The organism is Enterococcus sp. C46 (genome assembly GCF_040887565.1).
Taxonomy (GTDB): Bacteria; Bacillota; Bacilli; order Lactobacillales; family Enterococcaceae; genus Enterococcus_B; species Enterococcus_B lactis.
The window spans coordinates 1-57,671 of record NZ_JBFOGA010000006.1 but is presented as its reverse complement, the minus strand read 5'-3'; the positions used below and the strand labels follow the sequence as shown (position 1 = coordinate 57,671).

The following is a 57,671-nucleotide window of genomic DNA, read 5'->3' as shown; positions in this document are numbered from 1 at the left end:
ATTCTCGTTGGCTGTCTTGCTTGCCATGATGTCAAAACTTTTTTCGCCGAATTTTTCTTGTACTTCTGGAGAAGAAAGATATTTGATGAATTCATAAGAGGCTTCAGGATCTTTTGCTCCGTATGGTACTTCCAAGACGAATCCGCCACCCCATGACCAATGACCTGAACCTTCCTCTTTTTCTGGAAGCTGCATCACGCCAAAATCAAAATCATCCGGTGCGTTTTCCATCAAGCTAGAGTAATAATTGATGTTTTGGGCGCGCATGGCTACTAATCCAGAAATAAATGGATCAGACACACCAGAACCAAATTCTGCTTCTAATTTGTTGATTGTATTTTTTCCATAATAATCCTGCCAGTCTTGAATCCATTCCAAGGCTTCCACTTTGTTTTTAGTATCAATCTTGACTTTTTCGTCCTTATCAAACCAACTAGTCCCGTTGTCTGCGTTTAGCGCCCATACATCCGCGCCTAAATTCCATAATGGATAAAAACCGATACGCGTAAACTCTTTTCCATCTTTTTTATCTAGTTTACGTGCTGTTTCTTCTAATTCATCCCAAGTTGTCGGTAGATCTTGTTCGCTGATTCCAGCTTCTTTAAATAACTTTTTATTATAAAAAATGACTTGTGTATCTGTATTGAATGGGATGGCATAAGGATCACCTTTATATTCTACTGTATCCCAAAGCTGCGGATAAAAATCCTTAGAAGTGTCTTTATCTACATACTCAGAGAGATTGGTTGCTTGCTGTGCTTCTGCTCTTTGCGCAACGGAATTTATGTCCTGTACAATAACATCAGGTGCATTTCCAGCCGTTATTGCAGATAAAGATTTGGTCCAAATATCCCCCCATGGCTGATACTTATAATTTACATGGATCTCGTCTTGTGATTGGTTGAAATCCTCAATGATTTCTTCGATGGCTTCTTTTCGTGCGCCCGACCCCCAAAAGGACCAGAAATCAATATTTTTTCTTCCATCACTTGTTTTTTCAGAAGAATTTGCTGCACTTGAGCTGGCATCGCTTGTATTACTTGATCCGCATCCTCCTAATAAAAACAATGCTGAACTTGCCAACAATCCTGTAAACAATATTTTTTTCATATTTTACCTCCAAATTTTAATGTAACCGATATCGGTTTTAATATAACGATATCATTTTGTTCTGAAAATAACAATTTATAAGGTATGATCATCGAAAAATTATTAATGATACCAACACTTTATATAATTCGCGAGCGTTTTCTTTGAATTTTTTAATTTTTCATAGCAGAATGAGAATGTATTAAAAAAAGATTAGGAGGAATTTTGATGTTTAGACACCAGAAAGAATTGCAGTTTGAGGCAAAACCAGATCGTCCGAATCCATTAATCGCGAAATATCTGCAGGAGCTGATCGGCGGCCAATATGGCGAGATGAGTGTAGCTATGCAGTACCTGTTCCAAGGTTGGAGCTGCCGAGGAGAAGAAAAATATAAAGATATGCTGATGGACATTGCAACAGAAGAAATCGGCCACGTGGAAATGTTGGCGACAATGGTTGCTCGTTTATTAGAGGGTGCGCCTGTTGAAGATCAAGAAGCAGCAATGCAAAAAGATCCAACAATTGGTGCCATTATCTCTGGAATGAATCCACAGCACGCGATCGTAGCTGGCTTAGGACCTCGTCCTGCTGACAGCGTGGGCAATCCATGGAGCGGTGCCTATATCATTGCGAGTGGCAACTTGTTAGCAGATTTTAGAGCTAATTTAAATGCCGAATCACAAGGAAGACTTCAAGTAGCACGTATTTACGAAATGATTGATGATCGTGGCGTAAAAGATATGCTGTCTGTTCTCCTTGCAAGAGATAGTTATCATCAAAATCTATGGGAATGTGCAGTGAAAGAATTAGAAGAAAAAGAAGGTTCGATCTTAGTCCCAAGTACTTTCCCACGTGACAAAGAACGAAAAGACATTGCTTATGACTTCTATAACTTCTCAGAGGGAGACCAAAGTAGTGAAGGTTCTTGGGCTAGTGGCAAAGCACTGGACGGAGAAGGCGAATATCAATGGTTGAAAGAACCTAAGATCGAAGGCGCTGCACCAAAATTAGAACCAGTAACACCAAAAATGTATGGGACACCTCCATTCAAGAAATAAGAAAAAAGGTTGTGACAAGATTTTTGTCACAACCTTTTTATTGTATTAGAAACGACTTTCCTATTGGCTCGCTTTAAATTTCTTGAAAAATAAATTTCCTTCAGCAGTTAAGCGAACACCTCTGTTTTCTGGATTCAATGTGATATATTCTTTCTCTTTACACCATCGGAAAAACGCGTTCCCGAGATTTCCTCCTAAATGAAATGTTCGTTCTGTCCAATCTAAGCAAGGTTTCACAAGTGCTCCAGATTGTTTTTTCAGTGCGTCAATATCTATTCCTAAGTCTTTGAAATAACAAACGCCTTCTTCTGTAAGTTCCACATGATGGTTTTCCATCACAAGATAGTTGTTGTGAATGTCACTTTTCTATTTAAATGGCAAAAATTTTTAGTATTAAATGACAAAAGCTACCAATTTTTGGTAGCTTTTTATATACCTATCACTAAACTATCTCTTGCTGCTTCGACAACTTCTACAGTAATCTTATCTATTTGATTGATTCTTAAAATACGATCAATCTATGCAAATAAACGATGAATAAGCCTAAAATTTCCTTTTGTAATTTTAATGATAGTTGTGATAGCCTCATAATCAGAAAAATCTTCTAACTTAATATCAATTCCTAAGTCTGACCACTTGTATTTCAAAATATGATGTGTTTCATCCTTACTAAGGTTATCAAATTCATGAGCAAATCCTATGCGAGAGTAAAGTTGCGGATAACGAGACAACCTTTTTTCAATACCAGGCATACCGTTAAGAACCATTGCCAGATCATTTCTATCATAAATATCTCTTAGCTGTTCTAAATGCTGAAGCTTTAAACGATCAATTTCATCGACAATAATTAAATCAATTGCTTCATAGGTTTTAGGAACAGAAGGATCTTCTTGATTGTATTTTAGTACCATATGCATTGCTTTAGTCAGACCTATTCTACTAGTTATTGTGTTAATATCAGAACTGACACGAGACATCTTTTCAGTTGGTGCAGTATAAAAAACTTTATTTACACTTAATATTTCATCTGTTGCATTTTTTCCAATATCATCAGCACGATGCTAGGCAATTTGTTTTTCTATATTATCCCAATTACAGTAATACCTCGAAGATAATGTTTTACCTACGCCAGGAGCACCATAGCAAATTCCAATATACTTATATTTAATACATGCGTCACAAAATTCAGCAAATCGTTTATATTCTTTTGTTTCAATAAAGGTTTTATTCATTATAGTACCTCTTTAAAGCTGATTTCTTAGGTGGGGTAGTTATTTCTTCATACTTTTTCTCTTCAATTAATAATTCTACAGAACTTGGTACTTGTATTTTTTGTTTTAATAATTTTTTTCGTTTATTTCTAGCAAAAATTAAATCATCCATATTAATTTCATAATTTGAAATATCTGGAGAAATGGCATTACAAAGAAACTGATTCTTATAAAATACTCTAATTTCTGCCAAATCATTTGGCGTATAACGGATTAAAACAGGTTCTCCAACAAACGCAGATAAATTAGGATTAGTATATCGTAATCCTTGGAAATGAATTCCATCAGAGTGGACTTTTCGAGTTTTGGGAATTTCTAATAACAACAAATCTAACTCTTCTAAACTATTAGGCATATTCGGTAAAAATAATTGCTCACTCCATTTTTTTATCGGACTTACTTTAATAGAAGAATGATTTGTTTGATTATATTCATTGATAAGAAAGCAGTGTAATTTCTCTTTAAATTCTGGAATAGTTAATAATTTTCGTTTCAGTTATTTTCAATATAATCTGGTAATCCTTCTAAAAGCATTTGGTTAATTGTCTGGAAAAAACGCTCAATTTTCCCACGCCCTCTTGGAATTCCTAGGGCAGAAAAACTCAAATAATAACTAGCCACAGCTCGACTATAATCATCCAATATAATAGTCAACCAGGGACGATTTATATTCCCTTTTTCATCAAGTAAATTGATATCTAATAAGGTATGACTGCTTGCCAAATTTCATTCGGTCTTGTTGCTTCTCTTATAGCAATTAAATCATAATTCTCTTTATATATTTTCTCTCCCTCATGGGTTAACTGAATGAGACTTTTGGGAATACTTTTCCGTAATTTATAAATTTGAGAATAACTTGGCATATCCAATTTGTTCTCTTTACAATAGGAAACAATTTTTCGAGATAATGTCTTTGTACTTATTTTTTTGTGTCTCAATACCAATTCTTCTATTTTTTGTCTAACTTCTTCTGAAACCCTAATTTGCTCAAAATCAGTTCGTATCTTCCTAATTAAACCAACTAGACCATCATGTTCATATTTTTGTACCCAGCGATAGAGTGTACGAGTAGGTACTTTATTTTTAATAGCTATTTCTTTTATCGTTTTTTGTTTATTAAGATAAGGCTCAATAATTTTATATTTTTTCATCGCATCTATTCTTTGCTGTTCTGAAAAACTAGTGAGCGTTTGTTTTTCCATCTTTTCCCTCCATTTTATCTAAATAACGATAAATCGTTGTTCGAGAAACATTCCAACGTTCGGCAATAGTTTTAATAGGTGTTCCACTATCAACTAGAGTCTTTAATAATTCTAAGTCTTGTGCTTTTAATTTTTCAGGACGTCCTCCAAATCGCCCTCTTGCTCGAGCTGCTGCTCGTCCTGCTGCGGATCTTTCTAAAATCAGGTTGCGTTCAAATTCTGCGAATGCTGCAAACAAATGAAACATTAGCTGACCAGTCGAACTAGATTTATCCATTGTAATATTTTCCTGAAGACTATGAAAACTTACGCCGCGTTCATTCAATCGATTGACAATTGAAATCAAATCTTCCATATTCCGTCCTAATCGATCCAATCGCCAAACGACAAGTGTATCGCCAGAGCGAACAAAATCAATCACCATTTCTAATCCTGGTCGATTACTTTTTGCCCCACTCATATGATCGGTAAAAATTTTTTCACAACCAAATTTATTTAGGCTGTCTTCTTGTAAATCCAAATTTTGTAAACCAGTAGATACCCGGGCGTATCCTATTTTCAAAAAAATCACTCCCTCATTAATTTTATTGTAACATAACTTTATACCGATGGTATAAATGAACATAGATTTTGATATGGGTTTATGAACACATAATAGAATCAAAATTATAGAAATAAGATAAAAAAATAGACTGTTCAGAAACGCCTGATTTTCTGTTCACTCTATTTATGAGCTTCATTCAGTATAGAAACAAAATAATGAATATAAAGCAAATAAATATAGGATAGGTTTTACTTATTCTTCACTGCTGCTATTTTACTAGGAAATCCTACGACAATTTTGGGATTACTTTTTTTCTTCCTGAAGACAAAAAGATGCACTTATATACAAATAAAAACTCCCTATATAGTAGTTAGGGAGTTTTATATCTTATCAACGCATCATTGAGGGGATTTTACTTTTATGTGAATATCATACGTTATTATCAATTATATTGTAAAGCATTTCCACGTGACAGTTTCCCATCTTGCATGGTGTAAACTTGGTCGACTTTATCAAGTAAACGCATGTCATGGGTAATCATAACCACACCTCGATTATACTCGTGAGCAATTCGTGCAAGTAGATCAACAACTTGATGCGCACGTTCTGTATCAAGGCTAGCTGTGGGTTCATCAGCTAATATGATGCTTGGGTTATTATATAATGCGCGAGCAATTGCTGCTCTTTGTCGCTCTCCACCGGATAAATCTTTCGGATAAGATCGTAATACCTTGTTTAGATCCAGCAGATCTAATAGTTCTTCACGATTCATTTTTTTTGAATTTGGCTTGTCTAAACGATCTATTAAATCTAACTGTTCTTGAACATTCAAAAATGGAATCAAATTTGATGCTTGTAAGATAAAGCCAAATTCCTTAAAACGCAAAGTTGTTTTTTCTTTTTCAGTCATTTGTGTTGTTTCTTTATTTTTTATAATTATTTGACCACTAGTTGGTGTTTGCAAATTTCCTAGTGTCGTCAAGAAAGTTGTTTTTCCTGATCCTGAAGGACCAACAATAGCAGTAAACTCTCCTTCCTTTAATTCAAAATTGGTAGGGAATAGAGCTTGTGTTAATGTATGTCCACTTCCATATGTCTTGGTGACATTCTTCATTTCTACTAAATTCATTGTTTATTCTCCAATCGCTTCTATAGGATCAATTTTCAAAATCTTAGGCAACGAGATTAGCCCTCCCAAAAGAGCCATTATAATGATTGCTAAACCTAGAAGTGAATAGGCTAGCCAGCTAGGATAAAAGAAAAGGGTTGCCGGTAAAACAAATTTTACTGCCCATACGCCAATAAGTGCCATTAAAACACCCATACCTGATAAAACGAATATTTGACAAAATAGAGACCAGATAATTGTTTTGGATTGAATACCTTGTGCACGCATAATGCCATAAAGCCCTAGTTTTTGAATCATGATAATGTAAATGAAAATACCGACTACTAAACAAGTAATAACTACCAGAGCTATAATCATTCCCATAAACACATTTACTTCCGGTGTGTAGCCAGGAATATTACTGATCATATCTTGTTCGGTTACTTGTACTAAGCCCTCCCCAGAGACATCAACATCATTGTTTAGAACAATTGCTGAAATGGTTTTGGTTGTTTTATCCGTATGCTGTAACTTCCAGTAGGTAGACAAATCAGTATAAATGACCGGCACGGTAAAAAATTTACTGTCATTCGTTATACCGACGACTTTATATTCGTCAGTACTTCCATTTAACTGTATCTGATCGCCTATTTTAATATTATAATTTTCCATCGATTGATCAATGATAACTTCATTCTTACTTTCAGGATAATGACCTTCAATAAGTTTAGGGGCAATAAAACTGTTCCAATTTTGAGCAAAAATTGAGATATTCACTGTCGTATCATCATTTTTTAGATTTGTTACAGCAAACATATATCCTAGGGGGACCGCGTCATCTGACAACTTATCTTTATAGTTATCTTCAGTAATAAAGGAGGCTGTTAGATTCTTATTTGCATATTTTGAGAGTACTACTCCTGTTGAATCCCAGTTATCCGCTGCGGTTCGGTTATCTCGAACTAAACCAATTGCTAGGCTTGTCATAAAGAAGACCATAAACGATATAAGGAAAACTGTAACTAGGACAAGGCTGTAACGAAGTTTATTGTGTAAAATTTCTTTTATTGCAAGATACATTATTTTTATTCCTTTCTATTTTTAACTCCATTGTAAATTAAGTCTACAATTTCTTCTAAACGTTGATTTTGTTGCTGTTCAGTCATTTTTTTATTAAAAATCAGACATTGAACAAACAACATAAGAATCTGACTGGCAATCGCTGAGAACAAGCTCGTTAACGTGATTTTTTCATCTATTTTCGAAAAAAGGGAATGTTCTCTTGTCCAATTATTCTTATTATTGGAATCAATATATGAGAAAAAATCTTGTTGTAACTCTTCGTTTATTAGTATTTCGGACAAGAAAATTAAGACAATCTCTTTATTTTCCATTAGAAATTGATAACGATTAAAAACGATGTAATGAATAATCTCTTTTACTTCTGCTTTTTTTTCAAGATCTTCAAAAAAATCGGAAGTAAAAGCAGGTAATATATGATCTAAAATAGGTGTAAGTAAATTCATCGTTAAATCATGCTTATTTGTAAAAAACTTAAAAATTAGCGCTTTTGAAAAACCGGCTTCTTTCGCGATTTGACTGGTTGAAGTGTTGGATATTCCTTGTTTTGAATAAAGTCTAATAGTAGCTTCTAATATTTTCCGCTTATTCTCTGGCATTTCAGCCATATTTAGCCACTGTTCATAATTCGTCATAATCGTTTCTGACATTTCATACCTACTTTCTATAATATCCCATATCGTGACCGATCGGTCACGATGTGGGATTATAATATCATCTAAAAGTAAATTAGTCAAAAAAAACGCCTAATGCAATTTATGCTGATAAATACCTAAATCTATATGTTACTTAATAGGAACTTATTTCTAATGAAAAAAAGCTGATTTTATGTACACTTCATACTAGTGTACATTTAAGTTGTTTTAAGCTATTATATTTATATACTTAAAATTACTTATTTTTGATGGGAGTTCAATAGGTGAATCAACAAAAAAGATTGCTGATAATAATGGAAAGACTAAAAAAAGAACAATCGTTAACTTTACAAGACATTATGCAACTTACAGGTGCTTCTAGAGACACGGCTAGAAGAGATACAATAAAACTAGCGGATAACAACCTTGTGATTAGAACTTACGGAGGTATCAGTTTAGCAAATTCGTTTAATAAAATAGATGGATATTTAGGAAGAACAGATCAAGAACTTCAAGTGAAAAAGCAAATTGCTAAAGAAGCAAGTAAACTATTACTTGAAAAGCAAACCGTATATTTAGATGTGTCGACCACAATCTCACTTTTGCCTCAATATTTAGCGAATAGAAACATAAACTTGGCTGTGACAAACTCGATTGACATTGCCGATCAATTCTTAAAGACCACTTCAATCCCTACTACGATTCTTGGAGGAACATTAAATAAAGAAAGCCGTTCAGTTACTGGTGGATACCCAATCTGGGAATTAACTAAGTATCGGTTTGATATTTCTTTCTTAAGTTGTGCGGGTATAAATAATCAGGGAATCTATTATGCCCATGAAGAAGACATCGCAATGAAACAGGTAGTTAGAGAGAAAAGTAACAAAATCGTATTACTATGTGATCATACAAAAATCAATTTATCACATAATTACCTTGTCTACTCGTTTGAAGAAATTGATTATTTGATAACCGATAAAAAAATTCCTGAAGAATTAGCCGTTAGAATAGGAAAGAGCAAAATCATCTACACAAAGGAGAATAGCTATGATTAAAACGATATTATTTGATGTTGATGGAACGATTATTGATACAGAATATGTTATGACACATTCTCTGCAAAAAACATTGCGTGAAGAATTAGAGAAGGAAATCCCGATTAAAGAATTACATTATATTTTAGGTATTCCTGGAAGAGAAGCTATTAAAAAGTTTGTAAATACTGAAGAAGAAGAGGAAACTCTCTTATCAAAATGGGGTGAAAACGTACTTTTATTAGCAGACAATGCTCAAGTTTTTCCGCATATAGAAGAAACATTACAGACATTGCATGTAAAAGGGATTCAATTAGGACTTGTCACATCTAAAACAAAAGAAGAAATGAAAAATGAGTTTGATCGATTTAATTTAAATCAGTATTTTGATATACAAATTACAGCTTCAGATACTAAGTTGCATAAACCTTTTCCGGACCCCATACAAAAGGCAATTGATGAATTGGGCATGAAAAAAGAAGAGACGATTTACATTGGTGATTCATTATATGACATGCAAAGTGCGAAATCTTGTGGAGTCACTTTTGGTTTAGCTAAATGGGGTGCTAAAAACATTGAATCATTTCAAAGTGTAGATATAATTATTGATTCTCCTCAAGAAATACTTGATTTGTTAGAAAAATAGGCAAAGAGCGTGAGATAAGGATAGGGTTTCACGCTCTTTGTTTTTCGCCATTTAAAGATTGAAATTTTTGCCATTTAAAAAGAAAAGTGACAGTTGTGAAGGAGAAAGTTGAAAAAAACTACACCTATCACACCGGCTAAATGCCGATAACAAGATCTTCCTGCTTTTAATTCACTATATTCTTTGTTTTCATTAAATGATTTGATCGATTTAACCGGACTAACTACCATAAGATTTTCTAACAAATCAGCGATTTCCAGAGATGATAATCGATAATAGACATTTCCTCCCTGTTTATAAGACATCACCCAATCAAGAGAATGAAGTTTTTTTATACGATAAGATGCCGTGTGATCTTTTATTTTTGCTTTCTTTGCTAGTTCATGTACAGTATGGAACCTTCCATCCATCAATAAAGTAAGGATCTCAAGTCGCGAATGATCTGCTAAGAGTTTAGTCGTTTGCTGAAGATCAGGAAATCCAGCCATTTTTTCTATCCTTTCACACATCGATGAGCATCGAGGAATAAGCTTAGTATACTATATTCAGAGGTGAGGATTATGTTTAAAAAAATGGAAAAAAGTTTCTATTACGGATTTCCCGTCGTGCTGATGACGACTAAGGATGAGAAGAAGGGATTTTACATGATCCAACTCATATCAATGTGGATAAATGGCAACCTCTTATCTATAAATTCAGGGAATATACAACTGCCAACCAGTCGTTAAGTTTGAATTTTAGATTCCAAGAATTCAAAGAGTCGTAATGATAAACATCGTTAGGTATAAACAAAAAAAAGACTCGCAGCACGAGTAAAAAACAAATAGAAGCTATAAGGTCGAATGTGACTCTATAGATGCAGTATATGCAGCTTATGAGCATTTCTTCTGTTCTCTTTATTTTTGGGATCTGTGCTGAAGTCTTTTTTGTTTTTTGCCGCTCTTTCTTTGAAAAATCGATTCTGTTATACCTTCTCCATTACTAATTCAGGCATCTGCTGAGTAATGATTTTTCGCGCAAAAGAAATATCTGTTACCCAAGGTTCGATTTGTTCTTCATTCAAGACAAGCGGCATTCGGTCATGGATTGGTGCAACTGTGCGATTAGGTTCAGTAGTCATTATGATCGATTCTGCTGTTTTTTCATCGTGATGGCTACGATAAAAGCCGCCAATATACACTATTTTTTCCTTATTTGAAAACATAAATTTGTCTTTTTCTTCATTCCACTCATAAAAGCCGCTCATTGGGAAAACACAACGATTTTGCAAAAATGGTTGATGAAAGGTCTTTTTTTCTTCTATTGTCTCTGCTCGGGCATTGATCATCAATTGTCCTTTTTTAAATCCGGTAAATCCCCACTTCATGATTTCCGGAGTGAGATTGTTTTCTTCCTTTTTTCTTAATGTCACAACAAGATTTGACGGAAAAATTTCTCCAGCTGCTAATTCTGCTGCCTGTTCCGGTTGTTTCTTCTGGGCTTCTCGATAATAATTCTGAAGGAGCTCCGACTCTAGATTAAAAAAATAACGACCACACATCCTAATACCTCCCCCATCTTTTTATCTATCATACACTGCAACAAGAAGTTCACACGAACAAAACGTTTTCAATGAATGGAGAATTAAAAAAGTTGTGACAAACTCTCCAGTAAACTTTTTTCTCCTGCCAACTCCTCGGTCACAAGTCACAATATCCATCAAATATGAGAAGCTGTTTTTTGAAATTACTCCTTGTGACTCAGAGTGAAACGGCAAGTTCCCGACCTCTGGGTAAACGGTGTTCCAGAAGTAGCTTCTTCGAAAAATAAGCCGAAATTTCACAAAAATTTGAGAAGTAATTTTCGTCAATTCCTTCTTATTTCTTGAAGCTGACCACTTCTGTCACAACCTCTAATTATTAAAGAACCTTTTGCGAAGTTAACAATCTTTCTTTGATCAATTGAAAATTCTGTCTAAGTAGTGATAGATCTTGTGTGACTTTCAACAATAAGATACTGCCCTGGATTTCAGCAATCAACGCTTTGGCTTGACGGTCTGCCTCTGCATCGGACAGTTTTTCTTCAGAAAGTGCCAAGATATTTTGTTTCGTATACTTGACCCATTGATTGACTAATTCTAGTAGCAATAGACGGAATTCTTCATCCACTGTACTCAACTCAATAATCAAATTCCCCACAGGACAGCCATGATAAGTGATTTGTGCCTCATGATCAGCGAAAATCCAATCCAACATTTCTTCTAGTGCTTCTTCTGGCTGTTTTCCAGCATTTAAGATGTCTTCAAACAACTCTGTCTGCCACATGTCCATATGCGCATGGATCACCGCTAGACAAACTTCTTTTTTTGAAGAAAAGTAATAATAAAATTGCCCTTTCCCCGTATCAGAAGCTGCTAGAATATCCCGGATTGACGTTTCGTGATAGCCTTTTTTATAAATAAGATCTTTGGTCGCTTCCAAGATCTTTTCCTTTGTTTTCAATGATATTCTCCTTTTTCATCTCTCATAGTCCTATATTATACAATAAATTCATCATTTTATCTTCCTAATCGTTTAAAAAGGGCTATGCCAAATTATCTGACACAGTCCTCACTATAAAACTGTTCTCTTGTAGCTAGATGTTCATTGATTCAAGAACTGCGAGGACAAAAGCAGTTCCTATCTTATGATAGTTGCTCTAATACTTCCTCTGTTGTCATCACTTGATCTGCAATAAAACCAAAGTTCGTCAACGCTGCATCCATTGCTTCTTGGCCAGGAGCACCAATTGCATCTGTCGCTACCACAACATTGAATCCACTCTCTACCAATTCACGCATATGGGAATCGCTACACAAGTTTCCGTTCATTCCACCGAGAATTACTGTGTCGATTCCATTTTTTCTCAATTGAAGCGCTAAGTCGTTGCTTTCTGGTCCAAAGATTTTATGAGGAGAGCTGATGATCGTATTTTCATCCAAATATGGTTTCAATTCTTCGATAAAATCGGCTCCTGAACCTTCTTCCACTGGTTCATATTGACTTTTTCTAGCAAACATCTGCTGCTCAAGCATCATATGTTCTCCTGCACCGCCAAATTGCCATTTATGGTCATGTGGATAAAAATAATGAGGAGAAATAAAGAGTTTGTATCCTTTTTCTTTTGCTTGTTTCACCATTTCGATCATATTATCGATCGTATTGTATTTTTCTAAGATATCTTTTGTCAAACCAAAGCCACCGCCTGCTGGTTTCAAGAACTCGACTTGCGGGTCAGTTAGAACTACTGCTGTATTTTTGTTGTTGAACATGCTAAATTCTCCATTCGTTATTTATTTTAATACATCATTTAGAGCTTCACTCATTGTTGGATGAGAATAGATTTGATCTCTCAATAACGTATAAGGAAGTTTTCCATTCATAGCTAGCGAAATCAAGTTGATGACTTCATGAGAATCTTCCGCATAGATACTTGCGCCTAGAATCAAGTCAGTTTCAGGATCAACTAAAACTTTGAATACCCCTTTAGGATCTTCTAATACTTGTGCTTTAGGAACACCGCTTGTCATATACTTGAATAATTTGTAATTGACGCCTTGTGCTTTGGCTTGTTTTTCTGTTAATCCTACATTAGATAAAGTCGGAGTGATAAATACACTGTAAGGCACAGCTTTCCGGTTATTCGTTGTTCGTGTATTTTCGCCTTTCAACTGATCCATGATAATTCGATAATCATCTAAAGAGATATAAGTGAACTGCAGTCCGCCTTTGACGTCTCCAATCGCCCAAATGTTTTCCGCATCTGTACGAAGGTATTCATCTACAGCGATTGCTCCGCGATCAGTCAGTTTAACATCTGTATTTTCTAATCCAAGAGAAGCTGTATTAGCTTTTCGGCCAGTTGCTGCTAAAATTTTAGATGCTTCAATCGTTACTTTTTGACCATCTTCTGTAAAGGTAACGGCAGCTGTTGATTCTTGGTCTGCTACTTCATCAACAGTCACACCTAAGTGGAACTCGATCCCTGCATTCGTCAAATCTTCTAAAATCATTTGTGCAATGTCTTCATCTTCACGTGGAAGAAATTCAGGATGGGCATCAAGAACGACAACTTTAGATCCGTATTCATTGAACATTGATGCAAATTCCAGACCAATATATCCAGCTCCAATGATCACTAATTTTTCCGGTAATTGTTCCTGATCCATTGCTTGCGTAGAATCAATCAAGTAGCGACTTGTATTCAATCCTTTGATTGGTAAAATGATTGGTTCAGAACCAGTATTGATGAAAATCCGTTCGCCTTCAACAATCACTTTTTCACCATTATTCGTTACTTCGATTTGATGGTTAGAAAGAAAACGTGCTGTGCCGTCCATCACTGTCCCAGTCGCCTCATCGCTAATCATATGATAATTTTTGGCACGAAGCATGCCCGTCAATTTTTCTTTCCGAGCAACAGCCTCTGTAAAATCGATTCCTCTTTCTCCATTGAAAATCAATGATTTAGAAGGAATACAGCCGATGTTGATACATGTTCCGCCATACATACGTGTTGACTTTTCAACAACTAAAACCGATTCGCCTTTTGAAGCTAACGCCTTCGCTAAAGTCTTACCGCCTTTTCCAAAACCGATCACAATATTTTGATATTTTTCCATCCTTTTTCCCTTGCTTCTTCTTTACCTACCGATTGGTACAAAAATATGATAACCGATAATCGTCTATTTTCCAAATCATCTGCTTTGTTTGTCAAAAAAACCAGACAAAAAGCGGTCCTTTCACGTTTTTAGTCTGGTTCGATTTCCTTTATTCTTCTAAACAATCGTTACTTCTACATCGATATTTCCTCTAGTTGCTTTGGAGTAAGGGCAGAATTCATGCGCATCTTCTGCAATTTTTTGGGCTTCTTCTTCGCTGATGCCATCGATATGCACTTCTAATACTACACCGATCTTATAGCCGCCATCATCTAAATTATAAAGAGAGACACGTGCTTTTACTGTGGACTCTGCGGTCATTCCTGCTTCTTTGATCATATGTTGTACTGCCCCATTGAAACAAGAAGCATAACCTGCTGCAAATAATTGTTCTGGATTTGTTCCTTCTGCATGGATTCCCGGAGGAGTGATTTTCATATGCATCGAGCCATTGGGTGCCTCGACCTCTCCATTGCGCCCGCCATGGTTGATCATTGCTGTTTCGTATGCTTTTTTCATTGTACTGCTCCTTTCGATTGACCATTTGCTACTTGCTATAGTTATAGTGTATGACAAGTAAGGCGCTTTCTACAAAAATTCTGCTTATTCAAATACCAGAATACCGTCTTCTACTATTTTTCCAAAAAACAAAAAGATGCCACTCGTGAACAACAGGGTCATATTCGTTCCAAAATAAATAGCAATCTTTTCTAAATAATCTTTTATATGATTGATTTTAAGATACATATATACCAGAAAGTTGACCCCATAGACCAATACTGTTAAAAAAATAACCATATTCGTTACCATTTTTTTCCTCCTTTTGCTGGCCACCTTACCAGCACTCGGTTTAACCTTACCACTTTTTTTGTTGTCCAAGCAACTACCTTTCAAGAAGTTTGGTTTATTCTGCTGGTAATGATCCAAGATCAGAAAAATGTCCGAATAAGTTTGCTAGTTTTTCTAACACTAGCTGGTTCTTTCCGCTTTCGTCATTTTCTATCTGCAATACTAACAACGGCTCATGTAAGCTTAAACGAATCAAAAACCAACCGCTTCCATAAGGTTCTTGCAGATTATACCGAATACCTTCTTCATTTGCCGGGTCGAAGTTCATCCCTTTTTCTTCTTCCAGCAGTCGCTTCATTTCTTCTAATATCTTGTTTCCTTGTTCGCGTGGTTCATCGCTGAACAATTTTAGTCGGATTTCTTGTACTTCTACGGGCTGTTTCAACTCTTTGATTTGTTCATCTAATGTGATACCTTTTCTTTTTAATTCTGGCAAAAGCATCAGGATCTTCGCGATGACATATGCACCATCATCCAGAAAATAATTTTCCTTGAATGCAGCGTGTCCGCTTGTTTCGATGGCTAGCTGTGTATCTTTCCCAAGACGATTAAGTTCTAATGCTTTATTGATTACATTTCGATAGCCGGAAATATAACGAATTTGGGTACCTCCTTTTTCTTCAATGAATTTTTGTAGATGAGAAGAAGTAGGCGAATTCGTTACGATCCTTGTTTCTGGATGCTCTTTTAATACGATCGTACTTAATACTGCGATCAAATTATTTCGATTGATGACTGTTCCAGAAGCACTGACCACAGCTGAACGATCCACATCTGTGTCAAAAATGATCCCAAGATCTGCTTCATTTGCTAAAACAGCCTGCTTGATACTTTCCATCGCTTCTTTGTTATCAGGGTTGGGGATGTGATTAGGAAATCGACCATCTGGTTCCAAAAATTGAGATCCTGTTGTATCAGCGCCTAAGCTATTCAATACTTTTTCAACAAAGAATCCTCCAGCACCATTTCCAGCATCCACGATGATTTTCCAACCTTTTAGTGGTTTGTCATCTTGTGTTCCCATCCCTTTTTTGATTTTTGTGACTAAATCTTGCGCATAAGGTATCAAAAGGTCTGCTTTTTCCACACTTCCTACTTGTTCACTGTTTATTTTTTGCTGTTGTGACAGGATATAAGCAATATCTTCTTTTTCTGCTCCTCCTTCTGAGGTAAAAAATTTTATTCCGTTGTAATAATAAGGAAGATGGCTAGCAGTCAGCATGACCGCAGCGTCGCATGAGAATTGTTCAAATTGAGTGGACATAAACATAGCTGGCGTAGTAGCTAATTCGAAATCAATGACATGTATCCCTTGTTCTTTCAGACTTTGGATCAACGCCTCTTTTAGTGCTGGTCCGCTGATCCTGCTGTCATGACCAATCCCAATCGTCCATTTTTTAGTCGGATTAGTTGATTTCTTCTTTTTCTTTAGCCAGTTTGCTAGTCCCCAGCCGATCTTTTCTACCCTGTCTGTCGTCAAATTGACTTCATGACCTTCAACTGGTAATGCAATCCCTCGAATATCCGATCCGTTTTGTAGCGCTTTCATATCTTGCATATAAAAGTCCTCCTCATTTATTCCCTCATTTTTTCTAATTTTTCCGCAAACCGCTGTGCTTCTTCTTCTGAGCGGCAAATAATAATGAATGTATCTACACCTGCCATCGTTCCAACAACTTCGGGATAAGCAACTTCGTCTAACCAATTCGTTACCACATCAGCGCCATTTCGTTCAGTCAATACGATGACCATGAATTGAACAGACTGTATACGTAAAACCTCACGCCTAATTGCCGTACGCAAACGTTCTTCATTTAAAGAAACAGATGGTTGGTTAAATAATGTATAGCATACTATTTTATTTTCATTTTGGCTTTTTACTAACTTCATTTCTCTGATGTCTCGAGAAATCGTAGCTTGAGTCACATCGGCACCTGCTTCATGCAACCGTGTAAGCAGCTCTTCCTGTGTCCCAATCGGTTGTTCTGTAATCATTTGGCGGATCAATGCTTGTCGCTGTTTTTTTTTCATATTAGACACCTCTCAATATTGATTATAGCAAAAGACAAGTAATATTTCTTCTCATTTTGGTATTTTTTACTTTTATTTTTTCGGTTTTATTCAGGTTGCTATCCTTTTTCTATTTTGACACGCAAAATCGTCTTCATTTTTTCAGGTGCAGATTTTCGTGGATCGCTGATATAGATTTCTTTATGTTCTTTAGAAGTTCTTTGATAGCCTTCTTCTGCAATGAATGCTTCTAATTTCTCAAAGGATTCTGGTTCTTCATCATAGGAACCGATGTGTAAGATTTGGGCACAAAGACCTTCTTCCATCTTTCCGAATGCTACTTGTTCTCTCAAGTCTTCCGGAAGTTTGCTCAGAGAACGCTGAATGGCTTCTTGTACTATCGCTTCTGTAACAAAGTCAGGCTGTCGGATCATCAATTGATAAGAAAAATGTTCTTTTTTCATCACTGGTTCATGCAAATACTTTTCTTGCAGTCCCCATTGTCCTTCCAATGGATAGACAGTATACAGCTGATAATCAGGAATCAGCCAATTTTTTTTAGGCGACATGCGTATTGCATAGCTGACTGCATATAGACAGGCTACTCTTCGTTTAAAGTCTTCCTGATTCGGATCCCCGAACCCTCTGATGCTAAAGAATGGTTTTTTAGGAACCTCTAGTATTTGCGGGCTTTTTTTCATACTATAGCTCTTGTCTTTACGCCATTCGATTTTTTCCATTTTTCTTCCTCCGAGAAATTCCATTTAGTTATTTATTATCATACCTCTTTTTGAGTGACTTGGCTAATCGTGTTGACACTATTTTTCAGTTTGTGCTAGAATAAGTTAAGTAAATAAATCGTACAGATAACACGTTTCGGCGTGTCGAGAGAGAGGCGGTTTCTATTTTTATAATAGAAATCACTCTCTTTTTTTACGAAATTTTTTAGAGGTGATGTAAATGACGAAACAAAAACAGCTGCTTTTAGTACCTGCAGTAATTGCAACAGGGATGATGTCTTTTGCGGGCGTATTGATCGAGACGGCCATGAATGTAACTTTCCCCACTCTTATTAGACAGTTTGATTTAACGACCGCACAAGTCCAATGGGTAACAACGATTTATCTTTTGATGATTTCGATCATTGTTCCGCTATCTACTTATTTGAATCGCAATTTTAGTCTCAAAAAACTCTTTTTAGCTTCAAATCTGCTTTTCTTGGCAGGTATAATGATCGACTTCTTCTCTCCTACCTTCATGGTCCTATTGTTTGGTCGATTGCTCCAAGGGGCAGCGACAGGTATCGCTCTTCCGTTGATGTTCCATATTATCTTGACATTTGCCCCCCTCAATCGACGAGGCGCGATGATGGGTGTCGGTACTTTGACAACGGCCATTGCTCCAGCGATTGGCCCCACTTACGGAGGCATTATGACTTCCCATTTTACATGGAATCATATTTTCCTGTTTCTTGTGCCCATTTTGATCCTTTCTTTGATTATCGGCTGGTTTGCTATTCCCGAGATGGCAGTACAAAAAAATGGTTATTTGGATTGGTGGAGCGTTTTAGGAATCTTTCTTTTGTTTAGTGGAAGTCTGACATTTTTGAGTACGTTGGGAACACTTTCTAGTTGGATTGCTTTGATCATCGGCGGGATTGGCTGGTTCCTATTTTACTATCGAAGTAAAAAAGTGGAACATCCGCTGATCCGACTGTCCATTCTTTCAAATAAAACATTCCGTTTGTTTTTGATTGGTTTCTTGGTTTATCAGTTTTTATTACTTGGTGTGTCTTTTGTCTTACCGAATTTCCTTCAGATCGTTCAAGGAAGCAGTCCTTTTGTCGCTGGATTAGCCATGCTTCCCGGTGCAGCGGTTGGTGCTTTGCTTTCTCCTTTTTCTGGTAAAATGCTGGATCAATATGGTCCGAAGAAGCCAATTTTTGCTGGACTGATCCTTTCTTTGATTGGTTGGCTAGCATTATTCCTGCTTATCGGACACGCTTCATTGGGTGTATTGATTGCCTGTCATGTTTTTTATATGGTCGGTATAGGATTGTCTTACAGCAATATGATGACGACTGGAATGAATGCACTGAATGAAGAACTGCAAGGAGACGGGAATGCAATGTTCAATACCTTGCAACAGTTTTCTGGTGCTGTGGCTACTTCATTAGTAGCGGTTATTATCAATTATGTTCAGCATCATACTTCCCATAGTTACGAAGTGTCTACTACATTAGGATCAAAAGCGGCATTGGGCGTCTTATTGCTGTTGCTTCTTATCAGCTTTGCTCGATTCGTCTATTCTCTGTTTTTTGCTAAAAAAGCGTAGTTTCCATATACGGCAGGTGTTGCATCTGCCGTTTTTTTGTGTGAAAATGGTTGTTTGTAAAAGGAGGCTTTTTTATGGAAAAAATTGCCATTATCGGTGGCGGGATCATTGGTATGACCCTAGCCAATTACTTGGACACATCAACATTCGATGTTGCTTTGTTTGATGAAGGGACAGGACAGGCAACGAAAGCAAGCGCTGGGATCATCTCCCCTTGGTTGTCAAAACGCAGAAACAAACAATGGTATCGTCTGGCTAAAGACGGCGCTGCTTTTTTCCCTAAACTCATAAAAGATTTCCAACTTGATCAAACGATTTATGCACAATCAGGGACACTTTTGCTTCGACCTGAAAAAGATTTAGCTGAATTAGCTGTTCTTGCGGAGAAACGAAAAGAAGAAGCACCAGAAATTGGAAACATCGAATGGCTTTCACCTGAACAGACATCCCAAGCTCTTCCGTTATTGAAGCCAGCAGTTTCACTGCGTATCAGTGGTGGCGGTCGTCTGGATGGAAAAGCATATTTAGAACATCTTGGTCAGCGTTTAGTACAAAAACAAATCGAGCAGATCCAGGCAAAAGTCACCTTGCATAAGAAGAACGATTCTTGGCTCATCAAGGGACCATTTGGAGAATACACAGCTGACCGCGTAATCTTGACACCTGGTCCTGCACTTAAGCCTCTATTAAAAAATTTAGGCTATTCTGCAGATATACGTCCGCAAAAAGGGCAGCTTTTAGCATTTCAGACATCTTATAAGATGAGTCAAGACTGGCCTGTTGCTATGCTTGACGGAGAAGCTGATTTCATTCCTTTCATGGACGGAAAGATCCTTTTAGGTGCTACCCATGAGAACGATCAAGGCTGGGATTTGGCTCCTACTAGCGAAGCTTATAAGGGATTGACTAAGAGTACAGAACAGTTCTTGGCTGATTCAGATCAGATAAAAAACTGGCCATACGAGTTCCGTGTAGGCACCCGTGCCTATACGTCAGATTTTTCCCCATTCTTCGGCGTATTGCCAGATGACCCAAGTCTACTGGCTGCTAGCGGTCTAGGCTCTTCTGGTTTGACGACAGGTCCTTATATCGGCTATCTATTAGCCAACTTCTTAAATACTGGTCATTGGCCTACGGAAGATTATCAAAAGGACATCTCCACCTATATTACGAAAAATCCATCATAGAAAAACAGCTTTTTCAAGTAAGAATCCCGAGCGATATTGCGCATAGATTACTTCTTGAAAAAGCTGTTATTTTAGTTCAATTTCTGAATCAAATTCTCCAAACTTTCTTTTGCTTCATCTGGCAAGAGATTTTTTCCTATCTGAGCTTCAATGAATCGTAAACGAATATCAAGTCGTTGTTTCACCAGATTTTTATAGGATGTATCCTCAAAAGAAACAGGAAAATCTGGTATAGGTAAATAGTGGATATCTTCAAACGGACCAAACGACTTGAATTCTGCCGTTTCTTGCACGATTCTTTCAACGATTGACAATGTCGTTTCAGGTTTAATTTTTTTATCATCGAAGTATCCAGTATTCAAGACATAGCAGGCTGTTTGCTGTTTCAAAAACAACTCTCGAAAAGCTTGATAGTCTTCCCTAAGAGGATAGACACGGAAAGGATTAGCAAATGGTTCAATGACTAACTCATCTAGCTGTCTTTTTGTAGTGATATTTTCCGCATCTGATCGTTTTGTTGCTAATGTTGCACCAAAAGACGCTGCTAAAACCGGGTCATTGATCTTGATAATTGGCGGAAGTGAATCATCTTTCATGATCCAAAAAACAGCATCGATCTTTTCGCTAAGATGATTGACTCGGTCTGGTGTCGCATAACGTGATTTGACTGTCCGTCCATTTCCGTTTCGTATATCTCCTGTCACTAGAACTTTTTCTCCTTTACTTGTACATGTCACGCCCACATTCTGACAAGTAAGGAAAAAAGAAATGGCCGGGTCATCAGACGGATAGTCTTGTGTTTTATCAAAGTAAGAAGGTTCCAAGGCAGTAGCAAAACCATTTTTTCTAGAAATAACAAAAGCATCGTCATGTAGGATCGTAACAGAGTGCCCTTCCGAATGTTGTGCTAAGGTGATCGTTGATTTTCCAGAACCGGACAACCCAAATACAGCCATCGTATAAGTCTGATCATTACTAGTATATTGTTTCATCCCGCCATGACAGGCAATAAAACCATTGCGACTCCCCAATGCCCAAGCAAGCGTCAAAGTCGCTTTTTTTAATTCCCCAAAGTAACGTAATCCTAGCACAGCAGCTGTATTATGGAGAGAATCAAATAAAACGAGTCCATTGGGAAAGGCTTCATGCGTCCATTCGGGATCACAAAAGATATAAAGATCTCCCTCGTCAAAGGACACAGATTTTTGATAAGTAGCCAAAATCTTCGCATTCGCTGGCTGAAAATTCAGTATATAAGAATACAGATTGTTCTCAAATCCTTCTGGAATCAACAAATGACTTTGTACAGAAAATTCTTCAGATAGACCAACGATTACTTTTGTATGATAAAATTGTCGCTTTCGACTTTGATACACGGCTTCTCTCAAGATCTTCTCATATTTACTTTGCTCCTTGTCCAAGTCCTCAAAGATACGCCGAGCACTTGCTGTTCTTCCTACAATACTCCCATCATTGAATACTAGTGTCCTAGCGTCAGCTGGTAAATCTAGTTCTTCAGCATGTGAGACCGTTAAATCTGTGATGATCGTTCCTGGACTCCCTTTTGCTAGTTGATAAGCTGTTTCCCTGTCAAAAACTTTTTGCACATTATTACCGTAGAATGCCGTTTCAACAATGGAACGAATACTGGATAACAGTGGATTTTCACTTGTGATTTTCTCTAGTTCGAGACTCTCTTTTGTACTCATCGCTCCTCCTCATCCCCTAAACAAAAAAGCGTTTTCTTTATTATACATTATCCGAGTTTTTATTTGTACTGCTGTGCAGAGGGAAACAAATCATTTATTTTTCATAAAAAAAACCGAGAACTTGAATAAACAAGACTCTCGGTTTCATCATTTTTCTTTTATCGGCTTAGTACCAACCGTTTGCTAACCAGAATGTTTTAGCAGCATCCCATGAACCATAACGAGATGTTACGTATTGTTCTGCTACACGTTCTTGATTGGCAGCTGAATAGTCGCCGTTTAAGTATGAAGCATCTAATTGGTAACGGCCGATGTAACGTCCGTTAGTAGCTGTGTATGAACCGCCTGATTCTTTTTGTGCGATCCATTCTTTTGCAGAGCTTGAAGTTGGCGCCGTTGCAACAGCTGGGGCAGCAGGAGCTACTTCAACTGTTTCAACAGGTGCAACGTATGTATGTTCTTGCGTTGCTGTTTCAGTTGTAGATGCTGTATTTTCTGTTGTGTTGCTTTCTGTTGTTGCTGAAGAATCATTTGAAGTTGGGATTGTTAATTGTTCACCAACATAAATGCGGTTGATGTCTGCAATTGAATTCTTTTCAGCAATTGCATCGATCATTGAGTTGTCTCCTGCAAATTTTTGTGAAATCTTAGATAATGAATCACCTGATTTTACTGTGTAAACTTCATCAGCGTGAGCATTTGTAGTTCCTACAAACATTGCAGTAGCACCAGCAGCAAAAGTTGTACCTAAAACAATTTTCTTAAATGAATTCATATTAAACTCCTTTTTTTCTCCGTTTTTTATTCTTTCGACGCTATTAACTTTATCATTTAGAAATATTTCATAGGTAAAAGAATCATGACATTTAATGACAAAATGACGGATTATTTAATATTTGTAACATTTGAACAAAAATTTTTTTGATGTAAAACCATTATATCGTTGTTATATAAGCAAAGTAATCGTTTTTCTGTGTTTTTTTATTTTTGAATAAAAAACACGTTTTCTGTAATATTTACTGCAATAATCCATAAAAAAAAGGAAAAAAATGTTTGATTTTTATCAAATTCTATTAAAAAAACGTAAAAAATACAAAAAAACCAGTAATTGTTACAACAATTACTGGACAAAAACAATGAATAATGCTTACTATTTTTTTATTTTAACTTTCTCCGCAACAATTTTTGTGCATGTTCTAGTTCATTTATGACGACTTCTTCCGATTCTTTAGCTAATGTTTCATCTAATACATCAAGCCATTTTTCTGGCTCTTTTGTTCCGAGACGTCCAATAGCCCAAGCTGCTGTTCCTCTGATGACAGGGCGGACATCCGTTAAACATTCTGAAATCTCAGGCAATGCCGTTCGATCTCCTAGATTAGCTAAAGCAATCAATGCGTTTCTCTGCAAAGGTTTTTTTCCACGCCACGAACCGGCTAAATGCCCAAATTGCTGCTTGAAATTTTTATTCGACATCGACAGCATCGGCTTTAATTTTGGATATACTTCATCTATTTTTGGTTCCATCTCTTCATGAAAATGAAAATCTTTTCCTTGATTGTAAGGGCAGACTAACTGGCAGATATCGCATCCATAAATGACATTTCGCATTTTTTTCCGATATTCTTCGGGCATCATCCCTTTTGTCTGCGTTTGATAAGATAAACATCGCTGTGCATTCATTCTGCCATCACCAAGCAATGCTTTCGTCGGACAAGCAGTCACACAGCGCATACAGTCACCGCAACCAAACTCTCCTGGTTTATCCGGCTCAAATACGATATTAGTGACGATTTCACCAAGATAGACAAATGAACCGAACTCTTCGGTGATCAGCAATCCGTTTCGACCGATAAATCCTAATCCAGCTCGCTGTGCTACAGCGACATCAATCAGTTCCCCAGTGTCTACTTGCGGAGCTAGACGCCATTCCTCTTCTTTTTGCCATTTTTCTGCTCTTGTTTGGATGAATTCGATCAATCGATTCAATCGGTCTCTCAGTATATCATGATAGTCGATCCCCCATGAGGCACGAGCGAATTGCCCCCGTTTTTCATCCCTAGGTACTTCTTCATGGATCCTAGTAGGATACGCAAGAGCAATGGAAATGATTGATTTTGGCTGATCAAATGTCATTTCTGGGTAAAGTCGCTCATCGATATTTGGGTGTTCGAAACCAGAAGTATGTCCGGCTGCTTTTTGCTCTTCCAACGACTCTTTTAATGAATCAAAAGGCTCCGCCGTCGTAAACCCGATCTTGTCAATTCCTAATCGTTTGCTTTCTTGTATAATTTCTTCTTTTAATGTCATGGTCTTCCTCGCTTGCTGTTAACGGCTGTATAATCCATAATATAGTTTTTCTTTTTTCAGTTGGACAAACTGGATTTGCTGATCAGCAATCTTCTTTTCTTCCATCCATTTTTTTCTTGCAGCAAATACTTCCCAATAATTTGTCGAAATCAATTTTCTTTTGTTATCCAATGCGTTGAAAAAATTCAAAGAAACTGGTTTTGTACTTAACAATTCATGGAGTCTTACCTCTTCCCATGGTGAAAACTCAGACAGATCGCGGGAATACAGTACTTCTTCATAGAGATTTTTTTGCTGCGTATACGTGAATGTTTGCGGGATCTTCCCGGGTCTGGCAATTTCTACTAGGCGGTTATAAAACATATTCATTAATTTGCTGTTGGCAATAAATTGACTTTTATAATAGGCCGACTGGATCTTTTTGATTACTCCTTCTGCTTTGATTACTGAAAACAAAGCAGGCCATGCTTTGACGGTGATTTCGTCGTTTTGTTTAACTAATACGCCAGGTGTGAAGCCGACTGGAGAAAGGAACACAAAATAACCGATACCGGTATTTTCATCTAAAGGCTGAAATTCATCAAACAACCATTTGCCTATGTACAGCTCTTCATCTGGTTCTGTTGTCTCATTTTGATTTGCTATGAATAATTTAGCTAATTCTGCTTCAAGAAATTGAAGGTCTTGATCCTTGTCAGTATTTTCTTGCTGGTTGATCAATCGAAATACTTCTTCTTTAATCGTATATTTATCTTTACGTGTAAAATTCATAGCCACACCTTCCTTCCTTACTCTAACTATAACGGAATTTTCTCAAAAAGGGTATCTGTACGCCGAAAAACATCATAATTTTTTCCGGTTTCTTGTAAAAAAAACGCAAGGTCCGCTCCTTAAGCCAGACCTTGCGTTTTTCAGCTCTCTTTTGTTTGGGATAAACCTTCATGGATTGTTTCGATGTTCCATTTCATCATCTGATAGTAAGAATCTCCTTGTTCCCCTTCTTTGGCTATAGAATCAGTGAACAATTTATCATAAATTTCCAAACCCGTTTCTTTTGCTACTCGTTCCATACTTCTTGGATCTACACTAGTTTCCACGAATAAAACTGGCACTTCTTTTGCTCTTACCTGATCAATAATTGCTTTCATTTGGTCAGGCGTGCCTTGGCTTTCTGTATTGATTTCCCATATATATGCTGCTGGCAAATCATAAGCCCTTGAAAAATATTTGAATGCTCCTTCACTTGTTACTAATAATTTTTTGTTCTCTTCGATAGAAGCAAAACTTTCCTTCGCTTGTGTATCTAATTTTTTTAGTTTTTCCACGTATGTTTCTGCATTTCGCTTATAATGTGTCGCATTTTCTGCATCTTTTTCAGAGAATATACGTGCGATTTCCTGCACATATTTTATTCCGTTAGACAGGTCTAGCCAAGCATGAGGATCCGCTTTTGTATGTTCTTCACCGCTAGTTAAATAAAGAGGTTCTACATTTTTGCTAACTGCAAAATAATCTTTTCCTTCTTCTTTTTTAGCCGTTTCCATCAAGTTATCGAACCAACTGTTACCTGTTTCAAGATTCAATCCGTTGTACAAAATGACATCTGCGTCGCTTGCCTTTTTGATGTCTTCTGGTAGTACTTCATATTCATGCGGATCTGTTCCGACTGGTACGATACTGTGGATATCTATTTTATCTGTTCCGACCTCTTTTGCCATATCCGCCAAAATCGAATTGGTTGCCACGACTGACAGCTTTTCTTTACTTACTTCGTCTGCTTGATTTGAAGTTTGCTTTCCGCAGCCAACTAATGCTAATAAACTAATTGCCAGGATAAAAAAGAGTGATTTCTTTGTTTTCATCTATCTGCTTCCTTTCTGAAATAAAATTACTTTTGTTGGAGAAAATAAAAAAGCAAGGATAAAAAATGCGGTACATGCTAACACGATCGTAGCTCCTGATGGCCAATTGTAACTATAACTGAAAAATACGCCGACAACGGCACTGAACATACCGATTCCTGCAGCTGTAATGATCATTTTCAGTAAATGGTTCGTTAGCAAGTAAGCCGTGGCGGCTGGTGTGATCAACATGGCAATCACCAAGATCGTTCCTACCGTCTGCAAACTGACTACAGCCACTAATGTCAAAAAGAACATCAAAAGATAATGGATCAGCGATGTGTTCAGCCCATAAGCTTTTGCCATTGTTGGATCGAATGATGTGATCTTCAATTCTTTATAAAAGAAAAAGACAAATATCAAGACGATTCCGCTGACTAGTGCTGTCAGCAGCAGATCGCTCTCCCTAACAGCTAAGACATTCCCAAATAAAATATGATACAGGTCTGTCGCACTTTGAGCATATGAAATCAAGATGATCCCTAATGCAAAAAACGAACTAAAGACAATCCCAATCGCTGTATCATTTTTCAATCGGCTTCGCTGTGTCACGAAACCAATCACCGCTGCTGTCAACATCCCAAAAGCAGTGGCTCCAAAAATGTAACTAAAACCAAACATATAAGAAATGGCTACACCTGGAAGAACTGCGTGAGAGATAGCATCTCCCATCAAAGACATCCCACGTAAAATAATAAAGGAACCGATGACTCCAGAAGCAAGTCCTACAAGCATAGAAGTGACCAAAGCATATTGTAGAAATTGATAATTCATCAATCCATCAATAAAAGATTGGATCATTTTTTCTCTCCTCCTTTTACTAAATGTCCGATGATCTCACCATAGGCCAGTTGAAGATTCTTTGATGTAAAGACTTCTTGTACTGGACCAGAAGCGATCAGCTGTTTATTTAAAAGAACAACTTCATCGAAATATTCTTCTACTTTATGAAGATCATGATGGACGATCAGAATCGTTTTTCCTGAATTCTTCAACTCTTGCAAGATGTCAAAGATTTTTCGTTCACTCAATGCATCGATTCCTACGAATGGTTCATCTAAAAAGATCCACTCTGCGCCTTGAGCTAGAGCTCGTGCAATAAAAACTCTCTGAAGCTGACCACCCGATAGTTCGCTGATCTGTCTTTTGGCATAGTCTTCCATCCCTACTTTTTTTAATGCTTGTCTTGCTCGTTCTTTTTCTTTTTTCCCGGGCCGCTGTCCGATTCGTAAAGATGGATACGTCCCTAAAAGTACAACGCCTAACACATCGATTGGAAAAGAAAGATCCAATTCGCTTCGCTGCTCCACATAGGCTATCTTTTTACGGACTGATTTTACTGGCTGTCCTGAAAAAGTGACTTTACCAGTAGAAGCTGGTATCAACTCTAGCAATGCTTTCATGAATGTTGATTTTCCTGCGCCATTTGGTCCGATGATACCAGTGATTTTTTGTGACTTTATTGTTAAATTGATGGTTTTCAAAACAGTTTTCCCTTGATAAGCGGCTGAAAGGTCTTGAATTTCAATGGCCGTTCGTTCCAAATCCTACACTCCTTTTTAGGTTTCCCTAACTTTTTATTTAAATATAGTTTAACTAAAAAGGAAAGCATTTACAAGTAGAAAGATGAAAAAGTTTTTTTCGAATTTTCCTCGCATTTTATGAAAATTTTCTGTAGAATCACATCAAGAGTTCAATAAGGCTAACCTAAAAATAATACAACTATCTATTGAAACGTTTAATTATTTTTCCTGTTGACTCAACAACGAAAGGAGTTTTTGTATGGAAGAAGAAAAGTTAACTCGGAGTCTTAGTGCCCGTCATATCCAAATGATCGCACTAGGTGGAACGATCGGTGTCGGTCTGTTTATGGGTGCCTCCTCAACCATACGCTGGACAGGGCCCTCAGTGATGGGAGCTTATGCGATTGCAGGATTCTTTTTGTATTTGATTATGCGTGCTTTAGGCGAAATGCTTTACGTCGATCCTTCGACTGGTTCTTTTGCAAATTACGCGAGCGAGTACATCCATCCTGTGGCTGGCTACTTGACCGCTTGGAGTAATATTTTTCAATATATTGTCGTAGGGATAAGTGAAGTAATCGCTGTAGGATCTTATATGAATTATTGGTGGCCCAATCTGCCAGCAATTATTCCCGGCATCATTGTCGTCTTATTTCTTATGCTGGCAAATCTTATTTCTGTCAAGGCGTTTGGCGAATTAGAATTTTGGTTTTCGATCATCAAAGTCATAACAATCATTTTGATGATCATTGCAGGTCTTGGGGTGATTTTATTTGGATTTGGTAATCATGGCCAAGCGGTAGGAATTTCAAATCTTTGGAAAAACGGTGGATTCTTCACTGGCGGTGTCAAAGGCTTTTTCTTTGCATTATCGATCGTCGTTGCTTCCTATCAAGGGATCGAACTGATCGGAATGACTGCTGGCGAAGCAGAGAATCCTAAAAAGACGATCATTGAAGCTGTTCAATCCACTATCGGTCGAATCTTGATTTTTTATATTGGTGCCATTTTTATCATCGTGAGTATTTATCCGTGGAATCAATTGAGTGAGATTGGTTCGCCTTTTGTCCAAACTTTTTCTAAAATCGGCATTACATTTGCTGCAGGGTTGATCAATTTTGTCGTGATTACAGCGGCATTATCAGGTTGCAATTCAGGCATTTTCAGTGCAAGCCGTATGGTCTATACACTTGCGATAAATGGAAAGATGTCTAAAAAGTTTCTGAAATTATCTCGTCATGGTGCGCCTTTTTACCCTGTCGTAGCCATCTCAGGCGGAATCTTGATTGGTTTGATCTTAAACTATCTTCTGCCAATGTTCATCAACCAGTCCGAAAATATCTTTGTTTTCGTATACAGCTCAAGTATTTTACCTGGTATGGTTCCTTGGGTGGTGATTTTGATTAGTGAGATTCGCTTCAAAAAGACTCACGCAGATAAAATGCATGATCATCCTTTTAAAATGCCGCTGTCTCCTTACACGAATTATGCGACACTTGCTTTTTTAGCTATCGTGTTGATTTTCATGTTTATCAATCCTGAAACAAGGATTTCTTTAATCATTGGTCTCGTTTTCTTGCTTTACATGACGATCCATTACTTTATACGCGAAAAAAGAACCGCCAAATAAAAAGAACGAAGCTTCCATCAAGGGAGTCTTCGTTCTTTTTATTGCTTTTATCAATTCAATTTTAGTGTCTCACCGGGAGTCAGGAAATAGTCATCCATACTCATCCCATTCAGTGACAAAATCGTTTCTACTGGTACGCCAGTTCGCTCAGCTATTTGATTTGGACCTTCTCCTTCTAAAACAACAGTTGTCGCAGCCTGTGACGTCGTACTGCTAGTAGTCGTTTCAGTGTTTTCTGTTGTGTCTTGCGTTGTTCGAGCTTGCATTCCAGAAGATTCTGTTGATTCTATCGTCTCAGACTCAGAAGATGCTGTTTCTTGTGTGCTTGTTGACTCTGCTTGAAGAGAAGCGCTCGTCTGCAAATATATGTCGGAAATCTTAGCGACATGATTCGTATAGTTAGCCGATAGCTGATTGATCAAGGTATCTAAGGCTACACCGTCTTTATTATCTGCTGACTGATACGCTGCACGTAATTTTCCGATTCCTTCATCGGAGATTGCTTGGAGCTCACGTGCTTTTTGGTTAGCAACTGCGGATAAACCAGCTATGCCCTCTTGATTTCCTTGGATTTCTGTTTGGTATTCTTCAATCAACACAGGTGTCTTTTCTTCCATCTTTTTCGAATAATCATTGACGATTGCTTGGAGTTGCTCTGGCAAATCATCTGCTGTTTTTTCTTCAGAAGTTTGTGTTTCTTTTGTTTCAGTTGATGCCTCACTTGTTTGTTTCGCATCTGTTTTCTTTGTCGTTGTTTCCGTTACGGTCGTGCTTTTTGCATCTGACGAATTTTTCCCGTGAAAATACAGCCCTGCTACTCCTCCTGCTATGATCAAAAAAACGGCAACTGCTGCCCCAATCATGATCATCCGCTTACGTGCTGCCTGTTTTTGCTGTCTTCTTCGGGTCATCCGAACGTTTTCTCCCCACTCATTTTCATCATACATTTTTTTCACCACCAATTTTTATGTATAACAGCGTTATCAAACGCTTCATATTCTTATTGTAGCAAATAATTGTCATTGTGCACATTTTTATCCTTGTTATTTATAAGAAAATTTCACCAGTTGAGATGATTCCAAGATCGTCCGTCGATTTCTCCTTGCAACTGCGTTGTTCGTTCATCTATCTCAGCCATCAGTTTCTTTATCTCATATAAGAGTGCACGGTCTTGATATTCTGATTTTTCACTTAATTCATCTAATTGTTGGATCAACCATTCATTTGTCATAATGAAGTTCCTTTCATTTCTTGCAGTGTAAAGCTCAAGTCTTCGATCTGCTCTTTTGCGTCAGTCAGTGCTTCTATGATATATGTTTGTTTTTCCGAATCTTCTTCCTGCATTTTCTGATTTTCCTGTACTCTTTGAATAAACCAGTCAATCCGTTGAGTAAGCGATGGCTTCCCTTCCAATGAGAGATACTGCTGATAAGCAATTAGCTTCTCCCAACGTTTTTCTTGGGATAAATACATAAATTGTGCTAAAACGAATGGCGAAAGATAAGTCATATGGAATTTGTTTGCGATTCGCTGATATGGTCTCAAAAATTCGGAGATCGTATATTCTTCTTTCCCTCCAGCTTGATATTCCTTTTCCGCCACACCTGTTGTCAATACGATCCCTAATTCTTTTCCTTCTAATACACGTGTTGCTTGTTCCAACACATTATCTTGCCAAATTTTTAAATGAGCAGGGGAACTATACCAGTAAAACGGAAACTGAAAAATGATTCGATCATGCTGTGCCAGGAGCTGTAGCTCAGCCTTTACATCTATCTTTCCATCTGGATAACTTGATTCTAAATGATGCCAAGTAACGGATAAACCGGAAGAAGCTTCTTTGAAAAATTGCTGATTCAGAGATTCCTCCATCGTTGGATGGCTGATGATGATAAGTGTACGCATCCCTTCTCCTCCTTTTTTAGTCTTCGTTTTACAGTGTAGCATAACCGCCACAAGTTTCTTTTGCAGATGCTTGTCCTTTTGTCCAAGCAAATTAGGTCGTCCAAGAGACTGCAGTTTGTTTTTCCAACTGTTTTTTCAAAGTATCCAAAGCAATATTCTTGAAATTTTCGTTTTTCATCCGTTTACGATAGTTCGTAGCCGTTTCTCCGGTACTTTTTTTGAACATTCGGCTAAATACGACTAGACTATTGAATCCTACTTGATAGGCAATGCTTTCCACGGATTCATCCGTCAGGGAAAGAAGAAATGCCCCTCGATTAATCCGTACCCCAATCAAATATTCCTTGATACTGGTACCCATATGATTTTTGAATACTCGTGACAAGTGACTCCGGTTGACAGCTAAATGCTGGGCGATTTCCTCAACAGATAAATTTTCCGCATAATGTGCCTCGATGTATTTGACTGTCTCAACAGCTAAGGAGGAATGAACTTTTTGTACGCCACCGCTGATCTTTCCGCCGTCTTTTAAAAGGACTGATAAAAAACGGTAGGTTAGTGCTGTTAACTGTAATTCATTTTCCAAGGTTTCTTCCGTATCTTTCATACACTCTAAAATAATGTCGATATATTTTTGTATATCGGAAGAGACCATCGTGTACTGGTCTTCTTTGAAAAGCGACTGCCGGATGATTTCTTCTGCCGCATGTCCACCGAAAGAAAGCCAGCAATACATCCATGGATCTTCTCCATCTGATAAGTAAAATGTCGAGTCTCCTGGACGAATCAAGAATAGATCTCCTTTTTTCAATTGAAACTGTTGATTTTTCACATGATAAGATCCTTTGCCTTCCATCACGACGTGTAAGATGTAATCATTGCGAATAGCAGGACCAAAAGAATGAAACGGCATCGTTTTAGAGAAGCCGCAAAAATCAAAATACAATTCTTTTTCTACTTGTTGATGTTCCTTTTTTAAAAAAATCGATTGCTCCATTTCTCCCTCTCCTTACTTCTTTAGTATAATGCAACAAAAAGTTAAATAAAAGTCACAGAAATATATTAAAAAGGAAGCGATTTCTTGTTAAGTTTAAGTCATTAAAAGATCTTTGTTATTCGTTGTAACCGATTTACTTAGTATTATATATTGAACAGGAGAGGAATACAGATTATGAAAAGCAAAATGATCCAACGTATGTCCTACGCTTTAGGCGCTTTTGGACACGACACATTCTATGTTACATTAAGCACTTATTTTATGGTATTCGTGACAAGCCAGATGTTTGCAGGAACAGATAAGGCAACGAATGCAAAAATGATTGCTACAGTTACAAGCTTAGTTGTAGGTATCCGCTTAGTTGAAATTATTTTTGATCCTTTGATTGGTGGCGTTATTGATAATACCCGTACAAAATATGGTAAATTCAAACCATGGTTAGTTATCGGTGGTATTGTTAGTTCTGTACTCTTAGTAGCAATCTTTACCAATTTCTTTGGCTTAGCTACTCATAATACGACTTTATTTATCATATTGTTTGCAATCGTTTTCATATTGCTGGATAGTTTTTATTCATTCAAGGATATCGCTTTTTGGTCAATGATTCCTGCTTTGAGTACGGAAACAAAGGAACGTGAAAAATTTGCTACGTTTGCTCGTTTCGGCTCTTCTCTAGGTGCAAATGGTACTACACTAGTCGTTGTCCCTATCGTTACTTTCTTTACTTATCTTGTTACTCATAAACATATTGAAGGCGCTTCAGGTTGGTTCTGGTTCGGTGTGATTGCTGCTGTTATTTCAGGCGGTACTGCAATTATCACTGCCTTGGGAACAAAAGAAGTCGATACTGCGATCCGTCAACAAAATGAAAAAGCCGGAATCAAAGATGTGTTCAAAGCAGTTGCTCAAAATGATCAATTGATGTGGCTTGCCCTTGCTTATATCGCTTATGCGATTGCTAATGTAGCAACGACTGCTGTATTGTTCTACTTCTTCAAATATGTACTTGGCCAACCAACTGAATTTTGGATCGTTGGTCTAGTTGCTGCCTTACTTGGTTTAGTAGCTGTTCCACTATTCCCAATGCTTACACGTGTCATCTCTCGTCGCTACGTTTACCTTGGCGGGATTGCAATGATGATTTCTTCCTACTTTTTCTTTACGATCGCAGGTTCAAGTTTGCCAATCGTTATCATCGGGTTAGTATTGTTCTACTTCCCTCAACAATTGATTTTCTTATCCGCTTTGATGACAATCACAGACTCTGTTGAATATGGTCAATGGAAAAATGGTATCCGTAATGAAGCTGTTACTCTCTCTATTCGTCCTTTACTAGATAAAATCGCTGGTGCTTTGTCTAACGGAATCGTAGGTTTTGTCGCTATCGCTTCTGGGATGACTGGTAATGCTACTGCTGCTGATATCACTGCTCATGGCGTAACGACTTTCAAAGCTTATGCATTCTATGCTCCTGCTGCTTTGATGATTTTCTCCGCTATTATTTTTGCTTGGAAGATTACATTGACAGAGAAAAAACATGCACAAATCGTTGAGGAATTAGAAAACAAATTGGCTCCAGCTGATACAATGGAAGATGAACTTCACGATGCAGTAGTTCCTTCACATTAAGAAAGGATCTTGAAAATGAAGATTACAGAAAAAGATTTCGGTCAAGGTTATCATTTGATAACCTTGGAGAATAAAAACAAGCTAGTACTTTCTGTCTCTGATTTAGGTGCTAGGATCGTTTGTTTAAAAACAAATGATCAAGAATTAGTTTTGGGATTTGACACCGCTGAAGAATATATCGAAAAAGATCCGTATATCGGCGCGTCTATCGGTCGCACCGCAGGGAGGATCGAAAATGGCCGCTTTTCTCTCAATGGAAAAACTTACCAATTAGCTACAAATCCAAATACTGGGCATAATCTGCATGGTGGTTCTCCTGGATTTGAATTAAAAAAATGGTCTTATGCCATTTTGAATGGCGAAAATGAAGCTGCTGTCATTTTTACTACTACAAGTCCCGACGGAGAACATGGTTTTCCAGGTACATTGTATGTGGAAGTCCGTTATACTTTGACACAAGATAATATCTGGCGAGTGACCACTCGCGGCATCAGTGATCAAGATACTTTATTCAATCCGACAAATCATGTCTACTTCAACTTGACGGGAGATGCTTCTCAAACGATCGATCAACATGAGCTTTGGCTCAATAGTGAAGCTTACGCTCCTTTACGAGCAGACAGTATTCCTATAGGAGTAAAAGAAAATACTGCAGGGAATGCTTTCGATTTTCAAACGCCTAAAAAACTAGCGACCGTTTTTGCTAGTGATTTGGATCAAAAAGAACTCGTTGACGGAATCGATCATCCATTTTTCTTAAAAGAATCTGGCTTGGATAAAGAAGCTGCTCGCTTGACTAGTCCGGATAAAAAAATCCAAGTAGATATCGCTACAGATGCTTCTAGTATGGTTATTTTCACTGCAAATTTCGGTCCAGAAACACCAGAAATGCGTGGTCGAAAACTGGCACATCACGGCGGCATCACATTTGAGACTCAAACAGCTCCAGGGGCAGAGCGTTTCTCAGCATTTGGTTCGATTCATTTAAAAGCCGGAACAGCATTTGAAACAGTGACAGAATTCAAAATCAAAACAAGAGAGGAATAACTCATCATGGAAATCAAAAGAAGCTTAAACACAAAATTTGCCGAAACATTCGGCCCTAAAAAAACGACACAATACTTCTCGCCAGGTCGCATCAATTTGATTGGTGAACACACCGATTACAATGGCGGTCATGTCTTCCCTGCTTCTATCACTTATGGAACACAAGGTGTCGCCGCACCTAGAGACGATAATAAAATATTAGTTTATTCCACAAACTTTGATGATATCGGTGTCATCAGTTTTACTTTAGACGAGCTAGAATATGATAAAAAAGCAAATTGGGCAAACTACGTAAAAGGAATGATCCTTAAATTAAAAGAAGCTGGACACCCAATTGATCATGGATTTGAGTTGTTGGTGGAAGGAACAATTCCTAACGGTGCAGGACTTTCCAGTAGTGCTTCATTAGAATTATTGGTAGGTGTTGTATTAGAAGATCTATTTGATTTAAAAACGGATCGTTTGGAACTAGTTCAAACGGGTAAAAAAGTAGAAAATGAATTCATCGGTGTCAATTCAGGTATCATGGATCAGTTTGCCATCGGCTTCGGTGAGCTAGATCATGCGATTTTGTTAGATACAAATACGCTGAAATATGAAATGGTCCCAGTGAAACTAGATGGTTATGCAATCGTCATCATGAATACGAATAAACGTCGGGAATTGGCAGATTCAAAATACAATGAGCGCCGCAGCGAATGCGAAGAAGCCTTGGCACGTCTGCAAAAAACTTTGCCTATCTCTTCTTTAGGAGACTTAGATGAAGAAGAATTTGAATCAACTATTGACCAAATCGGTGATGATACATTGACACGCAGAGCTCGTCATGCTGTTTCTGAAAATCAACGTACTTTGAAAGCAAAAGCTGAATTAGAAGCTGGAAACTTGGAAGCATTTGGACAACTGCTAAATGATTCTCACCACTCTCTTCGCTATGATTATGAAGTGACTGGGATCGAGTTAGATACGCTAGTGGACGCTGCTCAAAAACAAGAAGGTGTCCTAGGTGCACGAATGACAGGAGCTGGATTTGGTGGCTGTGCGATTGCTCTTGTCAAAGAAGAAAATATACCTGCCTTCAAAAACAATGTCTATGATGAATATATGAAAGTTGTCGGCTATGCTCCAGAATTTTATGTTGCACACATTGGAAATGGGACAACAAAGATTGATCCAGAAGCCGTTCATGTTTGATAGAAAAATCAATGAACACAGCTAAATAAACAAATACAAATAACCTCTCAGCAATTTTCAAACATGAGCAAAAGGCTCACATTTGAAAATTGCTGTTTTTTATTGACACAAAAAGGGAACATGTGTTCTAATTGTGTAGAAGAGGTGATTGTTATGTGGGCGAATCAAAATCCAGTATTTGTTTATGAAAAAGAACCTTCACGAGATATTTTATGTATTGACTGCAAATCTTTTTACGCCTCCGTAGAGTGCGTGGAAAAGGATCTTGATCCCCTTACAACTAAATTAGTAGTAATGTCCTATCCGTCTGATTCGACAGAAACACGGGGTAGCGGATTAATCTTGGCTTCCAGTCCTGCAGCAAAAAAAGCATACGGCATCACCAATATCAGCCGTGCCAGAGATTTACCCTTTCCCTATCCAAGTGATTTATATATTGTTGCTCCAAGGATGGCTTATTATATGGAAAAAAACAGAGAAATCAATACTATCTATAAAAAATATGCAGATGAAGCGAACCATCATGTCTATTCCGTTGATGAAAGCTTCCTTGATGTAACAAATAGCATGGCACTCTTTGGTAAAACGAATGCGTACGACATGGCTAAGCTGATCCATAAAGATGTATTTGAACAGACCGGAATCTACACGACTATAGGAATCGGCGATAACCCACTACTTGCTAAACTAGCCTTAGATAATGGCTCAAAAGACGGAAAACAAATGATTGCTGAATGGCGTTATGAAGATGTCCCAGAAAAGTTATGGACAATCTCAGATATCACTGACTTTTGGGGAATCGGCAAACGAACAGCAAAACGACTGAAACAAATGGGTATACATTCGGTTTATGATTTAGCTCACGCGGATTATTATCACTTGAAAAGCACGTTAGGGATCATCGGTACTCAGCTTTATGCCCATGCTTGGGGAATCGATCGAAGTTTTTTAGGACAAGAATATATACCAAAATCAAGAAGTATCGGAAATAGTCAAATTCTAGATAGAGATTATACGAGGCAAGAAGAAATCGAGATCGTTATCAAAGAAATGGCCGATCAAGTCGGCACTCGCTTGAGACGATCTGCAGCAAAAGCACAAGTAGTCAGCTTATGGGTAGGATACTCCTTAGGTTATCTTGACCCAAATGGTAAGACCGGTTTTCACCAGCAAACAAAAATCGAAGCGACAAATGCTAGCAGAAATCTAGCAGATGCTTTATTGACCATTTTCCACCAGCATTACCGCTGTCAGGATATTCGACGTATAGGCGTGAACTGTTCCAACCTCGTATACGCGACAGGTTTACAGCTTAACCTTTTTGAAGATCCTGAAAAGCAGATAAATGAAGCAAAAGTTGATTTTGTAGTCGATACGATCAGAAAAAAATACGGCTTTAAATCAATCATCCATGCGCATAGTCTCTTGCAAGGAGGACGCGCCATTGCACGTAGCTCTCTCGTTGGTGGGCATGCAGGTGGTATGAGTGGATTAGAAGGTGGAAAAGATGAGACGGACAGCAAAAAAATTCATTGACTATAACGAGTATCGAGATCGTCCATTTGGATTAAAATGGGGGACCGCTTTTGCGATGGAAGAACTAGTCAACGGTGTCAAAAAAAATGAAGAAGAAGCACGCAAACAACCTCTCCCTAAACAACAAATGACATTACAAGAAATCGATAGTATACTGACAGAAGCTTTTTTATCTCGTAAAGCAGTAAACATCCAGCTCAATTTAACAGATGAATTTGGAAGACTCTTAGATGAGGTTGAAGGTCATTTCATTGGTGAAGCCTATGAAGATTATTTTATGATCGACCATCAGCCGATAGTTTGGGAAGACGTACGGCATATTGAGTTAAAAGAAACAAAAAAATGGTTTGTGACATGAGAGGCTGTTCAATCAGCATTTTGATCTTATTATTAGCTGATTGAACATCGTTTAGTGGAGGTTGCGAAAAAGTCGCTTAGTTTTGAGTATCAAGTCAAAGAGCTGATTTCACAACCTCTCTCTATCCATCTATCCGGTAAGATTCATGCATCACGTCTTCTTTGTTTAGTACGTAGAACCCTTTTTCTTCTGACCATTCGACATAAATCAGCTGTTTTACGTCTGCATAGCCTTCTTTCTTCAAATTCTCCAGAAGCCACGATTCATCTAGTTGATTGGATTGAAGTACTTTATGCTGGATTTGTCCTTCGTCCACTAGCAGGATCGACAAAGCTTTGTCATCATCTGATTTTTTCAATACACTCATTTGACCGGCATTCTCTAGGATAACATGTTTGGCATTTTCAAGAGAAAAGCATTCCTGCTGTCTTAAGATTGCTCGCAACTGCTCCATCTCGATATGGTTATTTGCCAACTCTGTCATGTTGATGACGCCGTCTTTGATTAAAACAGAGGGCTCGCCTTTAACCCAGCGATTGACTTTTTCATTTTTTTGGACGATACGTTCGATACCATAAATCATTACTGCCCAAAGCGCAATGGCAAATAGGACATGGCCTACATGGACATTGTCATCATAGGTTGATTCTTCTAAGATCCCCCCTAAAACAAGCGTATAGACTAAATCAAATGGTGTGATTTCCGACATGGATTTCTTCCCAAGCAAACGCACCACTAATAACAAGCCGATCAACCCGAATACCAGTTTCATTGTGATTGAAAAAACCATTCTTTCTCCCCCTAACTATCTGTTAATTAAATTATATATGCTTTCTCTCAAACACGCATGGAATATACAAGGAAGAAATGTATCCTTTCACTAAAATAAGGACTGTGACACGAGTCGTGTCACAGTCCTTATTCCGAACAAAAGGTGTTCCAGAAGTAGCTTCTTCGAAAAATAAGCCGAAATTTCACAAAAATTTGAGAAACAATTTCCGTAAATTCCTTCTTATTTCTTGAAGCTGACCACTTCTGTCACAACCTCTTTTCAAATATTTCGTTTCCTTATTCTACAAATGGTTCTTCTCCTAGTGCTTGTTGAGCGGCTAGATTCAACATGCTCCATTGTCGGTCAAAACCTGGTTGGAAGAAGAAGTCGGCTTCTGCCAGTTCTTCTAAAGTCAGTTTATTTTGTATCGCTAGTGCCAACACATTTCCTTGACCTGTAACATCATAGGTAGATAATACTGCTCCTCCTAGCAATTGATGGGTCATTGGATCTGAGAATAATTGGATGGACACTTTTGGATTTCCTTGTTCTTCTGGTACATATTTTGGTCGTAACGTATCTTCATAATAAGACACTCGTACATCTACTCCTGCTTTTGCTGCAGTGAAGCTATTTAATCCACTTGCTGCAAAATGGTAGTCGAAGACACTTAATGCGGAGGAACCTACGACTCCGCCGAACGGTTTATTTGGTACTTCTTCAAAAAGATGTTTTACTACATAACGTGCTTCTCTACGTGCAACAGTCGCTAAAGCGATCGGCATTTTTTTGCGTGCTGGGATAGAATAAGCAAGTGTAGCATCTCCTACTGCATACACATCTGGAAGATTTGTTTGCAAGTATTCATTCGTTTGGATCCAGCCACGTTCATCTAAGTCGACGATCCCTTTTAACCATTCAGTATTTGCCTTCACTCCAGCAGCTTGGATGACTAGGTCTGCTGGGATTTCTTTTTCACTTGTTTTGATCGCTTCCACTTTTCCGTTTCCGGTAAAGGCTTCGATTTTGGCGTTTGTCAAAACTTCAATACCGTTTTCATTTAGGTGTTGTTCTAAAATGTCTGTCATCTCAGCATCTAAATATGTGCCTAAGGGTCTGTCGATCACATCAAGCAAGACGACTTCTTTTCCAGCTTTTCGGCTTGCTTCTGCTGCTTCGATCCCAATGTAACCAGCACCTACGACAGCGATTTTTTTAATAGCAGGATCATTTAATTTTTCTTTGATTTTGGTTGCCCAATTGTATCCACGCATCAAATAGACATTTTCTAAATCTGCCCCTGGTACTGGCAAATTGTTTGGTTTGACACCAGAACTCAAGATCAATTTATCATAAGGATATTCTTTTGTTTCGTTATCTGATGTGCTAGTAACCGTTACTGTTTTTTTATCTGCATTGATCGTTTTTACTTCGTGATTATTTAAAATATGAACATTGGATTGCGGAAAGTTTTCTGGTCTGAAATTACGTACATCATTTACATCTGTTACCTTATCTTCTAGATACAACTCCATACCGCATGACATGAAGGAAACATAGTCTCCTGCTTCAAATAGCGTGATATCTACATTTTCACCGTATCGTGTCAATAGTTCCAAGATCGATTGATGCCCTCCATGAGATGCACCTACAATGACAACTTTGATTTTTTCCATTGATGAAACCTCCTTGAATATTCTTTTAAAATCATTCTAAACAATTTAAACTTAACATTACATCAGTTATGAATCAAAAGAAACGCGCTCATTTGAACCAAATTTAAAAAACAATCGGCAGCTTGCAGAATATACCGCAAAGATGTCGATTGTTTTTTGAGAAAATTCATGAATTACTGTTCTGTTAAAAAGTCTTTGATCCGTTTGCACGCTTCATGTAAGTTTTCCATACTGCTAGCATAAGAAATCCGTATATAGCCTTCTCCTTCTGGGCCAAATGCAATGCCAGGGATACACGCAACTTTTGCCTGTTCCGCTAAGTCTACACAAAACTGCCAAGAGTCGGTTTGAATGACAGCTGGGAGTTTGCAAAATAAGTAAAATGCACCATTTGGCTGAGTCACTTCAAATCCTAAAGGCGCCAATTGCTGGACCAGATAGTCTCTCCGTGTTTGATATTGTTCTTTCATATTCTCGCTATCTTTTACTCCATTTATTAGCGCTTCAGTCGCAGCTTTTTGCGACATCGTTGTAGCCGCAGTCACCAGATATTGATGGACTTTAATTAGTTCGTCAATAAGGGCTTTTTGAGCAAAAATAAAGCCTACTCGCCAACCAGTCATCGCATGTGACTTGGATAACCCGCTTATCACGATTGTTTGTTCCGGAAGATAAGAAGCTATGGATATATGCGTTCCAGTGTAAGTCAATTCAGCATATACTTCATCACTTATAACAAATACCGGATATTTTTTTAAAACTTCAGCGATTGCTTCCAACTGGCTTGCAGACAATGTCGTTCCAGTGGGATTGTTAGGATAATTTAAAATGACTGCTTTGATAGCTGATCCATATTGTTCAAATGCTCGTTCAAATTGTTCCGGCTGACAAACAAACCCTGTGTCAGAAGTATTTATCGGAATCAATTCAGCACCAGCTAGTTCCACTAATGGCTGATATCCTGAATAAGCAGGCGCTGGAATAAGAACCTTGTCTCCTTCTTCTAAAACAGATAACAATGCAGAGGCAATCGCTTCCGTTGCACCAACCGTCGTCAAAACTTCCGTTTGCGGATCATAAGTTAATCCATAACGCTGTTGCTGAAACATACAAGCAGCTTCCCGCAGTTCCTCCAGTCCTCTCATTCCGGTATAGTGAGAAAAGTCTTCTTCAATCGCTGCTATTCCGGCTTGTTTGACATGTTCGGGAGTCGGAAAATCCGGTTCTCCCAAGGTGAGCTTGATCACATCTGGTATCGACGATATTTGCTGATCGAATTGCCGTATTTTAGATACTTCTATTCTAGAAAGTCTGGGATTAAATCGATTGGATAAATTCATCATTATTTACTCGCTCCTCTTTTGAACTGCTATCGATTTTTTCAAGAAGATTTTCTGTAAAAAGAATCGTTTTGTACCATTCTACACCATTTTCTAAAACATCCATATCAAAATCGAACGTCGGATCATGTAAAGCAGGGGTATCACCGACACCTAAAAAGAAAAATACACAAGGATATTGTTGCGTATATATGCCAAAATCTTCGGCTTGAAGAACTGGATCCTCTAATTCATGTAATTTGTTTGAATCCGACAACGCTGCATATAAGCCTCCATGATTGATCACAGCTGGATAGCCGTCATTATAGCGGAAAGAAATAGTTGCTGCAGAGTGAAACTGTTCTGCTAAATGAGCTAATCCCCTCTTCAAATAATTTTGCATATCTGAACTGTAAGAACGGATACTTCCGGATACAATAACTTCTCCAGCTAAAACATTCCGGATCGTTCCACCTTGGATTTGACCAAATTTCATTAGATGATTCCACTCTGCCGGTAATTGCCGATCAAAATCATAAACATTCTTCAAAAATCGTACAGCTGCCTCCAGACTATCGATTCCTTTTTCACTAGAAGCAATATGCGCGGACTGGCCCTTGATGATAATGTCTGTTTCACTGCTTTGTGCCATCAAAGGTCCTGGTCGAGAAAAAACTTCTCCTTTAGCTAGTCCAGGCCATAGATGAAAGCCAAATATTGCTTGTACTTCATATTTATCTAACAATCCTGACTGAATAACACTTTGTGCGCCGCCGGAAATTTCTTCTGATGGCTGATAAATCAGTACTACATTATAAATAAGCTCCTCGATGTGTTCAGTTATAAAGTCGGTCAACCCTAAAAGCATCGCCATATGTCCGTCATGACCACATGCATGCATATACCCTTCATGCTTAGAAGCAAAAAAGAGATTTGTTTCTTCTTTGACTGGCAGTGCATCGATATCTGTTCGAAAAGCAATCGTTTCTTCTTGTTGATTATCAAAATAAAGAAGCAGTCCTGTTTCGCCGATTTCATGGATAACGGCTCCACTATTTTTTACTTGTTCATATAAATATTTTTTTGTTTTAAATTCATGAAATCCGATTTCAGGAATTTGATGGAGTGCCATTCGATATTCTTTCAGCATCCGTATTCACCATCCCTTCATAGATACCCTTCACTACGGTTTCATACTGATCATTCGGTACACCGATGATTAGATTCAACTCCTGTGCTCCTTGTGATAAGATCGATGTGCGAATTTCTAATTTGTTCAATATCGATAACACTTTCCCAGATAAACCGATCAATTCTTTATGCGGTCCGCCAACGACAGAGATCAAAGCTAAGTCTTCAATCACGACGATTTCTTCCACGCCAAGTGTTTCTTTTAATTCTTTTGTGATGAGAAATAATTTATCGGCAATCGCTTCTGCTGAAACGATCACTCCGATATTGTCGATCCCTGAAGGAATATGTTCGATTGATATCTCATGTTTAGCAAAAATGCTCATTGCTTTCCAGATAAACCCGATTTCATCAGACATATGACGTTTGAATAAAGTGATCGAAAGAAAATCCTTGCGTCCAGCTATTCCTGTCAGTCCATTTTCCTTTTCCACTTCGTGATTCGATATTTTTGTTCCTTGAGCGAAAGGATCATTGGTATTTTTTATTTGGATGGGGATATCCGCCTCTTGAACTGGGAAAACAGCTGCTTCATGAAGAACATTAGCCCCCATATAAGCCATCTCTCTCAGTTCTCTAAAAGAGATTTCCTCGATGATTTTAGGATGATCGATGATTCGCGGATCAGCCATCATGATTCCTGAAACATCTGTCCAATTCTCATAACTCGCCGCTTGTAGCATCTTCGCCAGTAACGCGCCAGTAATGTCGCTTCCCCCACGTCCCAATAATTTTTCTTTACCTGCAGGGTTTGCCCCGTAAAATCCTGGAACAACCATTTTCGGATATCTTTTAAATGCTTTTGTGATTTCCTGTGCTGTTTTTTCCTCATCGATTTTTCCATCATAGTCAAAGAACAGCAGGTCCTTTGCATCAATGAACTGGTAACCAAGATACTCAGCCATCAGTCGAGCAGTCAGATATTCACCTCTGCTTACTAAATAATCTTCAGTTATCTTTTCATCTTCCAGTTGTTTTTGTATGCGTGCCAGTTCCTCTTCCACAGGTAACTGCAGGTCAAGAAGGTCTCTTACTTGAACGAAACGTTCACAGATTCTTTCCCAAAGAGGTGTCCAATCAACATGATGCTGAAGGTAGGCATAAATCAAATAAAGTAAGTCTGTTACTTTGTCATCATCTGATGTACGTTTGCCTAAAGCAGAAACAACGATCACTTGACGATTGGGATCTGAAAGAACAATTGTATGGACTTTTTTGAATTGTTCTTCATGAGACATCGATGTTCCGCCGAATTTTGCTATTTTCAGCGTATTACTCATCTTGCCACCTCCGCTATTTTCTGCATTAAAGCTGCAGCAATCTGTACGGCATTTGCAGCGGCTCCTTTGCGTATGTTATCGGCAGTTGTATAGAACAACAGTCCGTTCTCTAAAGAGGTGTCTTTTCTGATCCTCCCAGCATAAACCGTATCTGTTCCTTTAGCAAGAATGCTCGTTGGATATTTATGTGCTGCTAGATCATCTTCTAATTGGATCCCTGGAAACTGACTGAGACACTCTTTAACTTCTTCAATCGTAAACTCTTTTTGCAACTGAACGGCCACCGAGACTCCGTGTCCATTCTCGATTGGCACACGTACACAGGTTGCTGATACTGGCAAATCAGGCTGATGCAGAATCTTACGGGTCTCATTTATCATTTTCTGTTCTTCTTTGGTATAGCCATTTTCCAAAGGCTGATCGATTTCTGGAATCACCGTTTGACTAATATTATAAGGATATAAAGCTGGTTCCTCGTCATTTTGCGTGCGATAAAGATCTTGGATACCTTTCTGTCCAGAACCAGAAACTGCTTGATAGGTCGAATAATTGACTCGTTGGATTCCAAAAGCTTCTTGTAAAGCTTTAAGCGGTAGTACCGCTTGAATGGTTGAACAATTTGGATTCGCAATCAGCCGATTCAATGTATAGTCTTCCGGATTGACCTCTGGAACGATCAATGGAATATCCGAATCTTCTCGCCATGCCGAGGAATTATCTATAACAAATAATCCTTGACTTCTTGCGATTGGCGCAAACTCTTTGGATACAGAAGCACCTGCAGAAAATAGCGCTAAATCATATCCTTCAAATGAAGTTTCTGTCAATTCCTGTACAGTGTGTTTCTTCCCCTTGAATACACAAACTTTGCCAGCTGAACGTTTTGACGCTAATAATTTCAATCGTCCTACTGGAAAATCATATTCTTCTAACACTTTGAGCATCGTTTGTCCGACTAATCCGGTTGCCCCCACAATACAGGTATCTATTTCGCGCATTTTTCTCCATCTCCTCTATAATTCGCGTAACGCAGCAATCAATGCTGTATTTTCTTTTGTCTGATCATCACTTATTTTCAAGACTCGTGCAGGTATCCCACCGACAACAGTACCTGCTGACACATCTTCTAAAACCACTGCTCCTGCTGCCACGACTGCATCTTTTCCGATATGGACACCTTCAACAATCACTGCATTCGCACCTATCAGTACGCCGTCTTCTACGATAACCGGTTTAGCCGATGCGGGTTCGATTACACCCGCTAAGACAGCTCCTGCACCAATATGGCAGTTTTTGCCCACTGTCGCTCGTCCACCTAAGACAGCACCCATATCAATCATCGTGTTTTCACCGATTACTGCACCGATATTGATAATCGCTCCCATCATGATCACGGCATTGTTGCCGATGGACACTTGATCTCTGATAATAGCACCTGGTTCGATACGGGCATTGATTTTTTTGATATCCAGCAAAGGAACTGCACTGTATCTTGCAGCAGTTTCGATTTCGATTTCAATGATTTTTTCCGCTTCAGCTTCTAAAACCGGAGCAATCGACTCGTAGTCACCAAAAACAACGAAGCTGTTTCCTTCACCAAAAACTTTGCTGTCTTTAAATTTGATTGGCTCGGTTACATTCAGATAGACTTTCACAGGCGTCTTTTTAGATGCCGTTTGAATGTAGCGGATGATTTCTTGAGCTTCCACGTTTCTTACACCCCTTTATCCATTAATAAATCTTCTAATTTGTAATAACCTGGTGGCTGATTTTTCAACCAGTCCGCTGCTTCTACTGCACCTGCAGCAAAGATTCGATTAGAAAAAGATTCATGTTTGACCGTAAATACTTCATCGGGAGCTGCAAACATTACCTCATGTTCACCAGGTAAAGAACCTGCACGAATACTGTGTACACCAATTTGATTTTCTTCTCTTTTTTGTCCTTGCCAGTTATATACAGGCTGAAGCTTTTGTACTTCTTGGATTGTTTGAAGCAGCATATTCGCGGTACCAGATGGTGCATCTTTTTTACGACTATGATGTTTTTCAATCAGTTCGATTTGCCAGTCTTGCAACATTGCAGCTGCTTGCTTGATCAGTTGGTTCATCACCATGATGCCTAACGAAAAATTAGCACTATACATCACAGGTACCTGCTTGGCATGTTCTTCCATTTCTTGGAACTGTGATTGTGTATAACCTGTCGTGCCAATGACTAACGGAAGTTGATAAGACAAGCTATACGAAAGGATCATTTCTAAATTATCTGGATGAGAAAAATCAATAAGCAGTTCTGGCAGTTCTGTAAAAGCAAGTGTAGTTGCTTCTTTAGATGCCGTCCGTAAAAGAAGGACCGTGTCTCCTCTTTCTTGTGCAACTTCTTCGACTCTATTCCCCATCTGTCCACTGCCGATCAGTCCGATTTTCATTTTTCAACCGTCCTTTCCCTTAGCAAAAGCTGAGCTAATTGTTTCTTTTTCTCTTCCGAAAGGGACACTAAAGGCAGGCGTAGAGGTCCTGAAGGTAAATTTAATAATGACATAGCTGCTTTGACAGGAATAGGATTGGTCTCACTGAACAAGGCATGGATCAGCTCAAGTGCATTTAATTGTTTTTCTTTTGCTTGCTGCCATCTTCCGTCCATCGTATCTTTTACTAACTCATGGACTATTTTAGGCTGGATATTTGCCCATACACTGATTACACCGCTCCCTCCTACACTCATTACTGGCAGGATCAAATCATCATTTCCGCTGTAAAGGCTGAATTTTTCGCTAATCAATCGAGCGGCTTCCATCACATAAGCCATATCTCCTGAGGCTTCTTTCAAACCAATGATATTAGGATGTTCTGCTAAATTTACTAGTACATGGATTGGAATCGACATGCCTGTTCTAGAAGGGACATTATATAAAATAAGCGGGATTGGTGATGATTCTGCAATTGCTGTGAAATGAGCAGCTAATCCTGCATCACTTGTTTTGTTGTAGTAAGGAGTGATGACCAAAATTGCATCTGCGCCCAAAGAAGCAAAATGCTTCGCTTTTTCAATCGTTTCTTTCGTATTATTCGTTCCAGCTCCTGCAATCACCGGCACACGGCCAGCCACTTTCTTTACTGTCAGTTGAAGGATCTTCTCCTCCTCAGATTGTGTGAGTGTAGAAGATTCTCCTGTTGTACCCAAAACTAATAATCCGTCTGTTTGTTCATCTAAATGGAATTGGATCAATTTTTCCAAACCAGCGTAATCTACTGATCCCTCTTCATTCATCGGCGTGATCAGCGCCACGATCGAACCTTTTATCATCTTCATTCCTCCAATATTCTTGTCCATTCATGAACTGCTGGACCAGCCATTTGTATCGTATCCTCACCAGAGATCATCAAGTCTCCTTGTTCCAAGTGAACGACTACCTGATCTGCTGAAATCTTCCCAGTTTCCTTCGCAACCGCATAAGAGGCACAGCAACCTGTACCGCAAGCAAGTGTCCAACCTACTCCTCTTTCATAGGTACGGACGGTCAATTCCTGTTCATTGACTACTTCTACAAAGTTGACATTGGTTTTTTCTTTGAACAAAGGATGATGACAGATCAGTTCGCCTCTTTTTTTCCAGACTTCCTCACGCGAATTTTCAACAAAAACAACGGTATGGATCGTCCCTAAAAATAAACTAGTGATTGTTACTTTTTCGCCACCAATCTCTATTTCCTGGTTTTTTATTGGATAAGATTGCGCAGCTTTGATTTTTTCTGGAGAATCATCTGGCACTCCCATATCTACGCTGCAATAAAAAGGTGAGGGAGCCAACACCGTAATTTTTCTTGTGCCTGCTAACGTCTCTACGTCGAATTCCTGTTCATCCATCCTATTTTGATCATTCACATATCGAGCAAAACAGCGAATACCATTTCCGCACATAGGGGCACGGCTACCATCTTTGTTGTAATAGATCATTTCCAACGGATCGGTTTTTACGGCGATCAATCCGTCTGTGTCATATTTTTCTTTTGCACATAAAGAAGCAGCTAATTGACTATAATCCGTATCCTCTGTGTAATCTAATAAGATAAAATCATTTCCACAGCCATTATATTTATGAAGGATCATAAGAAACTTCCCCCCTTAGTAGATCAGAAAATACTTGTCTGCGAACAACCAGTCTCGATTGACCATTATTGACAAAAACAACTGCTGGTCGTGTCGCTCGATTGTAGTTGCTGCTCATCGAATATCCGTAAGCCCCCGTGGAATAAACAGCTAAAAGATCACCCGATTTTGCTTTCGGCAAATAAGTTTCTTTGATTACCACATCACCTGATTCACACATTTTCCCTGCAATCGTCACTTTTTCTGTTTTTTCTTCCGACAGTTTTTCTGCTAAATCACAATCGTATGCTGCCTGATACAGAGCTGGGCGGATATTATCTGTCATCCCGCCATCTACAAAGTAATATTTTTTATGTGGTGTCTTTTTGATGAAGCCAATCGTGTATAGTGTTGTACCAGCTTCCCCAACAATACTTCTTCCTGGTTCGATCAGTAGTTGACGAATCGTCAGTTTTCGTTTGTCCAAAGATTCTTCCGTATATTCAATCAGCTTTTTTAGTGCCTCTTCGATTGGGATTGGCTGATCATTTTGTGTATAACGAATCCCGAATCCTCCCCCGAGATTCAAGGAAAGTGGTTGGTCAAAATCGGTTAAGTAACTCGTCAATTTGTCGATTTCAGCTAGCCAAGCAGTAACATCAAAAATTTGTGACCCAATATGGGCATGAAAACCTTCTAACTCTAGATAACTGCTTTCTTTTATCAATTGGAGAGCTTGCTGACACTCTTTACTTTCATAGCTCATGCCGAATTTTGAATCAATATGTGCAGTGACTATATATTCATGAGTATGGGCTTCTACACCGACATTCAACCGAAGCATGACATCGACTTTTTTAGAATAGCGTTGGCTTAATTCTTCTAATAACTCGACTTCCATCAAGTTATCGGCAACAACATGCAACAACTCATTTTCAAGTGCATAGCTCAGTTCTTCTGGGGTCTTGTTATTACCATGGAAATAAATAGCATCTCTAGGAAAATCAGCTTGCAAAGCGGTATAGATTTCCCCACCGCTGACAACATCCAGCCCAAATCCATATTCATGGACTAAACGTAGCATCTCAATCGTTTGGAATGCTTTAGAGGCGTAAAGAACTTTTGTATCAAAATGCTTCGATACAAAGCCTCGCTTGAATGACAGCATCGTTTGTCTCATCTTTTCTTCGTCATACACATACAGAGGTGTCTTATACTTTTCTGCTAATGTGCTTGCTGTGACTCCGCCAATTATCAATTCTGTCATTTTTTCATTCCTCTTTTCACATTTTTTCCGTTTTTATTGGAATTTCATTTGATAAAGATTTGAATTTTATTGGAATAATATTATACAAAATTTTCTGAATTGTCTAGTATATTTCGAAACATTTTTTTAAAACAAAAATAAAAAAGGGGACAAAAAATAAAATATCCGAACTATCAGAAGAATATTCCTGCATATAAGCAGAGGTTTATCGCTGTTTAGCGATGATAAACCCTTCTTTCTTCCATATCGTTCGGACATCTTAAATTTTTGAGTTATTTCAACTATTTTCACGGTTCCATGATATTGAAATAGTTGTTTGTATCTGCTTTAAAAAGCATGGACCAGCTTCTTGGTTCACCTGAGGAATCAAGCATTTGCTGGAGGAATGCTACTCTTTTTCCTTCATAAATAAGCGCGGCCTCCTCTTTGTCTGAAGAAATAGGATAATAAGTCAAAATTCCTTGCCAGTAATCGATGAAATAAGTCGTTGGCAAGAATGGATTTGACCATTTGAAAGTTGCCAGTCATCTGTGAACTTTACCATGCCCGTCTGTTGTTTTTTGGTCGAAATAGTATGGATGCTTAAATAATCCAGCAACATTTCTCCATTCATCTGTGCCGATAGCTCTGACGAATCAGCCGATTCAATTGAAAACAAGTCCACATCTTCCTTTAATTCCAGTGCTCCAGTCAAGTACTCATTTCGCCAAGCCCCAGATTCCGTTTGATACCCTAGTTGTGTCAACGACCGCCGGCAAAGCGCTCTTGTTTCTTTATTTTCAGGATCTGCGTAAATGACCAAATTCGTAACTTTTGCCACCCATTGATAATTTCCTTTTTCATAATCTTCATGCGCTTTTTCTAAGATAGCTTCTGCTCCACCCATGTACTTTACCGTTTGTTTCGCTTCCCGTTCAGGAGGAAGCGGATTCAAATTCACCGGATTTGAATCATACCAACCGATATACTTTTGATAAACCGCCTTGCTATTATGAGCAATCGTTCCGTAATATGGTCTTAGATACCACTGGTTTGTCAGCTCTTCTGGCAAAGCGACTTGTTCTGCTAATTCGTTTATGGTATACCCGGCATTGACAGCTTTAAGTGATTCATCATGAATTCCTTTATATAACCGTGCTTGGTCTAGTAAATACCTGTTAATAGCATCTGGTTCCTCCTCAGTGGCATACCGCGGCCAAGTATGCGCATGGAACAATACTTTTGCTTTTGGTCCATAGCGCCGTTGTGCCTCGATAAGGTATCTCGACCAGCTTTTTCCATCTCGTATCTGTGCCCCTCGCAGAGTATAAAGATTATGCATCGTACAAGTGCAGTTTTCTGCCATCCAAAGCGCTTGATATGCTGGAATATACGTATTCATTTCGGCAGGGGCTTCTGTGCCAGGGGTCAATTGGAAATCCAGATCTAATCCATCGATAGCGATTATTTTATTTTCAGTGATCTCACAAGTAGGAAGCTCAAAACTGATTGTGCCTGTAGATTGTCCTTGTCCAATTCCAACAGATAAGGAACCAAATGGACTTTTTTCTAAGGAAGAGCCATATTGAAAGACTGCTCTTCTTCCCATGGCCTTCCCTACCATAAGGTTCTCAGAAATAGCAGCTTCCGTAAATCCTTCAGGTACATAAATCGGAACAGAAGGATCTACTTTGAAGTCTTTAAACAAACCGCGTATGCCACCAAAATGATCGACATGGGAATGACTGATAATGATTCCTGCAAGATTCCCCTCCACTTCTGGATACCCGTTTTCATTAAACCAGCGATCCGCAAACTCAATCGCTGCTCTTGAACATTCGATACTCATCAATGTATCAAAGACAATCCATTTATTGTTTGGGGTAAGAACCAGTGTGAGGTTGGCCATATCAAATCCCCGTAACTGAAAGATTTGCTCAGTGACACGAAAGAGACCCGTTTGATGGTTACATCGCGCATTTTCCCAAAGACTTGGATTCGCACAGTTTGGACATTCCTCTTCTAAAAATGCATAAGCTTTCTGGCTCCATATAACTTTTCCTTCTTGAATAATCTCTAAATGGTTAAAGGGAGCAACACAATTCTGGCTAGCTAACATAAATTCATGATTATCCGCAAAGTTTAATTGTTTTTTTACGTTGTTATTTTCTTTCTGTGTCTCTTTCGTCGTATGCTTCTCCATTATTCAGCCTCCGTTTTCTCTTTTTAAACTAATTTAATTATAATATTATTTTAATATAAAGAGAAAGAAAACGATATCTTGATTATACAAGCAGTAGGAAAATAAAAGGAAACATGGCAATTTGAAACTATTTCAAATATTTATAGGCTTCGATAATCTCTTCGTACTTTTCTTTCGCATTTTCTTCTACGGATTTATCTGGATGATACTTCATGACTTTTTGTCGATAGGCATGTTTGATCTCTTCTTTTGTTGCCTGTTCATCTACACCTAAGATCAGCCTAAAATAAGCTTCCAGTTCAAAAGGCTCGTTGATTACTAAAGAAGTTTTTTTGTTGTTCTTATTTTGATTAGATGATTGTTGCGTATGCTCAGAAGTATCTTTCTTTTCATTTTTTTCTTTGAGTAAAAAAGTGAATAAATACGTACACTTACGAAAATACTTATTCAAAGAATGATAAACAACTAAACGGATACCAATTGCTACGAGAGAGATCGGAACTGTCAGCAAAATATTCCAAATCAAAGCTAATTGAAAAATAACATTTAATAAATAAAAAACAGTAACTATCGTCATACATGATCCTATGATCTGCAATGGATAAATACCATAAAATTGTAATAGACTAGACAACAGCAGGTAACTCAGTGGAATGCTTAAAAGAATAAATAATTTTACAGATAGATGCGCTTCTGTAAATCGTTGAAAATAATGGATGATAGGCTGAAAAAATTCTAATAATTCAATATATCGCCCACCTATTTCATTCGGAAGGAACATCGAAAACAAAACAACAATTATGTACAAAGCTACTTCTGGGAATGCAAGCGTTACAATTATTACCCATAACAAAAAAATCAAAAGATAAAAAAACAGTAATAGGATGAATCCCATAAAGATTCCTCTCTTTCAAAATATTCGACAGATCACGTCTTTCAATTAAATTGTATTTCAAAGTGTAAATAAAACAAATACTTTTTTATTTTTCAATCGGCTGATTCTACAAAAAACCTCTTGAAAGGCAGATCGGATGATCCACTTTTCAAGAGGTCAAACTATGTTTTTCAACTTCTTATCAATTCGTTAGCTTATTATTTTGACGCACGTTTTACATAAGAACCTTCTGCTGTATTGATTTCCAATAATTCATCTGTTTCGATGAAGTCAGGAACATTGACCACTAAGCCAGTTTCCATTGTCGCTGGTTTACCTGAACCAGTAACTGTTGCACCTTTGATTGAAGGTTGTGTTTCCACGACACGCAACACGACAGTTGTCGGTAATTGAACACCAATAACTTCGCTACCGAAGAATTGGATTTTTACTTCCATGTTTTCTAGGATATATTTCATTTCTTCTTCTACTGTTTCTACAGGAATTTCATATTGTTCATATGTTTCCAAATCCATGAAGAAAGCTGTATCGTCCATCGTGTACAAATATTGCACAGGTTTTGTGTCGATATGTGCTTTTTCAAATTTTTCTTCTGGTCTGAAAGTTGTGTCGTATGTTGCGCCTGAACGGACATCTTTCAGTTTCATACGCATAACTGTATTTCCTTTACCAGGTTTATGGTGGCTTGCATCCAGAACTTTAATCAATTTACCGTCTTGAACGAACGTCATACCGGCTCTTAAATCACTTGCTGAGATCATTATTTTTGCTCCTTCTTTTCTTTATCATAATCAACTTTATTGTATCAGACAACCGGACAGAAAACTAGAGTATTCTCTATCTTTTAAGGTTTCATGCCTATTTGTCAAAAAAAAATAAACACGGGTAAACGATACTATCGAAATTTTTTTCTTTCAAGCCTTTGACTTTTATTTTTTTTCATGCTATCGTTAATAAAAATTTTAATTGGAGGGATACACATGACAGTCAGCAACCAAAAACAATTGAATCGTTGCTGTTGTATGGTGCGTAAAAGCAGCATACTATTTGTCATGTCTATTAATTGCCCTTCATAGAATGAGTACCAGGTAATTTACCTTTTGTCTACTCAATTTTTCTCTATGTCTTTCAAGGAGCTGATTTAATAGTCAGCTCCTTTTTTTATTATCTTTTTTAGGAGGTCCATATGATTATCTCGACAATTACAGAAGCTATTGGTTCCACACCGCTTTATCGCTTTGACAATCAGCACTATTCTATGCCTAAAGGTTCTGCTATTTATGCAAAACTGGAATATTTAAATCCAGGAGGAAGTATCAAAGATCGATTGGGTAGTTATTTGATCAAAGAAGGACTTGCCCAAGGAAAAATCAATGAAAAAACGACGATCATCGAACCGACTGCCGGAAACACAGGGATTGGGATTGCTCTGGCCGCACTCACGCATCAGTTAAGAACGATTTTTGTTGTTCCAGAGAAGTTCAGCTTGGAAAAACAACAATTGATGAAAGCATTGGGAGCAAAGATCATCCATTCTCCTAGTGAGAAAGGAATCGTCGGTGCCATCAGCAAAAGTAAAAAACTTGCAGAAGAGATATCGAATAGCTATCTGCCTCTTCAATTTGAAAATAAAGATAATCCCGCTGCTTACTATTATACGTTAGGACCGGAAATCTTTCATGAAATCAAAGAAGATATTCATAGTTTTGTGGCGGGGATCGGTAGCGGTGGAACCTTTGCTGGAACTTCTACCTTTTTGAAAGAAAAATATCCCGATATTCGAATAATCGGTGTAGAACCAGAGGGCTCTGTGTTAAATGGCGGAGATCCAGCCCCTCATGAAATTGAGGGTATCGGTGTAGAATTCATTCCGCCGTTTCTTTCTCCCCTTTCAATCAATCAGATCGAAACAATCTCTGATGGAGAAGGGTTTAACTATACTAGGCAATTAGCACGAGAACAAGGACTATTAGTTGGAAGTTCGAGTGGTGCGGCTTTTGCAGCAGCATTAAGAGAAATTCGTCGTTTACCACCTGGTCATCGTGTCGTTACGATTTTTCCAGACGCAGCAGACCGCTATTTATCAAAAAACATTTACTTATAGGAGGAAAGAAACATGCATATTCAAACAAAATTGATCCACGGAGGCATCAGTGAAGATCCCACAACAGGAGCTGTCAGTGTACCTATTTATCAAACATCCACTTATCGACAAGATGGAGTCGGACATCCTAAGCAATATGAATATTCAAGATCTGGTAATCCTACTCGTTTTGCACTGGAAGAACTGATTGCTGATTTGGAAGGGGGTGTTCGAGGATTCGCTTTTTCTTCTGGACTTTCTGGGATTCATGCCGTTTTTTCTCTTTTTGAAGCTGGCGATCATATCTTATTAGGAGATGATGTCTATGGGGGAACATTCCGTCTATTTGACAAGGTTCTTACTAAAAATGGTCTCGAGTACACGATCATAGATACGAGCAATCTTGATAAAATAGAACAATCCATCCACCCCAATACAAAAGCACTTTATCTTGAAACACCTAGCAATCCGCTTCTAAAGATTACTGATTTAGAAAAAAGTGCCACTCTGGCTCATCGACATGGATTGATAGTTATTGCTGACAATACATTTGCTACTCCTTATTTTCAAAAACCATTAGATCTTGGTTCTGATATCGTTGTCCACAGCGGCACCAAATATCTAGGCGGACACAGCGATGTAATAGCTGGTTTAGTGACTACTAGACATAAAGAGCTGGCTGAGCAGATTGGATTTTATCAAAATGCTATCGGTGCCGTTCTTGGTCCTCAAGATAGCTGGTTACTTCAGCGTGGAATCAAGACTCTAAGTGTTCGTATGGAGGAACATCAAAAAAATGCTTTTGCAGTAGCTGATTTTCTCTTTTCTCATCCAGCAGTAGAAAAGGTCTACTATCCAGGATTACCCGACCATGAACTTTATGGAATTGCTAAGCAACAAATGAGCGGCTTTAGCGGAATGGTTTCTTTTACTTTAAAAAATGAAGCAACTGCTATTCCTTTTATTGAATCTCTCCAACTATTTACTCTAGCAGAAAGTTTAGGTGGCGTAGAAAGTTTAGTAGAAGTTCCCTCTGTCATGACTCATGCGTCTATTCCAAAAGAAAAACGTGAAGAGGCTGGCATAAAGGACGGATTAATTCGTCTTTCTGTAGGAATTGAGTATGGTCAGGATCTCATAAACGATTTAGCTCAGGCATTTGACACAATCAAGAACTAGAAAGTCCACATAAATGGTTTAGCAGAAAAATCTAAAAAATATTTCAGATTGCTACACCTTGGAAACGATAAGTGTTAGAATCAAGTAGAAAGACGTTTTTGTAAATTTCACTAAATAATTCTTTAGTGGAAAACATCAAAACAAATGAACAAATAGATAGGAGTCTTACAAATGAGAATGAATGTCGAAAGTTTTAATCTTGACCATACAAAAGTCAAAGCACCTTATGTACGTGTAGCCGATAGAAAAACAGGTGCACATGGCGATGTCATCATTAAATACGACGTCCGCTTTAAACAACCAAATAAAGAACACATGGATATGCCAAGTCTGCATTCATTGGAACACTTGACTGCTGAACTAATCCGTAATCATGCGGATTATATCGTAGACTGGTCACCAATGGGATGCCAAACAGGCTTTTACTTGACTGTGTTGAATCATGAAAGTTACGAAGATATTTTAGATGTTCTGGAAGCAACGATGAAAGATGTCCTTGAAGCTACTGAAGTACCAGCAAGCAATGAAACACAATGCGGCTGGGCTGCTAGCCATACATTAGAAGGTGCGCAAGCCTTAGCTCGTGAATTTTTAGCAAAACGCGATGAATGGTCTGAAGTAGAAGCATAGTTTCTAAAAGAACGTAAAGGTGAGAAGCAATAAAGCTATCTTATCTTCGTAGTCGTTTTATTAACTATTTATTGTCTGAAAAGAGTACTAAACGAGAAAACAAATAGCTAGTTTTCAGTTTAGCACTCTTTTTATCATATAATAGAAAGGAGAAAAATTTATGTCTATCTATAATTTTGAAGTTGCTTTAGAAGACGGCACAGTTTATTCATTGGAAAAATATGCCGGCAAACCAATAATCATCGTCAATACTGCAACAAAATGCGGCCTAGCACCGCAATTCGAGCAATTAGAAGAACTTTATCAAGCTTATCAGTCACAAGGTTTGGTTATATTAGGCTTTCCTTCGAATCAATTTAAACAAGAACTAGCTTCAGTGACTGAAGCAGCAGAAGCTTGTAAAGCCACTTATGGCGTTACCTTCCCTATGCATCAATTGATTGATGTAAATGGAGAAAATACAGATCCTCTTTTTACTTATCTTAAAAATGAAGCTCCTGGTACTGTCACTAAAGCCATAAAATGGAATTTCACTAAATTTTTGATTGATCGAAATGGAAAAGTAATTGAACGATTTGCACCACAAACTTCTCCATTGAAAATGACCACTGCAATTGAATCCGTTCTTTAACTTAATAAAA

At 38.0% G+C, this 57,671-nt stretch carries 56 protein-coding genes and 2 pseudogenes (1 of these 58 running past the window's edge); 15 read left to right on the top strand and 43 right to left on the bottom strand.

The features are described 5' to 3' along the window. Positions 1-1,110 carry the 5' portion of an ABC transporter substrate-binding protein gene (locus AB3I27_RS09980; protein ID WP_002316508.1) on the bottom strand. It extends 225 nt beyond the left edge of the window, so 1,110 of the gene's 1,335 nt are visible here — the first part of the coding sequence; its start codon is at positions 1,108-1,110; the stop codon falls past the left edge of the window. Positions 1,111-1,317: 207 nt separating this feature from the next. On the opposite strand from AB3I27_RS09980, the gene AB3I27_RS09975 reads away from it, so the two are divergent. Continuing rightward, on the top strand, positions 1,318-2,148 hold the full coding sequence (locus AB3I27_RS09975) for a manganese catalase family protein (protein WP_002286789.1): 831 nt from the start codon (positions 1,318-1,320) through the stop codon (positions 2,146-2,148). A 60-nt stretch (positions 2,149-2,208) separates the two neighbouring features. Here AB3I27_RS09975 and AB3I27_RS09970 read toward each other — a convergent pair whose 3' ends face one another. The 7 genes and pseudogenes from AB3I27_RS09970 to AB3I27_RS09940 form a co-directional block, all read right to left on the bottom strand. Beyond that, complete coding sequence (locus AB3I27_RS09970) at positions 2,209-2,469, bottom strand: hypothetical protein (protein WP_002334960.1); 261 nt, start codon at positions 2,467-2,469, stop codon at positions 2,209-2,211. 107 nt (positions 2,470-2,576) lie between these two features. Then, positions 2,577-3,380: pseudogene (locus tag AB3I27_RS09965) on the bottom strand (AAA family ATPase). Further along, positions 3,373-4,621, bottom strand: a pseudogene (locus AB3I27_RS09960) (Mu transposase C-terminal domain-containing protein). Before AB3I27_RS09960 ends, AB3I27_RS09965 begins: the two co-directional pseudogenes overlap by 8 nt. Next, positions 4,599-5,183: a recombinase family protein gene (locus AB3I27_RS09955; protein WP_235688734.1), complete on the bottom strand. Its 585-nt coding sequence runs from the start codon at positions 5,181-5,183 to the stop codon at positions 4,599-4,601. The pseudogene AB3I27_RS09960 and the gene AB3I27_RS09955 overlap by 23 nt, the downstream one beginning before the upstream one ends. A gap of 424 nt (positions 5,184-5,607) precedes the next feature. Beyond that, the gene (locus AB3I27_RS09950; protein ID WP_002308169.1) at positions 5,608-6,294 is read right to left on the bottom strand and encodes an ABC transporter ATP-binding protein; all 687 of its coding nucleotides are present in this window, start codon (positions 6,292-6,294) and stop codon (positions 5,608-5,610) included. Between the two features lie 3 nt (positions 6,295-6,297). Further along, positions 6,298-7,353: an ABC transporter permease gene (locus AB3I27_RS09945; protein WP_235042699.1), complete on the bottom strand. Its 1,056-nt coding sequence runs from the start codon at positions 7,351-7,353 to the stop codon at positions 6,298-6,300. 5 nt (positions 7,354-7,358) lie between these two features. Next, positions 7,359-8,003, bottom strand: a complete 645-nt coding sequence (locus AB3I27_RS09940) for a TetR/AcrR family transcriptional regulator (RefSeq protein ID WP_002308166.1) — start codon at positions 8,001-8,003, stop codon at positions 7,359-7,361. Between the two features lie 269 nt (positions 8,004-8,272). Here AB3I27_RS09940 and AB3I27_RS09935 point away from each other — a divergent pair, with 269 nt between their 5' ends. Both AB3I27_RS09935 and AB3I27_RS09930 read left to right on the top strand, forming a co-directional pair. Continuing rightward, entirely contained in the window at positions 8,273-9,043 is a 771-nt protein-coding gene (locus tag AB3I27_RS09935; protein ID WP_002344572.1) for a DeoR/GlpR family DNA-binding transcription regulator, read from the top strand. Further along, on the top strand, positions 9,036-9,668 hold the full coding sequence (locus tag AB3I27_RS09930) for an HAD family hydrolase (protein WP_070873074.1): 633 nt from the start codon (positions 9,036-9,038) through the stop codon (positions 9,666-9,668). Before AB3I27_RS09935 ends, AB3I27_RS09930 begins: the two co-directional genes overlap by 8 nt. A 74-nt stretch (positions 9,669-9,742) precedes the next feature. Here the strand turns inward: AB3I27_RS09930 and AB3I27_RS09925 are convergent, their stop codons facing one another. The 10 genes from AB3I27_RS09925 to AB3I27_RS09880 form a co-directional block, all read right to left on the bottom strand. Beyond that, complete coding sequence (locus tag AB3I27_RS09925) at positions 9,743-10,156, bottom strand: helix-turn-helix transcriptional regulator (protein WP_002334961.1); 414 nt, start codon at positions 10,154-10,156, stop codon at positions 9,743-9,745. A gap of 476 nt (positions 10,157-10,632) precedes the next feature. Further along, complete coding sequence (locus AB3I27_RS09920; RefSeq protein ID WP_002345376.1) at positions 10,633-11,208, bottom strand: SOS response-associated peptidase; 576 nt, start codon at positions 11,206-11,208, stop codon at positions 10,633-10,635. Positions 11,209-11,566: 358 nt separating this feature from the next. Next, positions 11,567-12,148: a TetR/AcrR family transcriptional regulator gene (locus tag AB3I27_RS09915; protein ID WP_002308158.1), complete on the bottom strand. Its 582-nt coding sequence runs from the start codon at positions 12,146-12,148 to the stop codon at positions 11,567-11,569. A 182-nt stretch (positions 12,149-12,330) separates the two neighbouring features. Beyond that, on the bottom strand, positions 12,331-12,957 hold the full coding sequence (locus tag AB3I27_RS09910) for a cysteine hydrolase (protein ID WP_123830761.1): 627 nt from the start codon (positions 12,955-12,957) through the stop codon (positions 12,331-12,333). Positions 12,958-12,978: 21 nt separating this feature from the next. Continuing rightward, positions 12,979-14,307: an FAD-containing oxidoreductase gene (locus AB3I27_RS09905; protein ID WP_235042698.1), complete on the bottom strand. Its 1,329-nt coding sequence runs from the start codon at positions 14,305-14,307 to the stop codon at positions 12,979-12,981. A 156-nt stretch (positions 14,308-14,463) separates the two neighbouring features. Continuing rightward, positions 14,464-14,865, bottom strand: a complete 402-nt coding sequence (locus tag AB3I27_RS09900) for an organic hydroperoxide resistance protein (RefSeq protein ID WP_002334963.1) — start codon at positions 14,863-14,865, stop codon at positions 14,464-14,466. Between the two features lie 84 nt (positions 14,866-14,949). Further along, complete coding sequence (locus AB3I27_RS09895) at positions 14,950-15,156, bottom strand: hypothetical protein (protein WP_002308156.1); 207 nt, start codon at positions 15,154-15,156, stop codon at positions 14,950-14,952. 94 nt (positions 15,157-15,250) lie between these two features. Then, positions 15,251-16,753, bottom strand: coding sequence for a phosphomannomutase/phosphoglucomutase (locus AB3I27_RS09890; RefSeq protein ID WP_235042697.1), 1,503 nt, complete (start codon positions 16,751-16,753; stop codon positions 15,251-15,253). Positions 16,754-16,770: 17 nt separating this feature from the next. Then, positions 16,771-17,226 (bottom strand): arginine repressor, encoded by a 456-nt coding sequence (locus AB3I27_RS09885; RefSeq protein ID WP_002308154.1) that lies wholly within the window; start codon positions 17,224-17,226, stop codon positions 16,771-16,773. Positions 17,227-17,324: 98 nt separating this feature from the next. After that, positions 17,325-17,945 (bottom strand): GyrI-like domain-containing protein, encoded by a 621-nt coding sequence (locus tag AB3I27_RS09880; RefSeq protein ID WP_235042696.1) that lies wholly within the window; start codon positions 17,943-17,945, stop codon positions 17,325-17,327. Positions 17,946-18,165: 220 nt separating this feature from the next. Between AB3I27_RS09880 and AB3I27_RS09875 the strand changes: the two genes are divergently transcribed. Continuing rightward, a complete protein-coding gene (locus AB3I27_RS09875; RefSeq protein ID WP_002308152.1) occupies positions 18,166-19,539 on the top strand; it encodes an MFS transporter in 1,374 nt (457 codons plus the stop codon). A 74-nt stretch (positions 19,540-19,613) separates the two neighbouring features. After that, positions 19,614-20,726: an FAD-binding oxidoreductase gene (locus tag AB3I27_RS09870; RefSeq protein ID WP_002313345.1), complete on the top strand. Its 1,113-nt coding sequence runs from the start codon at positions 19,614-19,616 to the stop codon at positions 20,724-20,726. Positions 20,727-20,797: 71 nt separating this feature from the next. Here the strand turns inward: AB3I27_RS09870 and AB3I27_RS09865 are convergent, their stop codons facing one another. From AB3I27_RS09865 to AB3I27_RS09835, 7 genes are all read right to left on the bottom strand, one after another. Further along, positions 20,798-22,435, bottom strand: a complete 1,638-nt coding sequence (locus tag AB3I27_RS09865; RefSeq protein ID WP_002313344.1) for a phosphoenolpyruvate carboxykinase (ATP) — start codon at positions 22,433-22,435, stop codon at positions 20,798-20,800. Positions 22,436-22,601: 166 nt separating this feature from the next. Next, positions 22,602-23,210, bottom strand: coding sequence for a LysM peptidoglycan-binding domain-containing protein (locus AB3I27_RS09860; RefSeq protein ID WP_002308148.1), 609 nt, complete (start codon positions 23,208-23,210; stop codon positions 22,602-22,604). A gap of 383 nt (positions 23,211-23,593) precedes the next feature. After that, on the bottom strand, positions 23,594-24,745 hold the full coding sequence (gene queG, locus AB3I27_RS09855; RefSeq protein WP_002308144.1) for a tRNA epoxyqueuosine(34) reductase QueG: 1,152 nt from the start codon (positions 24,743-24,745) through the stop codon (positions 23,594-23,596). 18 nt (positions 24,746-24,763) lie between these two features. Beyond that, positions 24,764-25,516, bottom strand: coding sequence for a hypothetical protein (locus AB3I27_RS09850; protein WP_002308140.1), 753 nt, complete (start codon positions 25,514-25,516; stop codon positions 24,764-24,766). Between the two features lie 140 nt (positions 25,517-25,656). After that, positions 25,657-26,607: a metal ABC transporter substrate-binding protein gene (locus tag AB3I27_RS09845; RefSeq protein WP_002345382.1), complete on the bottom strand. Its 951-nt coding sequence runs from the start codon at positions 26,605-26,607 to the stop codon at positions 25,657-25,659. Then, positions 26,608-27,447 (bottom strand): metal ABC transporter permease, encoded by an 840-nt coding sequence (locus AB3I27_RS09840; protein WP_104760034.1) that lies wholly within the window; start codon positions 27,445-27,447, stop codon positions 26,608-26,610. It lies immediately after the preceding gene. Further along, entirely contained in the window at positions 27,444-28,190 is a 747-nt protein-coding gene (locus AB3I27_RS09835; RefSeq protein ID WP_002308135.1) for a metal ABC transporter ATP-binding protein, read from the bottom strand. The genes AB3I27_RS09840 and AB3I27_RS09835 overlap by 4 nt, the downstream gene beginning before the upstream one ends. Positions 28,191-28,428: 238 nt before the next feature. Here AB3I27_RS09835 and AB3I27_RS09830 point away from each other — a divergent pair, with 238 nt between their 5' ends. Beyond that, positions 28,429-29,799, top strand: a complete 1,371-nt coding sequence (locus tag AB3I27_RS09830) for an amino acid permease (protein WP_002308133.1) — start codon at positions 28,429-28,431, stop codon at positions 29,797-29,799. 50 nt (positions 29,800-29,849) lie between these two features. Here AB3I27_RS09830 and AB3I27_RS09825 read toward each other — a convergent pair whose 3' ends face one another. From AB3I27_RS09825 to AB3I27_RS09810, 4 genes are all read right to left on the bottom strand, one after another. Beyond that, on the bottom strand, positions 29,850-30,746 hold the full coding sequence (locus AB3I27_RS09825; protein ID WP_002308132.1) for a LysM domain-containing protein: 897 nt from the start codon (positions 30,744-30,746) through the stop codon (positions 29,850-29,852). A 113-nt stretch (positions 30,747-30,859) separates the two neighbouring features. Next, entirely contained in the window at positions 30,860-31,030 is a 171-nt protein-coding gene (locus AB3I27_RS09820; RefSeq protein WP_002291423.1) for a hypothetical protein, read from the bottom strand. Beyond that, complete coding sequence (locus tag AB3I27_RS09815; protein WP_002308129.1) at positions 31,027-31,704, bottom strand: NAD(P)H-dependent oxidoreductase; 678 nt, start codon at positions 31,702-31,704, stop codon at positions 31,027-31,029. Before AB3I27_RS09815 ends, AB3I27_RS09820 begins: the two co-directional genes overlap by 4 nt. A 91-nt stretch (positions 31,705-31,795) precedes the next feature. Beyond that, positions 31,796-32,701, bottom strand: a complete 906-nt coding sequence (locus tag AB3I27_RS09810; protein ID WP_002308128.1) for an AraC family transcriptional regulator — start codon at positions 32,699-32,701, stop codon at positions 31,796-31,798. A gap of 174 nt (positions 32,702-32,875) precedes the next feature. On the opposite strand from AB3I27_RS09810, the gene AB3I27_RS09805 reads away from it, so the two are divergent. The 5 genes from AB3I27_RS09805 to AB3I27_RS09785 all read left to right on the top strand — a co-directional run bounded on the left by AB3I27_RS09805 (position 32,876) and on the right by AB3I27_RS09785 (position 38,465). Next, positions 32,876-34,330, top strand: coding sequence for a glycoside-pentoside-hexuronide (GPH):cation symporter (locus AB3I27_RS09805; RefSeq protein ID WP_002316516.1), 1,455 nt, complete (start codon positions 32,876-32,878; stop codon positions 34,328-34,330). A gap of 15 nt (positions 34,331-34,345) precedes the next feature. Beyond that, positions 34,346-35,377: an aldose epimerase family protein gene (locus AB3I27_RS09800; RefSeq protein WP_104760035.1), complete on the top strand. Its 1,032-nt coding sequence runs from the start codon at positions 34,346-34,348 to the stop codon at positions 35,375-35,377. A gap of 6 nt (positions 35,378-35,383) precedes the next feature. Continuing rightward, positions 35,384-36,571 carry a galactokinase gene (locus AB3I27_RS09795; RefSeq protein WP_002308124.1) on the top strand — a complete coding sequence of 396 codons (1,188 nt, stop codon included), beginning with the start codon at positions 35,384-35,386 and terminating at the stop codon, positions 36,569-36,571. Between the two features lie 153 nt (positions 36,572-36,724). Further along, positions 36,725-38,107 carry a Y-family DNA polymerase gene (locus AB3I27_RS09790; protein ID WP_002312015.1) on the top strand — a complete coding sequence of 461 codons (1,383 nt, stop codon included), beginning with the start codon at positions 36,725-36,727 and terminating at the stop codon, positions 38,105-38,107. After that, on the top strand, positions 38,079-38,465 hold the full coding sequence (locus AB3I27_RS09785; protein ID WP_002308120.1) for a hypothetical protein: 387 nt from the start codon (positions 38,079-38,081) through the stop codon (positions 38,463-38,465). Before AB3I27_RS09790 ends, AB3I27_RS09785 begins: the two co-directional genes overlap by 29 nt. A 121-nt stretch (positions 38,466-38,586) precedes the next feature. Here the strand turns inward: AB3I27_RS09785 and AB3I27_RS09780 are convergent, their stop codons facing one another. The 14 genes from AB3I27_RS09780 to efp form a co-directional block, all read right to left on the bottom strand. Next, positions 38,587-39,255 (bottom strand): DUF421 domain-containing protein, encoded by a 669-nt coding sequence (locus AB3I27_RS09780; protein WP_002308119.1) that lies wholly within the window; start codon positions 39,253-39,255, stop codon positions 38,587-38,589. A 278-nt stretch (positions 39,256-39,533) separates the two neighbouring features. Beyond that, entirely contained in the window at positions 39,534-40,913 is a 1,380-nt protein-coding gene (locus AB3I27_RS09775; protein WP_002308118.1) for an FAD-dependent oxidoreductase, read from the bottom strand. 173 nt (positions 40,914-41,086) lie between these two features. Beyond that, the gene (locus AB3I27_RS09770) at positions 41,087-42,256 is read right to left on the bottom strand and encodes a pyridoxal phosphate-dependent aminotransferase (protein WP_002308116.1); all 1,170 of its coding nucleotides are present in this window, start codon (positions 42,254-42,256) and stop codon (positions 41,087-41,089) included. Next, the gene (locus AB3I27_RS09765; RefSeq protein WP_002308115.1) at positions 42,231-43,382 is read right to left on the bottom strand and encodes a M20 family metallopeptidase; all 1,152 of its coding nucleotides are present in this window, start codon (positions 43,380-43,382) and stop codon (positions 42,231-42,233) included. The genes AB3I27_RS09770 and AB3I27_RS09765 overlap by 26 nt, the downstream gene beginning before the upstream one ends. After that, complete coding sequence (locus tag AB3I27_RS09760; RefSeq protein WP_002313337.1) at positions 43,342-44,703, bottom strand: aspartate kinase; 1,362 nt, start codon at positions 44,701-44,703, stop codon at positions 43,342-43,344. Before AB3I27_RS09760 ends, AB3I27_RS09765 begins: the two co-directional genes overlap by 41 nt. Continuing rightward, complete coding sequence (locus tag AB3I27_RS09755; protein WP_104760036.1) at positions 44,700-45,701, bottom strand: aspartate-semialdehyde dehydrogenase; 1,002 nt, start codon at positions 45,699-45,701, stop codon at positions 44,700-44,702. Before AB3I27_RS09755 ends, AB3I27_RS09760 begins: the two co-directional genes overlap by 4 nt. A gap of 15 nt (positions 45,702-45,716) precedes the next feature. After that, complete coding sequence (dapD, locus tag AB3I27_RS09750) at positions 45,717-46,412, bottom strand: 2,3,4,5-tetrahydropyridine-2,6-dicarboxylate N-acetyltransferase (RefSeq protein WP_002308112.1); 696 nt, start codon at positions 46,410-46,412, stop codon at positions 45,717-45,719. Positions 46,413-46,417: 5 nt separating this feature from the next. Beyond that, the gene (gene dapB / locus AB3I27_RS09745; protein ID WP_087063172.1) at positions 46,418-47,134 is read right to left on the bottom strand and encodes a 4-hydroxy-tetrahydrodipicolinate reductase; all 717 of its coding nucleotides are present in this window, start codon (positions 47,132-47,134) and stop codon (positions 46,418-46,420) included. Further along, positions 47,131-48,012 (bottom strand): 4-hydroxy-tetrahydrodipicolinate synthase, encoded by an 882-nt coding sequence (dapA, locus tag AB3I27_RS09740; protein WP_002344581.1) that lies wholly within the window; start codon positions 48,010-48,012, stop codon positions 47,131-47,133. Before dapA ends, dapB begins: the two co-directional genes overlap by 4 nt. Positions 48,013-48,014: 2 nt before the next feature. Continuing rightward, a complete protein-coding gene (gene dapF, locus AB3I27_RS09735; RefSeq protein WP_002308107.1) occupies positions 48,015-48,815 on the bottom strand; it encodes a diaminopimelate epimerase in 801 nt (266 codons plus the stop codon). Next, on the bottom strand, positions 48,802-50,061 hold the full coding sequence (gene lysA / locus AB3I27_RS09730) for a diaminopimelate decarboxylase (RefSeq protein WP_087063176.1): 1,260 nt from the start codon (positions 50,059-50,061) through the stop codon (positions 48,802-48,804). The genes dapF and lysA overlap by 14 nt, the downstream gene beginning before the upstream one ends. Before the next feature lie 451 nt (positions 50,062-50,512). Continuing rightward, positions 50,513-52,243, bottom strand: a complete 1,731-nt coding sequence (locus tag AB3I27_RS09725; RefSeq protein WP_368022984.1) for an alkyl/aryl-sulfatase — start codon at positions 52,241-52,243, stop codon at positions 50,513-50,515. A gap of 127 nt (positions 52,244-52,370) precedes the next feature. Continuing rightward, entirely contained in the window at positions 52,371-53,138 is a 768-nt protein-coding gene (locus AB3I27_RS09720; RefSeq protein ID WP_002308102.1) for a J domain-containing protein, read from the bottom strand. Positions 53,139-53,335: 197 nt separating this feature from the next. Continuing rightward, positions 53,336-53,899: an elongation factor P gene (gene efp, locus AB3I27_RS09715; RefSeq protein ID WP_002289434.1), complete on the bottom strand. Its 564-nt coding sequence runs from the start codon at positions 53,897-53,899 to the stop codon at positions 53,336-53,338. Between the two features lie 425 nt (positions 53,900-54,324). Here efp and AB3I27_RS09710 point away from each other — a divergent pair, with 425 nt between their 5' ends. From AB3I27_RS09710 to AB3I27_RS09695, 4 genes are all read left to right on the top strand, one after another. Beyond that, positions 54,325-55,242 (top strand): PLP-dependent cysteine synthase family protein, encoded by a 918-nt coding sequence (locus AB3I27_RS09710; RefSeq protein ID WP_002313332.1) that lies wholly within the window; start codon positions 54,325-54,327, stop codon positions 55,240-55,242. A 12-nt stretch (positions 55,243-55,254) separates the two neighbouring features. Further along, complete coding sequence (locus AB3I27_RS09705) at positions 55,255-56,400, top strand: cystathionine gamma-synthase (RefSeq protein ID WP_104760038.1); 1,146 nt, start codon at positions 55,255-55,257, stop codon at positions 56,398-56,400. A gap of 171 nt (positions 56,401-56,571) precedes the next feature. Beyond that, complete coding sequence (locus AB3I27_RS09700) at positions 56,572-57,030, top strand: S-ribosylhomocysteine lyase (protein WP_002289439.1); 459 nt, start codon at positions 56,572-56,574, stop codon at positions 57,028-57,030. Between the two features lie 160 nt (positions 57,031-57,190). After that, positions 57,191-57,661: a glutathione peroxidase gene (locus tag AB3I27_RS09695; protein WP_002344587.1), complete on the top strand. Its 471-nt coding sequence runs from the start codon at positions 57,191-57,193 to the stop codon at positions 57,659-57,661. Positions 57,662-57,671: the final 10 nt, after the last annotated feature.

What these genes read in the sequence shown, in the direction of transcription:
- AB3I27_RS09975 (WP_002286789.1), top strand. Translation starts at nt 1,318, where the DNA reads ATGTTTAGACACCAGAAAGAATTGCAGTTTGAGGCAAAACCAGATCGT.
- AB3I27_RS09950 (WP_002308169.1), bottom strand. Translation starts at nt 6,294, where the DNA reads ATGAATTTAGTAGAAATGAAGAATGTCACCAAGACATATGGAAGTGGA.
- AB3I27_RS09945 (WP_235042699.1), bottom strand. Translation starts at nt 7,353, where the DNA reads ATGTATCTTGCAATAAAAGAAATTTTACACAATAAACTTCGTTACAGC.
- AB3I27_RS09940 (WP_002308166.1), bottom strand. Translation starts at nt 8,003, where the DNA reads ATGTCAGAAACGATTATGACGAATTATGAACAGTGGCTAAATATGGCT.
- AB3I27_RS09930 (WP_070873074.1), top strand. Translation starts at nt 9,036, where the DNA reads ATGATTAAAACGATATTATTTGATGTTGATGGAACGATTATTGATACA.
- AB3I27_RS09925 (WP_002334961.1), bottom strand. Translation starts at nt 10,156, where the DNA reads ATGGCTGGATTTCCTGATCTTCAGCAAACGACTAAACTCTTAGCAGAT.
- AB3I27_RS09920 (WP_002345376.1), bottom strand. Translation starts at nt 11,208, where the DNA reads ATGTGTGGTCGTTATTTTTTTAATCTAGAGTCGGAGCTCCTTCAGAAT.
- AB3I27_RS09910 (WP_123830761.1), bottom strand. Translation starts at nt 12,957, where the DNA reads ATGTTCAACAACAAAAATACAGCAGTAGTTCTAACTGACCCGCAAGTC.
- AB3I27_RS09905 (WP_235042698.1), bottom strand. Translation starts at nt 14,307, where the DNA reads ATGGAAAAATATCAAAATATTGTGATCGGTTTTGGAAAAGGCGGTAAG.
- AB3I27_RS09900 (WP_002334963.1), bottom strand. Translation starts at nt 14,865, where the DNA reads ATGAAAAAAGCATACGAAACAGCAATGATCAACCATGGCGGGCGCAAT.
- AB3I27_RS09895 (WP_002308156.1), bottom strand. Translation starts at nt 15,156, where the DNA reads ATGGTAACGAATATGGTTATTTTTTTAACAGTATTGGTCTATGGGGTC.
- AB3I27_RS09890 (WP_235042697.1), bottom strand. Translation starts at nt 16,753, where the DNA reads ATGCAAGATATGAAAGCGCTACAAAACGGATCGGATATTCGAGGGATT.
- AB3I27_RS09885 (WP_002308154.1), bottom strand. Translation starts at nt 17,226, where the DNA reads ATGAAAAAAAAACAGCGACAAGCATTGATCCGCCAAATGATTACAGAA.
- AB3I27_RS09880 (WP_235042696.1), bottom strand. Translation starts at nt 17,945, where the DNA reads ATGGAAAAAATCGAATGGCGTAAAGACAAGAGCTATAGTATGAAAAAA.
- AB3I27_RS09875 (WP_002308152.1), top strand. Translation starts at nt 18,166, where the DNA reads ATGACGAAACAAAAACAGCTGCTTTTAGTACCTGCAGTAATTGCAACA.
- AB3I27_RS09870 (WP_002313345.1), top strand. Translation starts at nt 19,614, where the DNA reads ATGGAAAAAATTGCCATTATCGGTGGCGGGATCATTGGTATGACCCTA.
- AB3I27_RS09865 (WP_002313344.1), bottom strand. Translation starts at nt 22,435, where the DNA reads ATGAGTACAAAAGAGAGTCTCGAACTAGAGAAAATCACAAGTGAAAAT.
- AB3I27_RS09860 (WP_002308148.1), bottom strand. Translation starts at nt 23,210, where the DNA reads ATGAATTCATTTAAGAAAATTGTTTTAGGTACAACTTTTGCTGCTGGT.
- queG (WP_002308144.1), bottom strand. Translation starts at nt 24,745, where the DNA reads ATGACATTAAAAGAAGAAATTATACAAGAAAGCAAACGATTAGGAATT.
- AB3I27_RS09850 (WP_002308140.1), bottom strand. Translation starts at nt 25,516, where the DNA reads ATGAATTTTACACGTAAAGATAAATATACGATTAAAGAAGAAGTATTT.
- AB3I27_RS09845 (WP_002345382.1), bottom strand. Translation starts at nt 26,607, where the DNA reads ATGAAAACAAAGAAATCACTCTTTTTTATCCTGGCAATTAGTTTATTA.
- AB3I27_RS09840 (WP_104760034.1), bottom strand. Translation starts at nt 27,447, where the DNA reads ATGATCCAATCTTTTATTGATGGATTGATGAATTATCAATTTCTACAA.
- AB3I27_RS09830 (WP_002308133.1), top strand. Translation starts at nt 28,429, where the DNA reads ATGGAAGAAGAAAAGTTAACTCGGAGTCTTAGTGCCCGTCATATCCAA.
- AB3I27_RS09825 (WP_002308132.1), bottom strand. Translation starts at nt 30,746, where the DNA reads ATGTATGATGAAAATGAGTGGGGAGAAAACGTTCGGATGACCCGAAGA.
- AB3I27_RS09820 (WP_002291423.1), bottom strand. Translation starts at nt 31,030, where the DNA reads ATGACAAATGAATGGTTGATCCAACAATTAGATGAATTAAGTGAAAAA.
- AB3I27_RS09815 (WP_002308129.1), bottom strand. Translation starts at nt 31,704, where the DNA reads ATGCGTACACTTATCATCATCAGCCATCCAACGATGGAGGAATCTCTG.
- AB3I27_RS09810 (WP_002308128.1), bottom strand. Translation starts at nt 32,701, where the DNA reads ATGGAGCAATCGATTTTTTTAAAAAAGGAACATCAACAAGTAGAAAAA.
- AB3I27_RS09805 (WP_002316516.1), top strand. Translation starts at nt 32,876, where the DNA reads ATGAAAAGCAAAATGATCCAACGTATGTCCTACGCTTTAGGCGCTTTT.
- AB3I27_RS09800 (WP_104760035.1), top strand. Translation starts at nt 34,346, where the DNA reads ATGAAGATTACAGAAAAAGATTTCGGTCAAGGTTATCATTTGATAACC.
- AB3I27_RS09795 (WP_002308124.1), top strand. Translation starts at nt 35,384, where the DNA reads ATGGAAATCAAAAGAAGCTTAAACACAAAATTTGCCGAAACATTCGGC.
- AB3I27_RS09790 (WP_002312015.1), top strand. Translation starts at nt 36,725, where the DNA reads ATGTGGGCGAATCAAAATCCAGTATTTGTTTATGAAAAAGAACCTTCA.
- AB3I27_RS09785 (WP_002308120.1), top strand. Translation starts at nt 38,079, where the DNA reads ATGAGACGGACAGCAAAAAAATTCATTGACTATAACGAGTATCGAGAT.
- AB3I27_RS09780 (WP_002308119.1), bottom strand. Translation starts at nt 39,255, where the DNA reads ATGGTTTTTTCAATCACAATGAAACTGGTATTCGGGTTGATCGGCTTG.
- AB3I27_RS09775 (WP_002308118.1), bottom strand. Translation starts at nt 40,913, where the DNA reads ATGGAAAAAATCAAAGTTGTCATTGTAGGTGCATCTCATGGAGGGCAT.
- AB3I27_RS09770 (WP_002308116.1), bottom strand. Translation starts at nt 42,256, where the DNA reads ATGATGAATTTATCCAATCGATTTAATCCCAGACTTTCTAGAATAGAA.
- AB3I27_RS09765 (WP_002308115.1), bottom strand. Translation starts at nt 43,382, where the DNA reads ATGCTGAAAGAATATCGAATGGCACTCCATCAAATTCCTGAAATCGGA.
- AB3I27_RS09760 (WP_002313337.1), bottom strand. Translation starts at nt 44,703, where the DNA reads ATGAGTAATACGCTGAAAATAGCAAAATTCGGCGGAACATCGATGTCT.
- AB3I27_RS09755 (WP_104760036.1), bottom strand. Translation starts at nt 45,701, where the DNA reads ATGCGCGAAATAGATACCTGTATTGTGGGGGCAACCGGATTAGTCGGA.
- dapB (WP_087063172.1), bottom strand. Translation starts at nt 47,134, where the DNA reads ATGAAAATCGGACTGATCGGCAGTGGACAGATGGGGAATAGAGTCGAA.
- dapA (WP_002344581.1), bottom strand. Translation starts at nt 48,012, where the DNA reads ATGATAAAAGGTTCGATCGTGGCGCTGATCACGCCGATGAATGAAGAG.
- dapF (WP_002308107.1), bottom strand. Translation starts at nt 48,815, where the DNA reads ATGATCCTTCATAAATATAATGGCTGTGGAAATGATTTTATCTTATTA.
- lysA (WP_087063176.1), bottom strand. Translation starts at nt 50,061, where the DNA reads ATGACAGAATTGATAATTGGCGGAGTCACAGCAAGCACATTAGCAGAA.
- AB3I27_RS09725 (WP_368022984.1), bottom strand. Translation starts at nt 52,243, where the DNA reads ATGGAGAAGCATACGACGAAAGAGACACAGAAAGAAAATAACAACGTA.
- AB3I27_RS09720 (WP_002308102.1), bottom strand. Translation starts at nt 53,138, where the DNA reads ATGGGATTCATCCTATTACTGTTTTTTTATCTTTTGATTTTTTTGTTA.
- efp (WP_002289434.1), bottom strand. Translation starts at nt 53,899, where the DNA reads ATGATCTCAGCAAGTGATTTAAGAGCCGGTATGACGTTCGTTCAAGAC.
- AB3I27_RS09710 (WP_002313332.1), top strand. Translation starts at nt 54,325, where the DNA reads ATGATTATCTCGACAATTACAGAAGCTATTGGTTCCACACCGCTTTAT.
- AB3I27_RS09705 (WP_104760038.1), top strand. Translation starts at nt 55,255, where the DNA reads ATGCATATTCAAACAAAATTGATCCACGGAGGCATCAGTGAAGATCCC.
- AB3I27_RS09700 (WP_002289439.1), top strand. Translation starts at nt 56,572, where the DNA reads ATGAGAATGAATGTCGAAAGTTTTAATCTTGACCATACAAAAGTCAAA.
- AB3I27_RS09695 (WP_002344587.1), top strand. Translation starts at nt 57,191, where the DNA reads ATGTCTATCTATAATTTTGAAGTTGCTTTAGAAGACGGCACAGTTTAT.